The organism is Alteromonas marina (assembly GCF_000808575.1).
GTDB classification, from domain to species: domain Bacteria; phylum Pseudomonadota; class Gammaproteobacteria; order Enterobacterales; family Alteromonadaceae; genus Alteromonas; species Alteromonas marina_A.
In genome coordinates, this window is record NZ_JWLW01000005.1 from 57,672 (window position 1) to 109,109 (window position 51,438).

General features: G+C 44.6%; 46 protein-coding genes and 1 pseudogene (1 of these 47 cut by a window edge). 31 read left to right on the forward strand and 16 right to left on the reverse strand.

Annotated features, from left to right (window positions below; genetic code table 11):
* From RJ41_RS03555 to RJ41_RS03595, 9 genes and pseudogenes are all read left to right on the forward strand, one after another.
* Window positions 1–974, forward strand: the 3' portion of a protein-coding gene (locus RJ41_RS03555; protein ID WP_039216999.1) for a MucB/RseB C-terminal domain-containing protein. The gene continues 211 nt to the left of window position 1, outside the view; 974 of the gene's 1,185 nt are visible here — the last part of the coding sequence; its start codon lies off the left edge, out of view; the stop codon is at window positions 972–974.
* Between the two features lie 18 nt (window positions 975–992).
* Entirely contained in the window at window positions 993–1,454 is a 462-nt protein-coding gene (locus RJ41_RS03560) for a SoxR reducing system RseC family protein (protein WP_039217001.1), read from the forward strand.
* Window positions 1,455–1,521: 67 nt separating this feature from the next.
* A pseudogene (locus RJ41_RS19575) lies at window positions 1,522–1,620 on the forward strand (pentapeptide repeat-containing protein); the annotation flags it as partial.
* Between the two features lie 202 nt (window positions 1,621–1,822).
* Window positions 1,823–3,619: a translation elongation factor 4 gene (gene lepA / locus RJ41_RS03570; RefSeq protein WP_039217007.1), complete on the forward strand. Its 1,797-nt coding sequence runs from the start codon at window positions 1,823–1,825 to the stop codon at window positions 3,617–3,619.
* Entirely contained in the window at window positions 3,619–4,521 is a 903-nt protein-coding gene (gene lepB, locus RJ41_RS03575; RefSeq protein ID WP_014950104.1) for a signal peptidase I, read from the forward strand. The genes lepA and lepB overlap by 1 nt, the downstream gene beginning before the upstream one ends.
* Window positions 4,521–5,207, forward strand: coding sequence for a ribonuclease III (rnc, locus tag RJ41_RS03580; RefSeq protein ID WP_039217010.1), 687 nt, complete (start codon window positions 4,521–4,523; stop codon window positions 5,205–5,207). Before lepB ends, rnc begins: the two co-directional genes overlap by 1 nt.
* 19 nt (window positions 5,208–5,226) lie before the next feature.
* Window positions 5,227–6,138 carry a GTPase Era gene (gene era / locus RJ41_RS03585; protein ID WP_014950102.1) on the forward strand — a complete coding sequence of 304 codons (912 nt, stop codon included), beginning with the start codon at window positions 5,227–5,229 and terminating at the stop codon, window positions 6,136–6,138.
* A gap of 214 nt (window positions 6,139–6,352) precedes the next feature.
* Window positions 6,353–6,991 carry a pyridoxamine 5'-phosphate oxidase gene (gene pdxH, locus RJ41_RS03590; RefSeq protein ID WP_039217013.1) on the forward strand — a complete coding sequence of 213 codons (639 nt, stop codon included), beginning with the start codon at window positions 6,353–6,355 and terminating at the stop codon, window positions 6,989–6,991.
* Between the two features lie 115 nt (window positions 6,992–7,106).
* Window positions 7,107–7,928 carry a TatD family hydrolase gene (locus RJ41_RS03595; protein ID WP_039217016.1) on the forward strand — a complete coding sequence of 274 codons (822 nt, stop codon included), beginning with the start codon at window positions 7,107–7,109 and terminating at the stop codon, window positions 7,926–7,928.
* Between the two features lie 17 nt (window positions 7,929–7,945).
* On the opposite strand, the gene RJ41_RS03600 is transcribed toward RJ41_RS03595, so the two are convergent.
* Complete coding sequence (locus RJ41_RS03600; RefSeq protein ID WP_039217018.1) at window positions 7,946–8,641, reverse strand: hypothetical protein; 696 nt, start codon at window positions 8,639–8,641, stop codon at window positions 7,946–7,948.
* Between the two features lie 138 nt (window positions 8,642–8,779).
* On the opposite strand from RJ41_RS03600, the gene serB reads away from it, so the two are divergent.
* Window positions 8,780–9,763, forward strand: coding sequence for a phosphoserine phosphatase SerB (gene serB, locus RJ41_RS03605; protein ID WP_039217128.1), 984 nt, complete (start codon window positions 8,780–8,782; stop codon window positions 9,761–9,763).
* A 164-nt stretch (window positions 9,764–9,927) separates the two neighbouring features.
* On the opposite strand, the gene RJ41_RS03610 is transcribed toward serB, so the two are convergent.
* Window positions 9,928–12,456: a PilZ domain-containing protein gene (locus RJ41_RS03610; protein ID WP_039217021.1), complete on the reverse strand. Its 2,529-nt coding sequence runs from the start codon at window positions 12,454–12,456 to the stop codon at window positions 9,928–9,930.
* 189 nt (window positions 12,457–12,645) lie between these two features.
* Between RJ41_RS03610 and radA the strand changes: the two genes are divergently transcribed.
* Window positions 12,646–14,013: a DNA repair protein RadA gene (gene radA, locus RJ41_RS03615; protein ID WP_039217023.1), complete on the forward strand. Its 1,368-nt coding sequence runs from the start codon at window positions 12,646–12,648 to the stop codon at window positions 14,011–14,013.
* A gap of 110 nt (window positions 14,014–14,123) precedes the next feature.
* On the opposite strand, the gene RJ41_RS03620 is transcribed toward radA, so the two are convergent.
* Both RJ41_RS03620 and ettA read right to left on the reverse strand, forming a co-directional pair.
* Window positions 14,124–14,531 (reverse strand): PilZ domain-containing protein, encoded by a 408-nt coding sequence (locus tag RJ41_RS03620; RefSeq protein WP_039217025.1) that lies wholly within the window; start codon window positions 14,529–14,531, stop codon window positions 14,124–14,126.
* 155 nt (window positions 14,532–14,686) lie between these two features.
* Window positions 14,687–16,354 carry an energy-dependent translational throttle protein EttA gene (gene ettA, locus RJ41_RS03625; RefSeq protein ID WP_039217028.1) on the reverse strand — a complete coding sequence of 556 codons (1,668 nt, stop codon included), beginning with the start codon at window positions 16,352–16,354 and terminating at the stop codon, window positions 14,687–14,689.
* A 294-nt stretch (window positions 16,355–16,648) separates the two neighbouring features.
* Between ettA and lpxD the strand changes: the two genes are divergently transcribed.
* The 10 genes from lpxD to RJ41_RS03675 all read left to right on the forward strand — a co-directional run bounded on the left by lpxD (window position 16,649) and on the right by RJ41_RS03675 (window position 25,268).
* Complete coding sequence (lpxD, locus tag RJ41_RS03630; RefSeq protein WP_039217031.1) at window positions 16,649–17,677, forward strand: UDP-3-O-(3-hydroxymyristoyl)glucosamine N-acyltransferase; 1,029 nt, start codon at window positions 16,649–16,651, stop codon at window positions 17,675–17,677.
* Window positions 17,678–17,831: 154 nt separating this feature from the next.
* A complete protein-coding gene (gene glyA, locus RJ41_RS03635; protein WP_014950092.1) occupies window positions 17,832–19,088 on the forward strand; it encodes a serine hydroxymethyltransferase in 1,257 nt (418 codons plus the stop codon).
* Window positions 19,089–19,186: 98 nt separating this feature from the next.
* Window positions 19,187–19,636 carry a transcriptional regulator NrdR gene (gene nrdR / locus RJ41_RS03640; RefSeq protein ID WP_012517538.1) on the forward strand — a complete coding sequence of 150 codons (450 nt, stop codon included), beginning with the start codon at window positions 19,187–19,189 and terminating at the stop codon, window positions 19,634–19,636.
* Between the two features lie 49 nt (window positions 19,637–19,685).
* Window positions 19,686–20,825, forward strand: coding sequence for a bifunctional diaminohydroxyphosphoribosylaminopyrimidine deaminase/5-amino-6-(5-phosphoribosylamino)uracil reductase RibD (ribD, locus tag RJ41_RS03645; protein WP_039217042.1), 1,140 nt, complete (start codon window positions 19,686–19,688; stop codon window positions 20,823–20,825).
* A 20-nt stretch (window positions 20,826–20,845) separates the two neighbouring features.
* Entirely contained in the window at window positions 20,846–21,508 is a 663-nt protein-coding gene (locus RJ41_RS03650; protein WP_039217044.1) for a riboflavin synthase, read from the forward strand.
* Window positions 21,509–21,528: 20 nt separating this feature from the next.
* A complete protein-coding gene (gene ribBA / locus RJ41_RS03655) occupies window positions 21,529–22,629 on the forward strand; it encodes a bifunctional 3,4-dihydroxy-2-butanone-4-phosphate synthase/GTP cyclohydrolase II (RefSeq protein WP_039217047.1) in 1,101 nt (366 codons plus the stop codon).
* 174 nt (window positions 22,630–22,803) lie between these two features.
* Window positions 22,804–23,277, forward strand: a complete 474-nt coding sequence (ribH, locus tag RJ41_RS03660) for a 6,7-dimethyl-8-ribityllumazine synthase (RefSeq protein ID WP_014950088.1) — start codon at window positions 22,804–22,806, stop codon at window positions 23,275–23,277.
* 12 nt (window positions 23,278–23,289) lie between these two features.
* Window positions 23,290–23,712, forward strand: a complete 423-nt coding sequence (gene nusB, locus RJ41_RS03665; RefSeq protein WP_014979773.1) for a transcription antitermination factor NusB — start codon at window positions 23,290–23,292, stop codon at window positions 23,710–23,712.
* 49 nt (window positions 23,713–23,761) lie between these two features.
* Window positions 23,762–24,727: a thiamine-phosphate kinase gene (thiL, locus tag RJ41_RS03670; RefSeq protein WP_039217051.1), complete on the forward strand. Its 966-nt coding sequence runs from the start codon at window positions 23,762–23,764 to the stop codon at window positions 24,725–24,727.
* Between the two features lie 40 nt (window positions 24,728–24,767).
* Complete coding sequence (locus RJ41_RS03675) at window positions 24,768–25,268, forward strand: phosphatidylglycerophosphatase A family protein (protein ID WP_039217054.1); 501 nt, start codon at window positions 24,768–24,770, stop codon at window positions 25,266–25,268.
* Between the two features lie 137 nt (window positions 25,269–25,405).
* On the opposite strand, the gene dxs is transcribed toward RJ41_RS03675, so the two are convergent.
* From dxs to xseB, 3 genes are read right to left on the reverse strand one after another with little or no spacing between them, the layout of a single operon-like run.
* Window positions 25,406–27,286 (reverse strand): 1-deoxy-D-xylulose-5-phosphate synthase, encoded by a 1,881-nt coding sequence (gene dxs, locus RJ41_RS03680; RefSeq protein WP_039217056.1) that lies wholly within the window; start codon window positions 27,284–27,286, stop codon window positions 25,406–25,408.
* Between the two features lie 32 nt (window positions 27,287–27,318).
* Window positions 27,319–28,209 carry a farnesyl diphosphate synthase gene (locus tag RJ41_RS03685; RefSeq protein WP_039217059.1) on the reverse strand — a complete coding sequence of 297 codons (891 nt, stop codon included), beginning with the start codon at window positions 28,207–28,209 and terminating at the stop codon, window positions 27,319–27,321.
* A gap of 29 nt (window positions 28,210–28,238) precedes the next feature.
* Entirely contained in the window at window positions 28,239–28,481 is a 243-nt protein-coding gene (gene xseB, locus RJ41_RS03690; RefSeq protein WP_039217131.1) for an exodeoxyribonuclease VII small subunit, read from the reverse strand.
* Window positions 28,482–28,883: 402 nt separating this feature from the next.
* Between xseB and pomA the strand changes: the two genes are divergently transcribed.
* Window positions 28,884–29,645 (forward strand): flagellar motor protein PomA, encoded by a 762-nt coding sequence (pomA, locus tag RJ41_RS03695; RefSeq protein ID WP_039217062.1) that lies wholly within the window; start codon window positions 28,884–28,886, stop codon window positions 29,643–29,645.
* Window positions 29,645–30,574 carry a flagellar motor protein MotB gene (locus RJ41_RS03700; protein WP_039217065.1) on the forward strand — a complete coding sequence of 310 codons (930 nt, stop codon included), beginning with the start codon at window positions 29,645–29,647 and terminating at the stop codon, window positions 30,572–30,574. The genes pomA and RJ41_RS03700 overlap by 1 nt, the downstream gene beginning before the upstream one ends.
* A gap of 116 nt (window positions 30,575–30,690) precedes the next feature.
* On the opposite strand, the gene RJ41_RS03705 is transcribed toward RJ41_RS03700, so the two are convergent.
* The 5 genes from RJ41_RS03705 to RJ41_RS03725 are packed head-to-tail and all read right to left on the reverse strand — an operon-like array spanning window position 30,691 to window position 35,126.
* Window positions 30,691–31,947, reverse strand: coding sequence for an SAM-dependent methyltransferase (locus tag RJ41_RS03705; protein WP_039217068.1), 1,257 nt, complete (start codon window positions 31,945–31,947; stop codon window positions 30,691–30,693).
* 2 nt (window positions 31,948–31,949) lie between these two features.
* Window positions 31,950–32,693, reverse strand: coding sequence for a DUF1365 domain-containing protein (locus RJ41_RS03710; protein ID WP_084081754.1), 744 nt, complete (start codon window positions 32,691–32,693; stop codon window positions 31,950–31,952).
* Window positions 32,690–33,955 (reverse strand): NAD(P)/FAD-dependent oxidoreductase, encoded by a 1,266-nt coding sequence (locus tag RJ41_RS03715; RefSeq protein WP_039217073.1) that lies wholly within the window; start codon window positions 33,953–33,955, stop codon window positions 32,690–32,692. Before RJ41_RS03715 ends, RJ41_RS03710 begins: the two co-directional genes overlap by 4 nt.
* 11 nt (window positions 33,956–33,966) lie before the next feature.
* The gene (locus RJ41_RS03720) at window positions 33,967–34,686 is read right to left on the reverse strand and encodes an SDR family NAD(P)-dependent oxidoreductase (protein WP_039217075.1); all 720 of its coding nucleotides are present in this window, start codon (window positions 34,684–34,686) and stop codon (window positions 33,967–33,969) included.
* Entirely contained in the window at window positions 34,683–35,126 is a 444-nt protein-coding gene (locus RJ41_RS03725; protein ID WP_039217076.1) for a DUF2358 domain-containing protein, read from the reverse strand. The genes RJ41_RS03720 and RJ41_RS03725 overlap by 4 nt, the downstream gene beginning before the upstream one ends.
* A 258-nt stretch (window positions 35,127–35,384) precedes the next feature.
* On the opposite strand from RJ41_RS03725, the gene RJ41_RS03730 reads away from it, so the two are divergent.
* The 3 genes from RJ41_RS03730 to RJ41_RS03740 all read left to right on the forward strand — a co-directional run bounded on the left by RJ41_RS03730 (window position 35,385) and on the right by RJ41_RS03740 (window position 37,423).
* Window positions 35,385–35,960, forward strand: coding sequence for an LON peptidase substrate-binding domain-containing protein (locus RJ41_RS03730; protein ID WP_039217079.1), 576 nt, complete (start codon window positions 35,385–35,387; stop codon window positions 35,958–35,960).
* 118 nt (window positions 35,961–36,078) lie between these two features.
* Window positions 36,079–36,690: a sigma-70 family RNA polymerase sigma factor gene (locus RJ41_RS03735; protein WP_039217082.1), complete on the forward strand. Its 612-nt coding sequence runs from the start codon at window positions 36,079–36,081 to the stop codon at window positions 36,688–36,690.
* On the forward strand, window positions 36,683–37,423 hold the full coding sequence (locus RJ41_RS03740) for a ChrR family anti-sigma-E factor (RefSeq protein ID WP_039217085.1): 741 nt from the start codon (window positions 36,683–36,685) through the stop codon (window positions 37,421–37,423). The genes RJ41_RS03735 and RJ41_RS03740 overlap by 8 nt, the downstream gene beginning before the upstream one ends.
* A 104-nt stretch (window positions 37,424–37,527) precedes the next feature.
* Here the strand turns inward: RJ41_RS03740 and RJ41_RS03745 are convergent, their stop codons facing one another.
* A complete protein-coding gene (locus RJ41_RS03745) occupies window positions 37,528–38,292 on the reverse strand; it encodes an outer membrane protein assembly factor BamD (RefSeq protein ID WP_039217088.1) in 765 nt (254 codons plus the stop codon).
* 185 nt (window positions 38,293–38,477) lie between these two features.
* On the opposite strand from RJ41_RS03745, the gene rluD reads away from it, so the two are divergent.
* The 4 genes from rluD to dld all read left to right on the forward strand — a co-directional run bounded on the left by rluD (window position 38,478) and on the right by dld (window position 44,899).
* Complete coding sequence (rluD, locus tag RJ41_RS03750) at window positions 38,478–39,461, forward strand: 23S rRNA pseudouridine(1911/1915/1917) synthase RluD (protein ID WP_039217091.1); 984 nt, start codon at window positions 38,478–38,480, stop codon at window positions 39,459–39,461.
* 16 nt (window positions 39,462–39,477) lie between these two features.
* Window positions 39,478–40,233, forward strand: a complete 756-nt coding sequence (gene pgeF, locus RJ41_RS03755; RefSeq protein ID WP_039217093.1) for a peptidoglycan editing factor PgeF — start codon at window positions 39,478–39,480, stop codon at window positions 40,231–40,233.
* Between the two features lie 251 nt (window positions 40,234–40,484).
* Window positions 40,485–43,061 carry an ATP-dependent chaperone ClpB gene (gene clpB, locus RJ41_RS03760; RefSeq protein ID WP_039217096.1) on the forward strand — a complete coding sequence of 859 codons (2,577 nt, stop codon included), beginning with the start codon at window positions 40,485–40,487 and terminating at the stop codon, window positions 43,059–43,061.
* 134 nt (window positions 43,062–43,195) lie between these two features.
* Window positions 43,196–44,899, forward strand: coding sequence for a D-lactate dehydrogenase (gene dld / locus RJ41_RS03765; RefSeq protein WP_039217099.1), 1,704 nt, complete (start codon window positions 43,196–43,198; stop codon window positions 44,897–44,899).
* A 19-nt stretch (window positions 44,900–44,918) separates the two neighbouring features.
* Here the strand turns inward: dld and prsT are convergent, their stop codons facing one another.
* From prsT to xdp1 (RJ41_RS03780), 3 genes are all read right to left on the reverse strand, one after another.
* Entirely contained in the window at window positions 44,919–47,732 is a 2,814-nt protein-coding gene (gene prsT / locus RJ41_RS03770; protein WP_039217103.1) for an XrtA/PEP-CTERM system TPR-repeat protein PrsT, read from the reverse strand.
* A gap of 105 nt (window positions 47,733–47,837) precedes the next feature.
* A complete protein-coding gene (gene xdp1 / locus RJ41_RS03775; protein WP_052235390.1) occupies window positions 47,838–48,788 on the reverse strand; it encodes an exosortase-dependent surface protein XDP1 in 951 nt (316 codons plus the stop codon).
* 161 nt (window positions 48,789–48,949) lie between these two features.
* A complete protein-coding gene (gene xdp1, locus RJ41_RS03780; protein WP_039217106.1) occupies window positions 48,950–49,888 on the reverse strand; it encodes an exosortase-dependent surface protein XDP1 in 939 nt (312 codons plus the stop codon).
* 370 nt (window positions 49,889–50,258) lie between these two features.
* On the opposite strand from xdp1 (RJ41_RS03780), the gene pssA reads away from it, so the two are divergent.
* Window positions 50,259–51,062, forward strand: coding sequence for a CDP-diacylglycerol--serine O-phosphatidyltransferase (gene pssA / locus RJ41_RS03785; protein ID WP_039217109.1), 804 nt, complete (start codon window positions 50,259–50,261; stop codon window positions 51,060–51,062).
* Window positions 51,063–51,438 lie beyond the last annotated feature (376 nt).

Consider the following 51,438-nt stretch of genomic DNA (forward strand, 5'->3'; position numbering starts at 1 on the left):
AAGAAGACTTGATTCAAGAGCAACTTGAACAAAATCGAAGCGAGCAAAATGCATCTGCTTCTCTCGCGCGCGAGCCTCAATCGGCCAACCAGTGGCTAGCTGAACTTCAAAACATTATAACCAATGCCAATTTCCAAGTGTCTTTTGTGCAAACTATTGCAGGGAAGGAAACCGTTCCTTATTTGTGGCGCCACGGGATAATGGAAGATGGCTCTGAATTAGAGCAGTTAAATCTTCAAAATGGACCAGGCCGCGAGCTCATTCGTGTGAACGATGTGGTGAGTGTATTTGAGCCAGATGTACAACCCTATAGTTTGCGCTCGAAGCACATTAACGGGCCTATTCCTAGTGCGCTACTTTATCACCCTGAACAGCTAGCTGAAGCTTATGAGTTTGTAGCGGTGGGCCGAGCTCGGGTAGCAGGGCGTTCAGCGCAGCAGATACGAATAGTCAGCCGAGATAATACGCGATTTGGCTACCAGCTTTGGCTGGATGAGTCATCTGGCATGTTGCTCAAACTGAACATGCTTGATTTGCAAGGGGCGCTATTAGAACAAATTCAGGTCACGGCATTTGCGATATCTGCAGAGCCTGCAGAATATTTCTCACGCATAAATTCGGCGTCGTTACCCGCGCCCATGGCGCTAAGCAATACGCCAAATCGTGCACACAAATGGGACGTCACCTATTTGCCGGCTGGCATGCGAGAAATAAAACAAGATACAAGACGACTGGCCTTAACAGGTCAGGTTGTAGAATATAAACTTTTCTCAGATGGATTGGTTGACGTATCTGTGTATGTTCAGCCTGCGGAAGATGCGTTAGGTGAGACGCTGGCGCTGCGTAATGAAGTAAGTACGTTTTTAACGTTAACAGACGGCAAGGCGCAAGTGACAGTGGTGGGAGAAATACCCTTGCAAACCGCTAACGCTATTGCTACGTCTTTACGCCCCGTCAGCAGTGCAAGTGAATAACCGCGCGATTGAGTAACAATGATAAGAGAAACCGCCACCGTAGTTGCCGTTAATGGCGATACGGTCACCGTAGAAGCAGCGATTAAGTCGACCTGTAACGCCTGCCAAGCACAAAGTGATTGTGGTACCGGCGTTATTTCTCGTGCGCTTGCACCGAAAACGCAGCAGTTGACGCTGCGCACTCCCATGCCTGTGCGGGTTGGCCAAGAAGTGATTGTAGGTATACCGGAAGCAGGTATTTTAAGTGCATCGGCTTGGTTGTATTTGCTACCGCTCATTGCGTTTATCGGGGCATATTCGGTGTCTATATCATTACTTAGTAGTAACGGCTTTACTCACGAGTTATGGGCCATGCTGCCAAGTGGATTAGTAACCTTCTTTACCTATAAGTTAATTGCTTACAAGTTGCGTCGTGTAGAACGTACAAAATATCAACCTGTGCTATTGGGTCAACAAGACAACAGTGCAGTAGAACATTGATTTTTTGAAGGGCTTTACGCTACTCATTTTTTAATACGGGACTGTTTTATAAAAGGCCGGTTTATATGAGGCCAATTTATACGAGGCCAATTTATACGAGGCCAATTTATACGAGGCCATTTTGCACGAGATTATAGCGTTAACTCACGCTCATCAATGTAGCTAAGTTTTGAGATAGGACGAGGAAGTCACGTCAGGTTGCCACTTCCATTCGTTATGTTTCTTGAAAGTAATAAATTTTCCACCACGCCAATTCGCTTTTCGTGCAAGAAATGGGTAAAATCCGCACGCGCTGCGTATAACCCTTGAAGCAAGGCAAGCAGCATTTTTTTGTTTAATGAATTTTTCTGCAGGTAATTTCCAGCATTATGCAACAATCGCACATTCGTAACTTCAGTATTATCGCCCACATTGACCACGGTAAGTCTACGCTGTCAGACCGTCTAATCCAGCATTGTGGAGGGCTAACAGACCGTGAAATGGCTGAACAGGTTCTCGACTCAATGGACCTAGAAAAAGAGCGCGGTATTACTATCAAAGCGCAAAGCGTAACGCTGAACTACGAAGCGCGCGACGGCGAAACTTATCAGCTTAACTTCATCGACACTCCTGGACACGTTGACTTTACCTACGAAGTATCTCGTTCTCTTGCTGCCTGTGAAGGTGCGCTTTTGGTTGTTGATGCAGGTCAGGGCGTAGAAGCACAGACATTGGCAAACTGCTATACCGCCATCGAGATGGATATGGAAGTAGTGCCTGTACTAAATAAAATCGACCTGCCTCAGGCCGAGCCAGACCGCGTTGCAGAAGAAATTGAAGATATTGTTGGTATCGATGCACTGGACGCTGTGCGCTGCTCAGCAAAAACCGGTATCGGTATTGAAGATGTACTTGAAGTCATTGTAAATAAAATCCCGCCGCCAGAAGGTGACCGCGAAGCGCCACTTAAAGCGCTGATCATCGATTCTTGGTTCGACAACTACCAAGGCGTTGTTTCACTGGTTCGTATTGTCGAAGGCGAGTTGACCAAGAAAGACAAAATTCAAATTATGTCAAATGGTCAAACGCATCAGGTTGACAAAATTGGTGTATTTACGCCCAAGCCACTCGATACAGGCACATTAAAAGCTGGCGAAGTAGGCTTTATCATCGCAGGAATTAAAGATATCCAAGGCGCGCCTGTGGGCGACACCATTACCTTGGCACGTGAGCCAGCTGACGCAATGCTTCCGGGCTTTAAAAAGGTTAAACCTCAGGTTTATGCCGGTATTTTTCCAATAAGCTCTGATGACTACGAAGACTTCCGTGACGCCCTGGCGAAACTAAGCCTGAATGACGCTTCACTGTTTTATGAGCCAGAAAGCTCCGCCGCGCTAGGTTTTGGATTTCGTATTGGTTTCCTTGGCATGCTACACATGGAAATCATTCAAGAGCGTTTAGAGCGTGAGTATGACTTGGGTCTTATCACTACTGCGCCAACGGTAATTTACGAAGTAGAAACAACCAAGGGCGAAATCCTTACCGTAGATAGCCCGGCTAAGCTACCTCCGGTAAACGATATTGCAGAAATTCGTGAGCCTATGGTTGAAGCCAACATTCTTGTGCCACAAGAATACCTAGGCAACGTAATTACGCTTTGTGTTGAGAAGCGCGGTATGCAAACCAACATGACATACCACGGTAAGCAAGTTGCGGTAACTTATGAGCTGCCAATGGCAGAAGTGGTGCTCGATTTCTTCGACCGTTTGAAATCGACCAGCCGTGGTTTTGCATCGCTTGATTACAACTTTAAGCGTTTCCAGACATCAGACATGGTGCGTGTTGATATTCTAATTAACGGTGAACGTGTAGACGCGTTAGCGGTAATTACGCACAGAGAAAACTCTCAAGGCCGTGGTCGTGAGCTGGTCGAAAAGCTTCGCGAGCTTATTCCACGACAAATGTTCGATATCGCTATTCAGGCGGCTATTGGTAACCATATTGTTGCAAGAAGTACAGTTAAACAGCTACGTAAAAACGTAATCGCGAAGTGTTACGGCGGTGACGTAAGCCGTAAGAAGAAACTACTTCAAAAGCAGAAAGAAGGTAAAAAGCGAATGAAGCAAGTGGGTAATGTTGAATTGCCACAAGATGCGTTCCTTGCAGTATTAAAGGTGGGCAAATAATGGCGAATTACTTCTCCTTGATTTTGGTGGCACTCACCTTAATAACAGGATTAATCTGGCTAGTGGATAGCCTAGTGTTTGCACCAAAGCGAAAAGCACGTTTACAGGCTGCGGCAACCGCAGAAGGGGCGGGCTACGGAGAAGATCCTCAACTGCCGTACCTTGTTGATACTTCACAACAGATTTTTCCTGTTATTGCTTTCGTATTGGTATTGCGTTCGTTTTTATATGAGCCATTTCAAATTCCTTCAGGCTCAATGATGCCCACCCTGTTAGTGGGTGATTTCATTTTGGTTGAAAAGTTTGCCTATGGCGTGAAAGACCCAGTTTTCAGAAGTAAGCTTATTGAAACTGGCGTACCAGAGCGTGGTGATGTGGTGGTTTTCAAGTACCCTGAAGAGCCTTCAATAGACTATATTAAGCGCGTGATTGGTTTACCGGGCGATACTGTGGTTTATCAAAATAAACAGGTTTATATCAAACCGAAGTGTGAGACTGGCAACAACTGTCCTAAATTGAAAGCCGTACCGCTGACGTTCCAAGAGCGTGGTGAGTTCGTACAGGACATGGCGCAGCTTATGCGTTACACCGAAGATTTAGGCACAGTAGAGCATGACATTTTGCGCCACCCAGTACGCGAGATTTCGCCAGTTAATTTTTATACCCAGCCTGGAACGCGTAGCAATGAGTGGATTGTGCCAGAAGGTCAGTATTTCGTGCTAGGCGATAACCGAGACAACAGCCGCGACAGCCGTTTCTGGGGTTTTGTGCCAGATGCAAACTTGGTTGGAAAAGCGGTGGCGATTTGGATTTCATTTGAATTTGAGCGCAGCCCGTCAGACTTCCTTCCAACGTGGGTACCAACAGGTGTTCGATTTGAGCGAGCAGGTGGCATTCATTAATGCAGGGAATTGATAAATATCGTCGTCTGTACAAGGCGATAGGCTACACATTTACCAATGAAGCTTTATTGGAACAAGCGCTTACTCATCGTAGTGCGGCCAAGCAGCACAACGAGCGACTTGAATTTTTGGGTGACGCTATTTTAGGCATGATTGTTGGGGAAACGCTGTTTAAGCGATTCCCAACTGTGCCAGAAGGCAAGCTTACCCGCATGCGCTCTACTTTGGTTAAAGGAGACACACTGGCAGAACTTGCAAAGGAAGCCAGTGTGGGTGAACTGCTAAACTTAGGGCCCGGTGAGCTCAAAAGTGGTGGTCATCGCAGAAGTTCGATTTTAGCCGATGCCGTTGAAGCTATTTTAGGGGCTATTTACCTTGATTCCGGTATGGACGAGGTACGAGGCGTTATAGACCGTTTATGGGAAACCCGCATAAACAAACTAGACCCTAATGCCCACCCTAAAGACAGCAAAACACGTCTTCAAGAGTTTTTACAAGGTCGTAAACAAGCGCTGCCAACCTATGAGGTGTTGTCTATTTCAGGGAAAGATCACGCACAAACATTTGAAGTTAGCTGCAAGGTAGAAAGCTTACCAGAAGCCGTAGTGGCGTCTGGCAATAGCCGCCGAAAAGCAGAACAAGAAGCTGCTCGTTTAACATTGGAGAAGCTTGATGGCAACGCATGATGAATCGAATTTGCCTGAAATGCCTGATATTCAAACTCGCTGTGGCCTAGTTGCCATAGTAGGCCGCCCTAATGTGGGTAAATCGACCTTGCTTAACCGCTTGCTAGGGCAAAAGGTAAGTATTACTTCGCGTAAACCGCAAACTACTCGCCACCGCATTCTTGGTATAGACACCGACGGTGATTATCAAGCGATTTACGTCGATACCCCAGGGCTTCACCAAGACGAAAAGCGCGCGATCAACCGCTATATGAACCGCGCGGCATCAAGCTCTTTGGCTGAAGTTGGCCTTGTGCTTTTTGTTGTAGAGGGCGACCGATTCAACGCCGAAGATGAAATGGTATTAAGTAAGGTTAAACAAGCAAACCTTCCTTGCTATCTCATCGTAAACAAGATGGATAAGGTTGAAGATAAAGAAAACTTTATGGTTCACCTTAAAAAGCTTGGCGAAAAGCACCCGTTTGAGCACATGATCCCTATCAGTGCTAAACAGGGCCGAATGGTTGACGAAATTAGAGAGTTGGTGGCCAAGTCGCTACCTAAAAGTGAGTTTTTCTTCCCAGAAGATTACATCACTGACCGCTCAAGCCGTTTTATGGCTGCTGAAATCATTCGCGAAAAGCTTATGCGCTTCACCGGCGATGAACTGCCTTACTCTACTACTGTGGAAATTGAGCAATTCAAAATGGCAGACAACGGTGTTTATCGTATCAGCGGTCTGATTTTGGTAGAGCGTGAAACCCAAAAACGCATGATCATCGGTAAAGGCGGAAAGCATTTGAAAACCATTGGTGAGCAAGCGCGTAAAGATATGGAAAACTTGTTCGACAACAAAGTATTTCTAGAACTTTGGGTGAAAGTGAAACAAGGCTGGGCAGACGATGAACGTGCTCTGCGCTCTCTAGGTTACGGTGACGACAGTAACTTCTAGTTCACGCCTATATTATCTTTATAACGCTAGTTAGCTTTAACTGGCGTTATATTAGCAAAGATAGTGAGTTAGCATCCTCACCAAGTGGCGTAGCCGTATGGCTTGTGGGCAACTACCTCAGTTAGAAGTGCTTATGTGAGCATTGACACGGCTGTTTACTTACTCGGTTTCAACATCACTAGCAGGCACAACAACTTCTTTTTAGGAGCGGTATATGGCAATTTCAGATATGCGCAGGCAGTACTCAAAGGGCAGTTTGAGTGAGTCAGATATAACTTCAAATCCGTTTACTTTATTCGATAAATGGTTAAAAGATGCCATTGACGCCGGAATTCCTGATCCTACTGCTATGACGGTTGCCACCGTCGATGCCAGCGGCCAACCTTCTCAGCGTATCGTTTTGTTAAAAGATGTCAGTGAAAAGGGCTTTGTGTTTTTCACTAACTTAGGCAGCCGTAAGGCACAAGAGTTAGCGGTAAACCCTAAAGTGTCGTGCCACTTTCCATGGTTTTTTATGGAGCGCCAAGTTCGCGTATGTGGCAGCGTTGAAAAGCTTTCTGTTTCTGAGAATGCCGCCTATTTCTTTTCGCGACCGAAAGACAGTCAGCTAGCAGCGTATGCGTCAAAACAAAGCAAACCTATTGGCAGCAGGGAGCTTCTACTGACCCAGTTTAAGCAGTTAAAAGATAAGTTTGCTAACAAAGAGCTTCCCGTGCCGGATTTTTGGGGCGGTTTCAGGATCGTGCCACATCAAATTGAGTTTTGGCAAGGTGGAGAAGATAGGCTACATGACCGCTTTGAATACAACAAAACTGAAGATGGCGCGTGGGTAACACAGCGCCTAATGCCGTAGGGAATAAGTTCACCTTTCGTTCCCGCTAAAGCACTTCTCTAGAATGTGAGCCCGTTTAACTATTGAGCTTGTAGATAGCGTGCGGCGAGATAGGTAACAAGGAGGCATCTAAGCCGTGATTGATAGTCATTGCCATCTCGACTTACTTGCACAAAAAAAAGATCTTAGAGTTGCATTAGAAAGCGCCAAAGCCGCAGGGCTTACGCGCATCATGGCGCCTAGTATTAACCCCGAATCTTGGCAGGCGTTACAAGCACTCAGTGAACGCTATGAGAGCCTTTTATCGATTGATACTGCGCTTGGGCTCCATCCTTATTTTTTAACTTGCAGTGAGCTTGAAAAGCCAGAGCAAACACTCAAGGAGAGTCTTCGTCAACTTGAAGCCGCTACGGCTAACTTGCACCATTCGGTAAAAGCCTTGGGGGAAACAGGTATCGATGGGCATATAAGCGTGCCGTTAGCGCTTCAAAAGGAAGCGCTACACAACCATTTGAAACTTGCTGATAAAGTATCGTTACCCGTAATTTTACATCACAGAAAAAGTCATCATTTGCTCGTTGAAGCGCTGAAGCTAGCCAACTATCAGGGAGTGGGGGTTGTGCATGCTTTTTCAGGAAGTATTGAAGCGGCCAAAGGGTATATTGAGCGAGGGTTTTACCTAGGTATAGGCGGTACGATCACCTATGAGCGTGCTCAAAAAACACGAAACACCCTTGGGTTTTTGTTAGAACACCATTTTGATAAATTGCTTTTAGAAACGGATGCCCCTGATATGCCCATGTGCGGTAGACAAGGAGAAGCAAACGAACCTCGTTATTTATCAGATGTCGTTGACGTTATACGCGACTGCTATGGGGTGCCACTTAAAGAAATAGTCTCCACCACTACAGTGAACTACACTCGACTATTCAATATTGATGCTGGAAGCGAAGCATAGACGTCCAAACTAGCTATCTAGCGCTTCTCTTTATTTCTTTTTGATTCAATTACCTGAATAAACCATGGGCGAGATTTATAAAAGGCCCGGGTTAGGTAAATACCTAGCATGAGCGCTAAAAAGACGAGAATACACGCAATAAGAGCAAGCTGGTAGCGCAATGTCAGTGGACTCTCGAGGACAGCCTGCGTGTTCATGTGAATATTCACATAACCTAGTAAATTTTCATTATCATCAGTGATAACGCCAACATAAGTTAGCGGCGTTACACTTTGCGACTGACTCATCGACACCACGCTCTCAATTTGGGGCAAAGGGGCAATATATCTTCCGTCTTTATCAAACACGGACAACGCAAGAATGTGTGGTTCGTTTATCAAAATAGCAGCGACACTCTCAATGTAATCCCTTCTGGCAATATTGTTTAATAACGCCGTGCCAGCATCGATTTCAAGGCCTTCACTGGTGAGCTGATCTGCTATGAATGCGGGCTGAAGAAGTTTTGCATATTGTCTGGCAATGCTTTCTCCAGAAAAGCGGGTTTGAACTGTCAGCCAGTCATTTTGGTACTGCTGTAACAAAAGTATTAACACAACCACCAGCGCAAATACCGTACTCACTACTAAGGTATGAAAAAGCCTTTTCAATGCCGTATACAAAGAGTGGGAGCTGCTTTTTACTTGTGATTGGGCTTTGCTAAGCACGTCTACCAATGCGTAATTCCATAAATGCCATGAGTTGCCTAACAGTAGGTGAAATCTAAATAATTTTAAAGAGGATATTTTATTAGTTAGCCTAATTGGTTAGCATTAGTGCATCATTTGCCAACCACCGCAGTTTCTGTGTGCGTTATGAAAGACACCTTTACCATTAATATTAGTAATGACCAAATTCATCTAGCTTCCTCGCTGTCAAACATTGTCAATAATGAGCACAATGAGCACTCTTGTTCGCATACGCTGACTGTAATCGGTCAAGCCGTCACACCTTATTTATTGAAAGGTGTATGTGAAAAGCTTAGAGATGTATTCACACCGCTGAGCGCCGCGTTTCATCATTTGCATCAGCAGATGGGTGACGACGTTGTTGAAGTTAGGGGAAATCTGGTTAACGCAGACCTTGAAGAGATTAAACCGCTACTTAGTGATGTAAGTAAAGCATTCAACCTCGATGTCGGCCTTCAAGCTTCTCGACCGTCCTTGTCTACGCCTGGGCTACTGGTCATGGATATGGATAGTACCGTGATTGCCATCGAATGTATTGATGAGATAGCAAAACTAGCTGGGGTTGGTGAGCAGGTTGCCGAAGTTACAGCGAAAGCCATGCGCGGCGAAATAGCATTTAACGATAGCTTAACGCACAGAGTAGCATGCTTAGAAGGCGTGCCTATCAATCACCTCAATCAAATACGTGACAGCATTCCAATAATGCCTGGTATTCAAGTACTGCTTAGTCACTTGAAAAAGCATGATTGGAAGTTGGCTATTGCATCTGGAGGCTTCACGTTTTTTGCTGATCACTTAAAAGAGAGGCTAGGCCTTGACTATGCGATTTCCAATACGCTAGCGGTATATGATGAGTGTTTAACGGGTAAGGTGGTTGGTGAAATTATCAATGCAGACGTAAAAGCCCGTACCGTAAGAGAACTTGCAGAAAAGTGGCAAATACCATCTACTCAAACTGTGGCTATGGGCGATGGCGCCAACGACCTAGTCATGATGGCCGAGTCTGCCTTAGGCGTGGCGTGCCACGGAAAGCCTTTAGTTAACGAAAAAGCAGATGTGGCAATACGCGTGGGTAGTTTGCACAGCCTACTGTACTTCTTAGATAAATAACTGATCAAGGTCAGTGATAGATAAACGCTAGCTTTTCGAGGTGAACCAAGCTGGCGTTCACTCGTTTTCAGCTAGCATCAACGCGGCAGCTCTACGCTATACGCGATGTACTCTCGCGTTTATATTGTACTTGGCCCCAAATTATACGGGTGAAGTAACAATATTCAGCTGCGCGAGTTTACAGTAATACTAGGCTGAACCGTACTTTTAAGGGTTTTGTTTGCTGTGATGTCTTCCATCGTAAAACCGTATCTGATGAGAACTTCATCGGTCACGTCGATAAGATGAGAGCATGCAGCAATGCTCCACATTTTTTTCTCTAACTCGCGGGCTCTGTGCATGGCGTACATGGTAACGTAGTTAATTTCTGTTTGCAGCATGGTTAGATCAGGCTTACCCGTGGTGGTTAGCATCACGTGTATAGCAACAAACTGGCCCCGAACCATGGCTTCTCTGATAAACGCACGGCGCTGCTCGTTACTTTCGAATTTATGCGAGTAACGCGGAATAATTGCCATTCGCGGTTCTTTCTGAGAGGCATCAAATGAAATGAAGAGCTCTTGTCGCAAAGGCATATTTTCAAGCTTGACCGCTTTAATTCCGCTTTGAACGAATGGTGAATCTTGCTTTCTATCTCTGAACAAAAACTCCAAATTCACCTTGCCACGCTCTGCATACTGTGTAGTAAGTGTGGTAATTCTTTCGTCTTGTTTCCCGACAATGCACGCCTGGGGCGTGTATCGCACACCTTCTTTGCTCATCAAAAAAGATAGAGAAGTCGCGTTTCTGGCGTTTATGCAGCGAAGCGCTTGCCCAATGCCAGGAACCTCTTCTTCATCGTTATCGACCTTTAGGTTGCCTTTATTCTTTTTTATTAATTCTTCAAAGAAATTACGTGCGCTTTTACCTTCATCGCCGGTCGCGGTTTTCAGGTGAAGGATTTTTTTCTCTACATTATGATAGATGATATCGTATTGAAGATGCATAACATCAAAAGCGTTTGCTATCTCTTGAAGGCGAGGGAACGCGACTTCGACTCTACCCTCTAAACTGCCGCTGTAGTCTTTTGTAAGCTCAATTCGAAGGCCTAAGCCATGAACTGAAATGTCCTCGCTTATGCCTCGATGGACCGTCGTCTCACCATTAAACCTTGCCTCAATCTGTGTTCTTAACTGATAGCGGCTTTCTATGCGCTGTTCTTCGTACTTAAAGCGAACCAGATGAATATTGGAGGCTGTACGATTTCTGGGGTGACCAAAAATCCTTAAATGGGAAAGATTGTCTCGATTAAACTTAAGCTCGTTATAGGTTTCTTGCCCTGTTACCGAGGTCACGTCAGTTACATGAGCAAGATAGCGAAGGTTTTTTAACTTAGACATCAATCGCGCAGAGGGCGGTGTATTGAGTTTTTTTACTTTGTGGCCAACAGAGTCTGGAATAGAGAGTGGAATGTGCGCTTGTTCTGGCTCCATTTCTGTTAGCGTTATTTTAAATACCCGCCAGCTGGCCTTTCTTGAGCCAAAACCTAGGAACACACGTGACAATATTTCTTTTTGCTGAAGTTCCTCATAAGCGGCGGAATAAAAATAAACCTTATCGCTATGCAGGTGCGTAAAACTAAAAACAAAAATCTCTCTTACTTCATCCGACTTGTTGAGTAAACGCGCGAGTCTTTCTTGCGTAAGTAAGAAATTCAAGCGACAGTTGTCTTCTTCATCTTGCCAATATTGAACGGTTTCTCGGTTAACTTCATTTACCATTGCATAGCGTGGAACCAAGGTTTCGTTAACAACATCAATGAATATTGGAAGTGTAGGGCTGCGAGGAGAAAAGTACTGCTCGCAGGTCTTGCTGGTTATCGCTTCAATGGTATTCGTCATGTTCACTTTATAACGACGTTTATTGCCGTGTATGAAGGTTTCTAAGAACTTGTCGAATGCCGGGTTTGGGTGAGTCTTGTCGCGCTGTAGGGCTAAGTAGTTAACGTCATTCTTTGTAATGATTTTCACTAGTTTGTAAGCAATGCCATTTTTTTTATCCATGGCAAATTCGCTTTCAAGCCCTCTGAAGTAGATGAAAAGGGTCTCGCCTTTTTCAAAAAAAGAGTCTTTTGATAACTTTATCTGCAGGCCTTCAAGAGAAATATCTACGCTTGACCCACGCATTGATTGATTGGCGCTATTAAATAATTCTACCGCCACAGCGAAGTTCATGCGTTCAGTGTTGCGCTGTCTATAGTCGAGAAGGTTTACAATGGGAACTTTAAATTGCTCTAAAACTGCTGAACGTTTTTTAACTTCGGGGTTTTCTTTATCTGCGCGCTCTTGAGCAAGCTCTTTTTCACGCATTAGGCGAAAGTTGTTTTCGGTATTTTGTACTGCCTCGTAAACGCCATAAGTATATCGACCAAATACCCTCAACTGCTCTTCAAACTTGTCAACAGCCACGTCATCCATGTAGTGGCTTCTACCTTCGTGCACATACTTTTTGCACTTTCCGTCAACATGGCCGCGCAAATCTATGGTACGCATGCAAGGTTTGGCTAAACGCTTTACTTCCATTTTGATGAGGAAGCGCTTTTCTTTCGGCACATCAGATGCAGTCTGAAGCAATACCTGATTAAATTCAGGCTCATTAACCATAGGCTTTAGCTGTTCAATAATGTCAGCGTATTGCTTTAAATCTTGACTCATGAATGCGCAACTTTGTTGTTTAGTATCATTGTTTTAGTTGTTATCGGCAAATCAGTAAAACTCATTAACCCGTAAAGTCGTTATACTTTTGTACCGTTTTTCTGGAGGAGAACTGACCTTAGGTTTGTGCTTAATTCACCGTTGTTAAGTGTTAGAATACTCTTTTTAAGCAATGGATAAAACTGGAATATGGCAAAACGTAAAACTGCTTATGTGTGTTCTGACTGCGGTGCAGAGTTCCCTCGCTGGCAAGGTCAATGTTCGGAGTGTAAAGCGTGGAATACGATAAGTGAGTTTGTGGTTGCAAGTGCCAAAAGTGTCGCACGCCAAACCACGTCAGGCTATGCAGGGCAAACCGCAGCCAGAATTGAGACGTTAAATGCAATAGATCTCGAATCACTACCGCGATTCTCGTCAACATTTAAAGAGCTCGATAGAGTGTTAGGGGGGGGAATAGTCCCTGGGGCAGCTATGCTAATCGGTGGTTCGCCAGGTGCAGGTAAAAGTACGCTCTTGCTTCAAGTGATGTGCCAAATGGCAAAAAGCGAAACCGCATTATATGTGACAGGGGAAGAGTCGCTTCAGCAAGTGGCTATGCGAGCGAAGCGCTTAAATCTACCTGACGACAAGCTGATGATGCTAGCGGAAACAAACGTGGAAACTATCTGCGATTTAGCGCTCTCGAAAAAGCCTAAAATTATGGTTATCGACTCTATTCAAGTAATGCACGTGTCAGATGTGCAGTCTGCGCCAGGCAGTGTGTCGCAAGTACGAGAAAGTGCAGCGTATTTGACGCGCTTTGCCAAACAAAATCATATTGCCATGTTCATTGTTGGCCATGTAACAAAAGACGGTAACTTGGCAGGTCCGAAAGTTCTTGAGCACTGTATCGATAGCTCTATGATGCTGGAAGGAGAAAGTGATGGTCGCTACCGTACGCTTCGAAGTCATAAAAACCGCTTTGGTGCGGTAAATGAGCTCGGCGTGTTTGCCATGACAGAAAAAGGCCTTAAAGAGGTAAGTAACCCATCAGCCATATTCTTGAGTCGAGGTGACAATGAAACGCCAGGGTCTAGCGTTATGGTTATCTGGGAGGGTACCCGCCCGTTACTAGTAGAAATACAGGCGTTGGTAGACTATTCGCAGATGTCGAACCCAAGGCGAATCGCTGTAGGGTTGGATCAGAACCGTTTGTCTATGCTGCTCGCGGTTTTGCATCGACATGGCAATGTGCAAATGAATGATCAAGACGTTTTTGTCAACGTGGTAGGCGGTGTAAGAGTATCAGAGACCAGTGCAGACTTAGCCTTATTATTGGCCATGATTTCAAGCTTTAGAAATCGCTCGCTGCCTAGAGATTTGATTGTATTCGGCGAAGTCGGGCTAGCCGGCGAGATTCGCCCGGTTCCTAATGGAACGGAACGCATTATCGAGGCGGCGAAACATGGTTTTAAGCGGGCGATCGTGCCAAAAGCCAACGCGCCTAAGCAAGCCATAAATGGCATGAAAGTGGTACCGGTAGCGCGCTTATCTGAGGCGTTAGACGCGCTTGAGTAATGTGAAAGGCTCAACATTTACGTAAAGTGTTGACGGTGCCTGTTAGAGTGAAAGGCCTATTGAATGGGCCTTTCCTGTATTAAACGAGTGAAACGCGTTTTTTTTAAAAGTTAATGTGGCGCCTGATAAACCGCATTAACTAATGCATTCAGGTCTTTCTCTTCAATACTGGCGTCTTCGCTGTTTAAAGTAATTAAACGACGAAGGGCGCTAATGCTGTCTACATCCATTCGCTCAACTTTACAGCCTAATGAGACCCGTTCTTTCCTACTGTCGGCATGACGATACAACTGCGAAATAGAAAGGGTTATTAAAGGACTGTCCTCATTTGCTTTGAAGGTAGCAGTGTAAGGGTCGTGACTGTCAAAAGGTAAGTGTGACAACGCCGTTTCGGTAGCTTGAAGTTTAATGCCTTGAAGCGATACGTCGCTAACTACCACATCAATACTAACGTCATTGTGTGCCAGTTTGCCATTTACGTTCAGAGATACCCGTTGGAATTGGCGCTTATCTGTCATTACTCAAATACCTAATGTTTGTCTACGACCTCAGTATTGGCCAATTTGCGTGGGTTCGCAATGAAAAGCGAACAAATAAAAAAGCCGCTATCATTGATAGCGGCTTTTGGTGTCGGCTCAGAGTTATTACACTCTATAATATCTCTGGTACCGAGTTATTTAGACATACGCTTATATTTAAGGCGATGCGGTTCAACCACATCTTGTCCAAACTCTTGCTTCAACCAGCTTTCGTAGTCTGAGTAGTTGCCTTCGAAGAAGTTGATGTTACCTTCATCGCGGTAATCCATAATGTGTGTTGCTACACGGTCTAGGAACCAACGGTCGTGCGAGATAACCATGGCACAGCCTGGGAACTCCAACAACGCGTTTTCCAAGGCGCGAAGTGTTTCTACGTCTAGGTCGTTGGTTGGCTCATCCAGTAGCAATACGTTACCGCCTGCCTTAAGCAGCTTCGCAAGGTGAACACGGTTACGCTCACCGCCTGACAAGTCTTTGATGAACTTCTGCTGGTCGGTGCCTTTAAAGTTAAAGCGGCTACAATAGGCGCGGCTGTTAATTTCAAAGTTGCCAATGCGAATAATGTCTTGCTCGTCAGAAATTTCTTTCCACACGGTGTTGTTTTCGTTCATGTGGTCGCGGAACTGTTCTACCGCAGCAATTTGAACGGTTTCACCTAAATCGATGGTGCCTGAATCAGGTTGTTCTGCACCGGTAAGCATTCTGAACAAGGTTGATTTACCCGCGCCGTTAGGGCCAATGATACCTACAATGGCACCCTTTGGTACTTTAAACGTTAAGTCGTCGATAAGTACGCGATCGCCATACGACTTTTTAAGGTTGCTTACTTCAATAACCTTGTCACCTAAGCGTTCACCTGGTGGAATGAAAAGCTCATTGGTTTCATTACGCTTTTGGTAATCGCTGGTAGATAGTTCTTCAAAGCGGGCCATACGAGCTTTACTTTTTGCATGACGACCTTTCGGGTTTGAGCGTACCCACTCAAGTTCCTGTTTCATGCTCTTCATACGCGCCGTTTCGGTACGCTCTTCTTGCTCAAGTCGATTTTCTTTCTGTTCCAACCATGAAGAGTAGTTACCTTCCCATGGAATACCTTCACCACGGTCTAGTTCTAAAATCCAACCTGCAACGTTATCAAGGAAGTATCTATCGTGGGTAATAGCGACCACGGTGCCTTCATAATCGTGAAGGAAGCGCTCTAGCCATGCGACTGATTCTGCGTCTAGGTGGTTAGTGGGTTCGTCTAGAAGCAACATTTCAGGCTTCTCTAGAAGCAGACGACACAGCGCCACGCGACGGCGTTCACCACCTGATAGTTTGCTAACGTCCGCATCCCACGCTGGAAGGCGAAGTGCATCAGCGGCACGCTCTAAGGCATTTTCTAGGTTGTGACCGTCTTTGGCTTGAATAATGGCTTCAAGCTCACCTTGCTCTTTTGCAAGGGCGTCAAAATCAGCATCCGCTTCTGCATAGGCTGCGTACACTTCATCAAGGCGAGTCAATGCGTGTTTAACGTCAGCAACGGCTTCTTCGATATTGCCGCGAACATCTTTTGTTTCATCAAGCTGAGGCTCCTGAGGAAGGTAGCCCACTTTTAAGCCCGGTTGAGGGCGCGCTTCACCTTCAATATCGGTATCTACGCCAGCCATAATGCGAAGTAAGGTTGATTTACCTGCACCGTTTAGACCTAGCACACCAATTTTGGCGCCTGGGAAAAAGCTAAGTGAGATATTTTTTAGAATGTGTCTATTAGGTGGGACGATTTTGCCCACGCGATGCATACTGTAAACGTATTGCGCCATGCTCTATCCTCGCTGAAAAAGCGGTGAAAAATAATAAAGTCCTAATTGGGCGTATTCTACTCGTAACAGGGTAGTTTATGCCAGTTACTTACGCTTAGTGTATTTGTGCTTGGCGATATTTTAATCACTCATGCCAAAAAGATCGATTTATGCATCGGTTGGCGAGTTGATTTAAGGTAGACTTGTTTTTATAAGCATGAGTAAACATGGGCTTTAGGGTGAACTAGCAAACAGCAATAAAGAACCCAAAGCGATAGACTCAACACTATTCATATCTCTGAACAGGTAATTATGATGACCGCTATGAGTAAACGCACATACAGTCTGGAAGAGCTTGCCAAACATGTAGGTGGGGAAGTGCAGGGCGATGGAAACATTACTATCTCTGCAGTAGGTACGTTATCCGGTGCAGCATCGCACCAAATTTCGTTTCTGACCAATCCTAAATACAAGCCGCAGTTAAAAGATACTCAGGCTGGTGCGGTAATTCTGCACAAAAACTTGAAAGATGATAGCCCAGTTCCAGCGCTGGTTGTGGCAAACCCTCATGCAGCGTTCGCCCTCATTGCTCAGTTGTTCGATACTACCCCAGCGGTAGCGACAGGTATTGCTGAGTCAGCGGTAATTGCGCCATCTGCCCGCATCGGCAGTGATGTATCGCTAGGCCACAATGTAATCATTGAAGAGAACGTGGTTTTAGGCGATAGAGTTACTGTAGGCGCGAATACGGTTATTCGTAGAGGTACCCATATTGGTGAAGGCTGTACCATTCACCCGAACGTAACTATCTATCATGACGTTGTGATCGGTAAGCGTGTGACAATTCATAGCCAAACAGTGATTGGCGCGGCAGGCTTTGGTTACGCTAACGATAAAGGCGTTTGGATCCCTATTCCACAAACTGGGTCAGTTCGCATTGGAGATGATAGTCAGATTGGCGCAAGCAGCAGCATAGACCGCGGCGCGATGGAAGATACGGTTTTAGGCACCAATGTTATTATCGATAACCAAGTACAAATTGGCCACAACTGTATTATTGGTGATCATTCATGCATTTGCGGCGCTACCGGTATTGCTGGTAGCTGTCATATCGGCAAGCACGTGATTATTGGTGGTGGAGTGGGCATTAATGGCCACATTAGCATTTGCGATAATGTTCAGGTGACTGGCTACACCATGATTGTACAAGATATCACTGAACCGGGCGTTTATTCTTCTGGCCAGCCAGCACAAACCAACCGTGACTGGCGCAAAAATACGGTTCGCCTTGCCAAAATTGGTAGTTTATTTGACCGTGTTAAAGCCCTGGAAAAACAGGTCTGATCTCGCGCTGGCGCAGGTATTTCGTTAAACCTGCGCCATTTATATTAATTTGGTCATAAAGCGGTATACAAGCCCCCGAAAATGACTAGAATATGGCTCGAATTTGAGCAATCAGTGCGTAACGCCATATAAAAACCGCAGTTAAGGAGCCCCCATGTTTTCTCGCGAAATGAATATAGCTGACTTCGATCCTGAATTAGCCGATGCAATGTCTAAAGAGGTTGAGCGTCAAGAACATCACATAGAGCTAATTGCCTCTGAGAACTACTGTAGCCCACGTGTAATGGAAGCACAGGGATCGCAGCTTACTAATAAGTATGCTGAAGGTTACCCAGGCAAGCGTTACTACGGTGGTTGTGAGCACGTAGACGTCGTTGAACAACTTGCTATTGACCGTGCAAAAGCACTTTTTGGTGCAGACTACGCGAACGTTCAACCGCACGCTGGTTCACAAGCTAACTCTGCCGTATTCATGGCATTACTTGACGCAGGCGATACGGTGTTGGGAATGAGCCTTTCTGAAGGTGGTCACCTAACTCACGGTTCACACGTAAACTTCTCTGGTAAAACCTATAACGCTGTACAGTATGGTTTGAACAAAGAAACCGGCGAAATCGATTACGCGCAGGTTGAAGCGCTTGCTAAAGAGCACAAGCCGAAAATGATTATCGGTGGTTTCTCTGCGTATTCTGGCATTGTCGATTGGGCGAAATTCCGCGAAATCGCTGATAGTGTTGGCGCATACTTACTTGTTGATATGGCGCACGTAGCTGGCTTAGTAGCCGCTGGCGTTTATCCAAACCCGCTACCTCACGCACATGTAGTAACTACGACGACACACAAAACCCTTGCGGGTCCGCGTAGTGGTCTAATCCTATCTTCATGTGGCGACGAAGCAATTTACAAAAAGCTTAACAGCTCAGTATTCCCAGGTAACCAAGGTGGTCCACTTTGTCATGTAATCGCAGCTAAAGCGGTTGCTTTCAAAGAAGCACTACAGCCAGAATTTAAAGTGTATCAGCAGCAGGTTGTTGCAAACGCGAAAGCGATGGTTTCTGTAATGCAAGAGCGCGGTTATAACATCGTTTCTGGCGGTACTGACAACCACTTGTTCCTTCTTGACCTTATCGACAAGGACATCACCGGTAAAGATGCAGACGCAGCACTAGGTGCCGCAAATATTACGGTAAACAAAAACTCAGTGCCAAATGACCCGCGTTCACCGTTTGTAACCAGCGGTCTTCGTATCGGTAGCCCAGCGATCACTCGCCGTGGTTTCAAAGAAGAACAAGCTAAGCAAGTTGCAACATGGATTTGCGACATTCTAGATAACATGGGCGATGAGTCTGTTATCAAACGTGTTCAGGACGAAGTGGTTGCACTTTGCGCACAATTCCCTGTTTATAAATAAATAGGTTTGTGTTTTATTGCGTACTTTGGTACTAATGCTGGACTAACTAGTCTAGGTTTAATTTAGATGCCTAAGTACGCAATATTTAAGGATTATTCATGTTTTGCCCGTTTTGTTCAGAACAAGAAACAAAAGTCATTGATTCTCGTTTGGTTGCAGAAGGGCAACAGGTGCGTAGACGCCGTGAATGTATGGTGTGTCACGAGCGCTTTACGACATTTGAAAGTGCCGAGCTCGTGATGCCTCGCGTTATTAAACGCGATGGTTCTCGTGAACCGTTTAACGAAGATAAACTTCGTGCAGGCTTGCAACGCGCACTCGAAAAGCGCCCTGTGAGCACAGAAAAAGTTGAACAATGTATCCTCTCACTTAAGTCACAGCTGCGCGCAACCGGTGAACGTGAGGTGAGCAGTGAATTGCTCGGCAACCTAATTATGAAAGCCCTCAAAGAACTCGATAAAGTTGCTTATGTCCGGTTCGCCTCCGTTTATCGCTCTTTCGAAGATATTCGTGAATTCGGAGAAGAGATTGCGCGATTAGGAGATTAAGTCGGCGACCTCTCAAACATCAGGCACTAGGGCTACAACAGGAATCCAAGTGAACCACGATACGGTTAAAAACGATTATTTTTGGATGGCAAAAGCCATTCAGCTTGCCCAACAAGGGCGCTTTACCACTTCTCCTAACCCTCGCGTTGGCTGTGTAATTGTTGACGAAAACAATCAATTGCTCGGTCAGGGGTATCACATTCAAGCTGGCACCCCCCATGCCGAAGTACATGCATTAAGACAAGCATCTGACGCACGTCCGCAAGGCGCAAAGGGCGCGACGGCATACGTTACACTTGAACCTTGTAGTCATTTTGGTCGCACACCGCCTTGCGCTGTTGCCTTGGTAGAAGCAAAGGTAGCGCGTGTTGTTATTGCTATGACCGACCCGAATCCAAACGTATGCGGTAACGGTATTAGCATTCTGCAAGAAGCAGGCATCGAAGTGGTGAGCGAAGTGATGGCTGCTGAGGCCGCAGCGCTTAACCCCGGGTTTATTAAACGCATGCTTACTGGTAAGCCCTTTGTTCGCGTGAAATTAGGCATTAGCCTAGATGGAAAAATAGCCCTTCAAAATGGGGTAAGTCAGTGGATTACTGGAGCAGAGGCAAGACGGGATGTGCAACAGTATCGTGCACAAAGTTGCGTGGTATTGACGGGTTCGGGTACGGTACAAGCTGATAATCCTAGCCTCTTAGTTCGTGAAAAAGAGGCTCAGTTTGAAAACTATCCACTAGATCATATCCGCCAGCCAGCCCGTGTGGTTGTAGATAGCAAAAGTAAGCTTAGTAGAGACTACACACTTTTTAACGACGGCAATATTACGTTCACGGCGACGTCACAGGCTCACCCAGACACCGCTACTCAGCACTATCTCCAACTGGACGAAAAAGACGGTAAACTCAATTTACATTCACTTATGTCAGCACTAGGCGATAAGCAATATAATGAAGTGTGGGTGGAAGCAGGCCCAGGCCTTGCCGGTGCATTATTGCAAGAAGGGCTGGTGGATGAACTTATTTGCTACCAAGCGCCTAAGCTTTTAGGTGATAAGGGAGTCAGTATGGTTAATTTACCCGCATTCACGTCGCTAAATGAATGTATTTCGCTTTCGCTTATTGAAAATCGTCAAGTGGGTAACGATATTAAGCTTATCGTCCGTCCTGATGTTAGCAACACCCGTGGTTAACGCGATTAAAGAGGAACTTTATGTTTACTGGAATTATTCAAGCGCTAGGTACAATTAAGAAGCTTGATAACCATGGCAATGATATTCGACTTACCGTTTCATCGCCTACGCTTGATATGTCTGATGTCGCACTCGGCGACAGTATTGCGACCAATGGTGTTTGCTTAACAGTTACCGATATGGGCCCCGATTATTATTGTGCAGATGTGTCGGCAGAGACTATCAAATTAACGGGTTTTGCACATTACAGCGCAGGCTCAACGGTGAATCTTGAGAAAGCGATGCGTCCAAGCGACCGCTTAGGTGGTCATATCGTTTCCGGTCACGTTGATGGTGTAGGCGAAGTTACACAAATTATTAAGCACTCAGACTACGTAGAGTTTTGGGTAAAAGCGCCAGAAGCCTTGGCTAAATATATTGCGCATAAAGGTAGTATCACCGTTGATGGTATCAGCTTAACTGTTAACGAAGTTAATGGCGCAGAATTTATGCTTTGGATCATTCCTCATACGTTGCAAGAAACCATTATGGGAAGCTATAAAGTGGGCACAGCGGTAAACCTAGAGGTTGATGTTATTGCGCGCTATTTAGAGCGATTGATGTTGGGCGACAAAGCCGCCGAGCCAAAAAGCAAAGGCATTGACATGGCATTTCTTGCCGAGAACGGATTTTTAAGAAAATAACCCTACAAGAAGCACACAACATGGCATTTAACACTACACAAGAAATTATTGAAGACATTCGCCAAGGTAAAATGGTTATCTTGATGGATGACGAAGACAGGGAAAATGAAGGCGATTTGATAATGGCGGCTGAGCATGTGACGCCAGAAGCCATTAACTTTATGGTTACCCACGCTCGCGGTTTGGTGTGTTTACCGATGACCCAAGAGCGCTGTCGCACCTTGAATCTTCCGCTTATGGTGGATAAAAACGAAGCACAGTTCTCTACTAACTTCACTGTGTCTATTGAAGCGGCAACCGGCGTGACCACAGGTATCTCAGCGGCGGATCGCGCCACTACAATCAAAGCTGCTGTAGCGAAAGACGCGAAAGCGACAGACATTGTGCAGCCCGGGCATATTTTTCCGCTAATTGCTAAAGACGGTGGCGTGTTAAACCGCGCAGGTCACACTGAAGCTGGTGTAGATTTACCGCGTTTGGCAGGGTTAGAACCTGCTGGGGTTATTGTAGAAATCCTCAATGAAGACGGCACTATGGCCCGCCGCCCTGAGCTAGAAAAGTTTGCGGCAAAACATAACCTTAAAATCGGCACTATTGCTGATTTAATTGAATATCGCAATCTCAACGAAACCACCATTCAGAAAGTTGCTCAATGCAGCATGCCAACCGAGTATGGTGAATTCGAGCTGCACACGTTTAAGGACAGCATCGACAATCAGCTTCATTTCGCCCTTAAAAAAGGCGAGATTAAAGAAGACGAGCCGACACTTGTGCGTGTGCACCTTCACAATACCTTTAGTGATCTTCTTGGCTCTACCCGCGGTATTCATCGCTCTATGACGCTAGCAGATGGCATGCGCAAAATTTCAGAAGAGGGTGGCGTATTGGTGCTGTTAGGTAAAGAAGAGCATATAGAAAGTCAGGTACGCCGCTTTGCCGCAGAAGACCGAGGCGAGCGCCCAGCTGGCGCTGACTGGCAGGGGTCATCGCGCACTATTGGTGTAGGCAGTCAAATTCTAGCATCAATGGGCGTACACAAAATGCGTCTTCTTAGTAAGCCAATTAAATATCACGCACTTTCAGGTTACGGCCTTGAAGTCGTAGAGTACGTGCACGACTAGTACTTAGCAGTAGGGCGTAACTAAAGTGGAGAGGGTTTGCGACGAGCACTCCCTTCTCACAGTGAGTCAGGCTAACGTACCCATTTACGAATAGTTGAAGTTAAAGAAACAATCGATTTAGTTTGGGCGCAGTTGTGGTATACTTCGCGCCGTTTTTTCTCGAGGAATGAATCCATGCAGGTAATTGAAGGTAATATCAGAGCAACCGGTAAGAAGTTTGCTATCGTTGTATCACGCTTTAATAGCTTTGTTGTTGAAAGCTTACTAGAAGGTGCATTAGACACACTAGAGCGTCACGGTGAAGTGAGTGATGACGATATCACGTTAGTACGTGTACCTGGTGCTTACGAGTTACCTGTAGTAGCTAAGAAATTAGCTGAGAAAAAGTCATTTGACGCCATCATCGCACTAGGTGCGGTTATTCGTGGTGGTACACCACACTTTGATTTTGTAGCAGGCGAGTGTAACAAAGGTCTTGCGCAAGTCTCACTTGAATACGGTGTCCCTGTATCATTTGGCGTTATTACAACAGATTCAATTGAACAAGCAATCGAACGTTCAGGAACCAAAGCGGGCAACAAAGGTGCGGAAGCTGCACTTGGCGCGTTGGAAATGGTTAACGTAATCGATGCTGTTGAAAAGCTTTAAGGTAAACATTAAGTGAAAGTTTCAGCTCGTCGTAAAGCCCGTGAACTCGCCCTGCAAGGCGTGTATTCATGGCAAATGAGTCACAACGATATTCAGCAGGTTGAACTGGCGCTAGCAACCAGTAACGACATGCAAAAGGTAGATATGGCTTATTTTCAAGCCTTGCTTCGCGGTGTTGCACACAACGCAAGCAACCTTGATGCAACCATTAAACCTTACCTTGGCCGTTTGCCTGAAGAGTTAGACGCTATTGAAAAAGCAATCTTGCGCATTGCGACGCTGGAACTGACCGAGCGCATTGACGTACCTTACCGCGTAATTATTAATGAGGCGATTGAGCTAGCTAAAGCATTTGGTGCTGAAGAAAGTCACAAGTTCATTAATGGTGCACTGGATAAAGCAGTGCGCACATTGCGCAAAGACGAGCGCGACTAACCTTACCGTGGCGGCATGGATTGCCGCTAAAAGGGTTTAAAAAATTACCGTGAAAGAATTTGATCTTATCGGCCGTTACTTTTCAAATAATGGCCACAAACGCAAAGACGTTGTTATTGGTATTGGTGATGACTGTGCTGTAACAACGGTTCCTGAAAACCAACAACTTGCCGTTACCACAGATACCCTGGTTGCAGGTGTACATTTCTTAAAAGGCGCACCAGCTAAGTCTGTGGCATATAAAACAGTTGCCGTTAACTTAAGCGACCTTGCCGCGATGGGCGCAGAGCCTGCGTGGATTAGCTTATCTCTATCGCTACCGGAAGTAGACGAAGCTTGGCTAGATGACTTTGTTTCGGGACTTTACGAGCTAACTCAGTACTATTCTGTGCAGCTTATTGGTGGTGATACGGTTAAAGGCCCAATGGCATTTACTATTACTGCTCAAGGCTTCATTCCGCCTGGTTCTGAGTTAACGCGCAGCGGTGCTAAGCCGGGTGACTGGCTTTATGTCACCGGGACGCTTGGTGACGCAGGTGCTGGTTTAGACATCCTGCAAAATAAGCTGAGTGTAAGTGGTGAAGCGAAAGACGTGTTGGTCAACCGTCATTATTTCCCAACCCCTCGTGTTGCGGTGGGCACAGCTATCCGACGTATTGCAACGTCGTGTATTGATATCTCTGATGGATTGCTTTCAGATTTGGGGCACATCTTAAAAGCGTCTAATTGCGGTGCAAATGTTCATGTAGATCGTTTACCGTTATCGCGTGCGCTAACAAGTGCAGTTACACCAGAACAAGCTATCGAATACGCGTTGTCGGCCGGTGATGACTATGAACTTATTTTTACCGTAAGTGAAGAGCAGCGCGGAAGCTTAGAAACCTCATTGGCAAGCACAAATGTGAAGGCCACATGTATCGGACAATTAACCGGTCATAACGGCACGCTTTCATTACTTAAGGACAATGAAAAGTTCACTCCCATTAACCTGTCTGGTTACGAGCACGCCTTTTAAGCAACCACATACTCTACAAAACCAATAAAAAGGAAGAAGCATGCAGGCTGAATATCGCGCAAGAGTGAGTATGAAAAATCCCGTTCATTTTCTTGCGCTAGGTTTTGGTAGTGGACTTATTCCTTTCATGCCGGGAACCTTTGGCTCACTTGCAGCATTACCGCTTCTTGTCGCGTGCAGCCAGATTACTATGATTTCCTTTATCGCGCTTACGCTGATATTCTCAGTTGTAGGCATTTACCTGTGTGGCAAGACTGCTGACGATATGCAGGTTCATGATCACGGCTCTATTGTGTGGGATGAAATAGCGGGCATGTTTGTGACCTTTCTGTTTGTACCTATTTCAGCGTCCTCTTTACTTGTAGGCTTTGTTCTATTCAGGCTTTTCGATATCTTAAAGCCTTGGCCAATAGGTATTATCGATAAGCGCTTACACGGCGGGACAGGCATTATGCTTGACGATCTCATAGCGGGAGCGATGGCGTGCGGTTGCCTGCATCTAATGATGGTGTTTTGGCCAGCAGCATTAGCTTTGTTCTAATTCTTAGCGAAGAATACTCGCCCCTATTTTGGTAGACTTACCTCAAAGGAAACCAGTTGACGGTGAGCAAACTATTTACGAAAAAGCCCGCAAAATAGCGGGCTTTTTAATGTTTTAGCGGTAGCTTTTAAGCTTAATTAATTAGCGCTTAAACTACCAGCTGCAGCAATAATGCCCTCAGCATCCAAACCGTGCTCTTTGTACATTTCCTGCTGAGTGCCTTGCAATATAAAGCTATCAGGCAGTCCTAACATCTTCACCGCTTTTAATACGCCATTTTGTTGCAAGTGTTCTAGTACGGCACTACCAGCACCGCCCATAATACAACCGTCTTCCAGCGTGATAAGCGCGCTGTGTTCACTGGCTGCTTTTAATACTGCGTCGCCGTCTAACGGCTTAATGAAACGCATGTCGATAACGGTGGCGTCAATCGCTTCTGCAGCTTCAAGCGCGTAGGGCAGTAGGCAGCCAAAGTTTAGAATGGCGATACTTTCAGACTCGCCTTTTGATGATTCACGAACCGTACGAGATTTACCAATCTCAAGTTCTGTCATGGCTTCGTCAGGCGTTACACCCATGCCAGCACCACGGGGGTAACGAACAGCAGCTGGTTTTTGTAGCTTGTGACCCGTATAGAGCATTTGACGACATTCATTTTCATCTGAAGGAGCCATAACCACCATATTCGGAATACAGCGAAGGAAAGCGATATCAAAAGCCCCTTGGTGAGTAGGGCCATCTGCGCCAACAATACCGGCTCTATCAATGGCAAACAATACGGGTAAGTCTTGAATCGCCACATCGTGAATGAGCTGGTCGTAGGCGCGCTGCAGGAACGACGAATAAATGGCAACAACCGCATTCATACCGTCTTTGGCAAGGCCTGCACCAAAGGTCACCGCGTGCTGTTCGGCAATCGCAACATCGAAATACTGTTCAGGGAAACGCTGAGAAAACTCAACCATACCTGATCCTTCACGCATGGCTGGCGTCACTGCCATAAGCTTAGGGTCTTGTGCGGCCATATCACACAGCCATTTCCCAAAGATTGCCGAGTAGGTAGGGGCTGAAGGCTTAGACTTGGGTAAGGCGTTATCTGCCGGGTTGAATTTAGGTACCGCGTGAAACTTGATAGGGTCTTCTTCAGCAACCGCGTAGCCTTTACCTTTCTTGGTGACTACGTGAAGCAGCTGCGGGCCGTCAAACTTGCGCATATTGCGCAGCGTATCGACAACACCATTAACGTCGTGGCCGTCGATAGGGCCAATGTAGTTAAAGCCAAGCTCTTCAAATATCGTGCCCGGAACAACCATGCCTTTAATATGTTCTTCTGCACGGCTGGCAAACTCTTTAATTGGAGGCACGTTGCTTAATAGCTTTTTGCCGCCGTCACGTATAGAGTTGAAAAAGTTACCGGTGAGCAAGCGAGCTAAGTGACTGTTTAACGCACCTACGTTTTCAGAAATAGACATTTCGTTGTCGTTAAGTACAACTACCATGTCTTTCTTGATATCACCGGCGTGATTAAGGGCTTCAAAGGCCATACCAGCGGTCATTGCACCGTCGCCAATTACCGCTACAACCTTTCTGTTTTTGCCTTCTTTTTCGGCAGCCACAGCCATGCCCAGCCCTGCACTAATCGATGTAGACGAATGACCAACTGCAAAGGTGTCGTAATCGCTCTCAGGCGGCCATGGGAAAGGGTGTAGACCATTCTTTTGACGAATGGTGCTCATGCGCTCTGCGCGGCCTGTTAGAATTTTGTGAGGATAGGCTTGATGGCCTACGTCCCATAGCAAGCGGTCAAATGGCGTGTTATACACATAGTGCAGTGCCACTGTTAACTCTACAGTGCCTAAGCCAGAAGCAAAATGCCCGCTGGTTTGGCTTACGCTGTTAAGTAAATATTCACGTAATTCGTCGGCAAGCTCGCGTAATTTGTCTTGGGGCAACTGCCTCAATTTTTCAGGTGTTTGCGCAAGCGCAAGCGTTGGGTAATGTTGGAGATCTAAACTCATGTACTTATTATCTTTTTCAACATGGCGCGTGGCTAATGGTCGCGTTTTACCAAAAGCTCGCTAAACGCAATTAAACTGTCAGTATTGTAGGGTAAACGCGCCAATGCTTGAAGTGCATTATTGTGAAGCATTTCTAATTCTTGTTTAGCGCCTGTAATACCAAGTTTGGCTGGAAAGGTATTTTTCCCTAACGCTTCGTCTGACCCCGCTGGCTTACCTAATTTTTCGCTACTGCCTTCCACATCTAAAATATCGTCTTGAACTTGGAAAGCTAGCCCAATATCCGCGGCATAAGCCATTAAGTCAATTTTAGTTTGAGGCAGTAAGCCTTCACTAACAATGGCGACCATTTCTACGCAGGCTTTTAACAATGCACCGGTTTTCAATCTATGCAGCTGTTTTAGTTCTTCTAGCGAGATGGTTTTGCCGGTGCTGGCTAAATCGATAGCTTGCCCACCGCACATACCTATGTAACCCGCACTTTTTGCAAGTACAGACAGTAACTGGCTACGCTTTGTTTCAGCATACGTGCTTAATGGCGCATCGGCTAACACCGTGAATGCGAGGGCTTGCAGCGCGTCGCCAGCTAAAATAGCGGTAGCCTCATCAAAGGCGATATGGCAGGTTGGCATACCGCGGCGCAAGTCGTCGTCGTCCATGGCGGGTAAATCGTCGTGGACTAACGAGTAGGCATGCACACATTCAATGGCCATACTAATAGCCATTTGGTCTTTTTTGGGCACGTCTAGGGTGTTACCTACTACTTGAACAAGTAGTGGCCGCATCCGTTTACCGCCAGCCAATAAGGCGTGACGCATTGCGTCTTTCAAGCGCGGTGCGTAATCGGGTAATTCGTCAATTAACGTAAGAAGAGATGCATCAGTTTGCTGTTTAACTAGTTGATGCAAAGCAGAAAAATTCATAGATTGCCTGTTAGTTAAAAATGAACGAGTTACGGCTGTTCACTTTCAGGAAGAGTTTGAAGGGTTTCTTCGCCTTGTTCACTGAGTAGTATTTTTACTTTTTGTTCGGCGTTTTCGAGTGATTGCTGGCCTTGGCGAGACAGTGCAATACCGCGCTCAAATTTTTCTAGTGCTTTATTAAGAGGCAGATCACCGCTTTCCATTTCGTTAACGATAGCTTCTAGTTCTGATAAAGTTTCTTCAAAAGACGCTGATGCTTTTTCTGTCGTCATAAAAACACTCAATATAGTGGCCAAAATACGTATACCGCGCACATTAACCGAGGGCTGCACAAGGGTCAAATGGTTTGTCCGTATATCGCCTATATCACTGCGACATAGCTTTTTTTTCACGCAGTTGAGCAAACAGGACAAACAGAAACTGTGCTATATTCGTGTTGAGTAGTTATATTACTTTTAAATGTGAGGTGACAGCGTGTGCCTAACGTGAACACTATGAATGGGCAAACTCATCGTTTTTAAATGTCTTGAAAAATGCGGGGAGTTGTTAACGCGCTTCATAAAAAACAAATAAATGTGATATTTTTCAATAATGTCGTTTTAGTATTTCTATCTCTTGCCGATAGAATTATTGTACATCAACAGCACTGTCTGCGCATAAATGGGGAAGAGTGAGTGGATTTAGCAACCGTCATAGGTATGTTGGGCGCTATTGGTTTCATAGTTATGGCTATGATTCTAGGCGGCAGCTTAGGCATGTTCATCGACGTCCAATCAATATTAATTGTATTTGGTGGGACCTTGTTCGTTGTTTTGTCACAGTTTACTTTAGGTCAGTTCTTCGGTGCAGGTAAGATCGCTGGCAAAGCCTTCATGTTTAAGATTGAGTCGCCGGAAGAGCTGATTGAAAAAATCGTAGAGATGGCAGATGCCGCGCGAAAAGGAGGCTTTCTCGCCTTAGAAGAGGCGGAAATCTCTAATGAGTTTATGCAGAAGGGCGTAGATATGTTGGTTGACGGCCATGATATAGAAGTGGTCAGAGAAACACTTGCTAAAGATATATCCATGACGTCAGAACGACACGATTTCGGCGCATCCTTTTTCAAAGGCATGGGCGATATTGCACCGGCTATGGGTATGATTGGAACCCTGATTGGTTTGGTTGCCATGCTATCAAACATGGATGACCCGAAAGCTATCGGTCCAGCAATGGCGGTAGCACTACTGACTACCTTATATGGCGCTTTTTTCGCCAACGTTATTTGTTTGCCCATAGCGTTTAAATTGGCTGTACGGGCAGGGGAAGAGAAGCTCAATCAAAGTCTTGTTCTTGACGGTATTGTAGGCATCGCTGACGGTCAAAACCCGCGAGTTATTGAGGGGGTACTGAAAAACTATCTTGCCGCAAGTAAGCGTGGAAGCGCAGAGGAAGAGTAATGGCCGAAGAAGAATGCCCAAAATGCCCCCCCGAGGGGCTTCCAGCCTGGATGGGGACCTTCGCAGACTTGATGTCATTGCTAATGTGCTTTTTTGTACTTCTGCTTTCATTCTCAGAAATGGATGTGCTCAAATTTAAGCAAATCGCAGGCTCAATGAAATTTGCATTCGGTGTACAAAACAAAATTGAAGTAAAAGATATTCCAAAGGGTACCAGCGTTATAGCCATGGAGTTTCGCCCAGGTAAACCCGACCCAACACCAATTGAGTCCATTCAGCAGCAAACCACCGAAATGACCCAGCAAATGCTAGAGTTTCAGGCGGGAAACGAAGATTCAGCGGGCGGCAGGCAAAAGCAGCGTGGCGAACAACGCGGCGGTCAGTCTCAACAAACGGCTACTGAGTCATCTTCATCCGCTGAACAAAGCACTGACCAATCTCAAATGGCAGAGTTGATGAAAAAAGTGGCTCAACAATTAGAAAAGCAAATTTTAGACGGGTCGGTTGAGATGGAGTCGCTGGGGCAGCAGCTTACCATTAGAATTAGAGAAAATGGTTCGTTTTCCGCCGGCTCTGCTTTCTTACAGCCGCAGTTTCAGCCAATATTACGAAAAATTGGTGTGCTGTTAGCAAATGTACCCGGAGAAATTGAGATTTCTGGGCATAGCGATGGTCAGCATATTGCTAACGAACTATACCGCTCAAACTGGGATTTATCATCACAACGTGCAGTAGCGGTGGCTGAAGCTATGCGGACAGCGCCTGGTTTTGATGAAAGCCGTATGTCTGTTGTAGGCAAAGCTGATACTAATCCTATTGTTGAGAATGCCACGACAGCGAGTGATAGAGCCAAGAATCGCCGAGTCGAAATTAATATAAACCAAGGCAAACCAATGATATCCAAACCCATATCAGTGGTAGATGATTAAGCGTCAACTTTTTCTAAACTAAGTACGCGCGAACAAAAAACGGTGCCTTCATAATGAGCACCGCTTTTTAGTTTTAAAACTCTAGCTTGTATTTGTTTACAAGTGAAATGCGTCCATCAAACCCTGGCTAACTCTTCTCTGTACTGAGGTTTAGAAATAACAAGCTGAACAGTGCTAATGGTTCTCTCTAAAAAGCCACCTTCGCAATATTTAAGGTAGTAAGTCCACATACGCATAAAGCGCTCGTCATAACCGTCATTCAACAATTCATCTTTAGCCGAGATAAATGCTTCATACCAATGATTGAGCGTTTTCGCATAGTCCACACCAATGTCGTGTAAGTCACGGATCATCATATTTGTGTATTTTTTGAGATGAGCATTTAACTGGTATTGCGATGGTAAAAAACCACCCGGGAAAATGTATTTCTGTATGAAGTCTACGCTGTTTGAATAGCTGTCATAACGCCTATCGTCAATAGTAATTGACTGAAGTAACATAAGGCCATCATCTTTCAGAAGTGACGAGCATTTTTCGAAGAAGTTACCTAAAAACTGCTTACCCACAGCTTCGATCATTTCAATGGAAACCAATTTATCGAATTTACCTTCAAGTAAACGGTAGTCCTTTTTAAGCAAGGTAATCCTGTTTTCAAGCCCTTCTCGTGCGATCCAGTCTTTTGCCCAGGCGTGCTGCTCTTCTGAAATGGTAGTGGTGGTAACACTGCAACCATAATGTTTCGCAGCAAAAACGGCTAAGCCGCCCCACCCAGTACCAATCTCTAAAAGGTGGTCTTTTTCGGTCAGTTGTAACTTGTCACAAATGGCTTTTAGTTTGAAGTTCTGCGCTTCGTTGAGCGTCGCATTCGGGTCAGGGTATATTGCTGATGAATACATCATTGTTGGGTCGAGAAAGCGAGTATAAAGCTTATTGCCCAAATCATAATGCGCTTCAATATTCTTTTTTGCTTGGTCTTTTGTATTTCGACGGGCAAAATGCTGAACTTTATTGATGGGCATGGTTAGCCACTTAAACTTATTTTCCCACTCATCAAGGGTGGGTAAGTTCCGAGCAAATACCCTTACCACAGCCGTCACATCGTCACTGTCCCATAGACCATCCATATATGCCTCGCCAGCGCCCACACTGCCGCCAAGTAACAACCGTCGATAGGCCTGCACGTCTTTGATATTTACGGTAGCACGTAAATCGCTATTTTCTTCACCAAAACGTGCAATCTCGTCACCGTTTTCTTGAATTATCAGGCGACCAAAGGGGAGTTGGTTTAAACACTTTAGAAAAAGTGTTCTACAAGTTTTATCTACGAAAGAGACCTCTGAGGTGGTCAGTAGTACAGATTCACCGAAAGACATTGTTATTGTTCCTGACTCTTTTCTGGGTGTGTATATAGTGGCGTTCGTTTCAGCAATAGCTTAAGCGCGTGCCAATAAATTCCGGCCACAGTTTTTATTGTCATACTGGGTATACGTTTAAGTGCGGCAGATAGATTCGCATTATCTAAAGTAAATTTAGTCAAATTAATCCCCGCGCTAAATTCTTTGTCTTCTCTTACGCAATCCATCGCTAAAGAAAGTCTAGACGAAGGCTGGGAAATCGACCATTTATAAGTCATATCCATGGGGTTGAAAGGCGAAACGTGAAAAGCCTTCGGCGTATCGGCTTGAGTGTCTAGGTTTACAAGATAGTGATGGCGCTCATTCCATGGAGTATTACTCACTTCAGCAAGCATATGAGTATATTTACCCTCAACGTTGCGAAGGTAGTAAAAATTAACTGGGCTAAAATAAAGGCCCCACATGCGTAATTGGCCCAACATGAAAACGTCACCGTTAAGTGTTTTACCACCGTTTAACTCGGTCATCCTTTCCAAAACCGCTTGTTTCAACGAAATGGACGGGTCGCCCAAATAATCCTCCCGCTTGAATCGAACTCTTGCTTTGCTATGGGCGCTAAAATACGTCAGCGTATCTGATAGCGCGTTAAGTTCGTCGCTTTCGAGCTTTAACCAAAACAGGTAAATATCGTAGTCAAACTTGTGCTGGGTCGGCTTGAAACGTTGATGATATACCTTGCCTTTATATATCGCGCTTTCCATCACAGGGCTTCACCAAAACGCGCACAAACGTCTAGTGCACTGGTAACGCCATCTTCATGAAAGCCGTTGTACCAGTAGGCTCCACAGAAATGTAAGTTATCTACGCCGCAAATCTCACTTCTACGTGACTGCGCTTCAACCATGCTGGCGCTGTACTGTGGGTGAGCATACTGAAAGCTTCGTAAAATACTGTTTTCGTCGATTTCAGGCGTATTATTCAGCGTTACGCAATAAGTATTCTCCGCTTCTAATCGCTGGAGAATATTCATATTGTAGGTCACAGAAGCGGGGCGGGTTTCCTCGCTTGCATCCTCTTTTAAGCTGTAGTTCCAACTTGCCCACGCCAGCTTTCTTTTGGGTAATTGGCCTGTGTCTTTGTGCATTACCACATCATTTTCTGCATAAGGAATATTGCCAAGAATATCTTTGTGCAGTGAAGTAGGGGATTGAATCATTTTTAACGCTTGGTCACTGTGACATGCAAACACTACATGATTGAAAGTCGCAACTGTACCGGATGAATCGGTAACTTCCCACTTGTCATCACGTTTGGCCACAGAAACTACAGCCGTAGATAATCTAATCTTAGACTCAAATGGCGCAATTAGTGGTGGAATGTATTGACTAGAGCCACCTTTAATAGTGAACCACTGTGGTCGGTCGGTAATATTGAGCAGGCCATGGTTATTAAAAAACTGCAGGAAGAAGGTTAACGGAAACTTTCTCGTCTGTTCGAGGCTACTAGACCAAATTGCTGCGCACATAGGCAGTATGTAGTAGCGCGCGAAATCATCGCTTAGCCCTAATTCTTTAATAATATCTTCTAGCGTCAACGAGGACGTGTCACGCTTTTCCGCAACCATAGCTTTACACGCTTTATTAAACGCGAGTATGTCTTTTACTATGCGCCAAAACTTAGGTCGAAAAATATTGCGCCGCTGTGCGAACAAACTATTTAGGTTATTGCCATTATATTCAAGGTTCGCTTTTTTACTCATCACAGAGAAGCTCATCTCTGTTGGCTGGTAGTCAACGTTTAACTGAGTAATAAGCTTAATAAAGTTAGGGTAAGTCCAATCATTAAATACAATAAAGCCGGTATCAATATGATGGGTTTCACCATTATCCTTAATTTTTTTAGTAGCAGTATGACCACCTATATAGTCGTTTGCTTCGTAAACTGTGATGTCGTGCTTTCTGTTAAGAAGGTATGCGCAGGTTAATCCTGAAATTCCTGTGCCTATGATGGCAATCTTATTATTCATTATTGTGTCTCTTATTGTTTTTCTCGCATAGACAACGATAGTCGCTTTTGAAGTGGCGTTGGCAAAATGTGCATAAAGCGCAGAATAAAGCCAAAGAATCGAGGGAAGAAAACGGTTTGCTTGTTACTTTCTATCCCTTTAAGCATAGCCTCGGCAGCTTCTTCTGCACTAATTTTCATTGGCATTTCGAAGTCATTTTTATCGGTAAGGGGTGTTTCAACAAAACCTGGTGAGACGGCCTGTACTTTTACCCCTTTATGGTGAAGGTCGACTTCTAAAGATTTAGTAAAATAGTGAAGAGCAGCTTTGCTAGAGCCATAGGCTTGAGTTCGAGTGAAAGGTAATAGACGCGCCATACTGTCGACTATGACCAGTTTGTCGCCATCTTTTAATCGTGGGAGAAGTGCGTTAACACAGTGAACTACGCCGAAGAAATTAGGCTCGAAAACGCGCCGGAACATGTCTGGCTCGAAATCCTCAAGGTCGACATATTCACAAGTACCAGCATTAAGTACAGCAATATCGAACTCAACATTTGCTAATGCTCGCTTTGTATCCTCTAAATCTGACACATCAAACTGGCAACCACTAATATTACTATATTTGCTAAGCTCATCGAGGGCTTCTTTGTTTCTTCCACACGCAATGACACTATACCCATTATGGGCACACTTGATTGCAAGTGCTTTCCCTATTCCAGATGTTGCGCCAGTAATTAAGATACTCTTCATTTTGCCAGCTTCCCTTTAATCTTTTTGATTATAAAACCTAAGATAGGTACGTGCTCGTATACCATTTCGCCCAAATCGTAATAATCTTTGTGGTAGATGATGATGTCACCGTCAACACCAAGTTGTGTTGTACCGTCTAGCGTGATCTTTTTCGCGTTATCTTTTAGTACGAGGGTCATTGTCCAATTTACAACGTGAGTGACATTAGAGTGACATGAGGATATCTGTTGTGAGCAGATAAAAATGTCCGCTATATCGAATTTACAACTTTCGGCTTGGGTTAGAAGGTTAGCAAAGTAGTTCTTCACTTCTCCAATTCCACGATGTGTGGTGATTGGGTCTATAAATAAAATGTCGTTGGCGTATATTTTTTCTAAGTCCACTGGAGAGATTTGACATATATCTGTGTAAATTTTACAAAAGCGTGCAATGACATCCATTCAGCTTCCTTAACGTCGAAGTGGTATGATGGAAAAAACAATTTGCTGCCAAATTCTGTTTGGTCTTGTTGTGACTCTGTTGAATATCGACCGCAAGTCTATGAAATAAAATCTGTTAATGTTTGTTGCTAAATCATAAATTACATTAAACGACGTTCTTAAGATCATGTTTTTCAGATTATTAGTGAAAAATTTTCCCATTCGATCCTATTTGTACTCAGTTGCGTAATGAATTTCGTGTTTTTGGAAGTGTCGAGTATGAGTGTAGAACGTTTTCCCTTATTTCCTTTATCTGCGCACCTTTTGCCTGAAGGTAGAATGGCTTTGCGTATTTTTGAGCCTAGATATGTGCGCATGGTTAAAGAGGCATGCGCCGAAAATAAAGGCTTTGTGATGTGCATGTTAAACGCAAATGGCGACAAGAATGCAAACGAGCATATTCACAAAATAGGAACATACGCACAGGTTGTGGACTTCGATATGCTTGATGATGGGTTGCTTGGCATAAAGGTTGCTGGTTCTTACTTAGTTGAGGTGAGTAACATCGAGGTAGAGCACGATGGCCTTCGCACCGGTAGTTGTAAAGTTTTAGAACCTTGGCAGTGCGATTTAGCTCCTCAACAAATAGCGCCTATGGACGAGCGGCTTAAAGAAATATTTGGAAATTACGAAGAACTGGCAGCGTTATATGAATCACCCAAATTTGATTGCCCCAACTGGGTATTAAATCGATGGCTTGAGTTATTGCCAGTAGATGGCTCGCAAAAACAGCATTTTTTAGCGCAAAGAGAATGTACTAGTTTGGTCAATTATCTCTCTGCACTAATCGCTTAATAATGAGAGTTGGTCTTGAGATTACAAATTCGTAATCCAATATTCGCGAATTTCGCAAACGTTTTAAGTCAGAACGCCGTAGAATGATACAACCAAAACGGAAAAGCGGACGAATCTTATGTTAGTTGGAATTCCATTGGAACAAAGTAACAGCACAATCAAACCTAAAGAGTGTGCTACTGAAATGTCTGATTACCTTGTCGCGGTTGCTGATGCCAGATGCAAGCGTTCATTTGCTCGAGTATTCAATTATTTTGCACCTCGCTTACGCTCTTACGCTCTAAAACAGATGGGTAATGAAGCATTAGCGATGGAGTTGGTGCAAGACACAATGTCGAATGTTTGGCAGAAAGCGCACCTTTTTAATGCCGAGAAAGGGTCGCCATCCACTTGGATCTTCACTATTGCACGTAATATACGTTTTGATATGCTTCGCAAGTTGCAGAATCGAAAAGAAGACGTATGCTCTGATGATTTGTGGCCGGTGCTTTGTGAGCAAACGGCAGACGCTAATGAGGCACCGCTTGACGAGCAAGTCACGTTGGAGCAAATTGGATATTTGTTCGAGTCTTTGCCCATTAAGCAAAAAGCGGTAGTTGAAGCCATATATATCGAAGGCAAGTCGCAGCAAGAAGTTGCTGATGAACTATCTATACCACTAGGTACAGTAAAATCGCGTACACGTTTGGCGCTACAACGACTGAAGGTCATGTTAAACGATAATGATTAGGTTTCACCCGAGTGCCCATCAGCTTAAAGAATTTGTCGAGGGCACACAATCACCTGCTATATCTTTAATGGTTTCTGCACACTGCGACATGTGTGAGAAGTGTCAGCGGTTTGTAGAAATTGAAACAGAGAGTCTGGCAGCGCAAATGGTGTCAACCGCAAACGACAGTGCAGTTGACGCCGGCGACGTCGCATTTCAGTTTGGTGACATGCTGTCTCAAATAACCCAACTACCTTCGACCAATAATAATCGCAGTGAATCAAATCAGCCGCTAGAGTACCGAGAGTTAGCGCGAAACATTGATGAGCACGAGCATGTTGGTTGTAGGACAATCGAACTGGACGGCCGGACGTTCACGTTACCCCGAACACTACATCGCTATATAGATAAGACGGGTAATTGGTCGAGCTTGGTTGGAAAATTGTGGCAAGCGCCTGTTGATTTAGGTAATCAGGGTGTTGCTAACTTTATTTTTATGGGTAGTGGTGGTAGCGTGCCAGAGCACACGCATCGAGGTACTGAATATACATTGGTTATTGACGGAGAGTTCAGTGATGGGCTTAGTCGATATGACACGGGCGACTTCATTTTTATGGATGGTGAAAAGACGCATACCCCAAAAGCCGAGGGTAAAGAAGGTTGCTTAGTATTCAGTATCGTAGACCAGCCGTTACACTTTACCTCCGGTTTAGCAAGATTACTAAATCCGTTCAGTCATTTATTCTTCCGCTAAAATGACTCTGTGAATTTTGATTTTTTTAGCCATTTATAGCACGCCCAAAAAAACGCACCTAGGTGCGTTTTTTTTACATTAACTAATATAATGAAACCTGCTGACTAGCCAATAAATTCGCTGTCCGGGTAGTTGAGTCTAAGAGTCTTCATTGCGTTATCACGAAGCTCCGTAAGGCCAAGTTGCTCATAGCTTGAAACCATAATTTCTAGGGCTTGTTGAACCTGAGTAGTATTCGGAAAGTGCTCAATAACATAGCGACCACGGTTAGCGGCAGCTACATAAGCCTCACGTCTCATATAAAAACGTGCAATAGCAATCTCGTAACGGGCGAGTCGGTCTTTAATGTGCACCATACGTTGCTTTGCGTCAGCTGCATATTTACTGTCTGGGTACTGCTGAATGAGCCTTCGAAAATCTTCAAACGCTGCACGGGACTTTGATGGATCTCTATCCGTCCGGTCAATGTTCATTAACTCTTGGAAAAGGTTGCTATCTGATTCCATGTTAGTTAATCCACGCATGTAATACGCGTAATCAACATCTGAATGGTTTGGATTCAGACGAATAAATCTGTCGATAGTGGCAAGCGTTTCTTCGTTTTTACCTGACTTATAATAGCTATAAATAAGGTCTAGCTGTACCTGATGGGATAGGGGACCGAACGGGTAGCGCGAATCTAGCGCGCTTAACGTTTGTGCTGCAGCGCTGAAGTTACCTACTTCCATGCTCTGCTTTGCTCTGTCGTACAGTTGCTGCGCCCCCATGTTAGCTAAAACTGCTTTTTCTTCATTATCTGAAGAGCTACACCCTGCGACAGATACCATAGCACCCAATAGAACGGGAGCCAGTAGACGAAATGATTTCATAATAATTCTTTTTTCCTGCTAAACAGTTTAATACTTCGCTGTCTAAGCTCATGTGTTAAACAACAACACTTTAATTGCATTCTAACGCACTAACGACGAGAAAAACCATACAAAAACGTAAACAAGGCAGTGTACAGCGTGAATACTTGTTATAATACTCTTTTTTAGACGTAATCAATGGTGTTATGACACAGTCGCCGAACACAATACAATTAGAGGCTTCAACGGAAGCTACGCATTTTGGTTTACGGTTAGATCAGGTATTAGCTGATTTGTTCCCTGAATATTCTCGTTCTAAGCTAAAAACTTGGATTCAAGAAGGAAATGTCGCAGTAAATGGTGAAGTGATCACCGTGCCTCGCCACAAAATGCAGATGGACGAACTTGTTACGGTACAAGCTGAAATGGATGTACAGGTTACAAGCCAAGCGCAAGATATCGCGCTAAATATAGTTTATGAAGATGAGCATATCTTGGTAATAAACAAGCCTGCCGATTTGGTCGTACATCCTGGCGCGGGAAATCCAAGCGGAACCGTACTAAATGCGTTGCTAAATCATTACCCTGAGATTGATAAAGTTCCGCGAGCAGGCATTGTCCATCGTCTAGATAAAGACACCACGGGTTTAATGGTAGTGGCAAAAACAATACCTGCGCAAACGCACCTTGTTGACCAACTACAGCGTCGCGAAATGAGTCGTGAATATGAAGCCATTGCGTTGGGTACTATGGTTGCGGGTGGTATTGTAGATGAACCTATTGGCAGGCATGCCACAAAGCGCACGCACATGGCAGTTCGTGAAATGGGTAAACCTGCGGTAACCCATTATCGCGTTATTGAAAAGTTCCGTGCGTATACTCACCTGCGATTGAAGCTTGAAACCGGTCGTACACACCAAATCCGTGTACACATGGCGCATATAAAACATCCGCTACTGGGCGATCAGGTTTACGGCGGGCGTCCGCGTTTACCTAAAGGCGCATCCGAGGAGTTTATCGCAGCACTTCGTGGTTTCCAGCGTCAGGCATTGCACGCAGCTCAGCTTTCACTATTTCACCCTGAAACTGAAGAGTGGATGACGTGGAAAGCTCCACTGCCTCAAGATATGCAGGACTTGCTTAAAGCAGTCAAGAAAGACACAACGGACAATCCGCAAGATATGCTCTAACTAGAGAGTAGGTATTATGACATTGTCAGATGCAAATTCACCTATTTCATCTACGCTGGAGTTGATTGCGCCAGCGTGGTCTTGCCCTTCTAATATAGTCGCTTATACAACGACAAGGTTAGGGGGCACTAGTATGGGGGATTTTGCAGGCTTAAATGTCGGCGCGCACGTGGGGGATGATCTTTTATTAGTTAAAGCCAATAGAGGCGTTCTCCCCCACAGTCAAAAAGTTACGTGGTTAGAACAAGTGCACAGCAACCGCGTAGTGTCACTTCCAAGTGCAGATACCACTGCCGATGCGGCTTATTCTTCTTCTAAATCACACTTTTGCGCTGTAATGACTGCTGATTGTGTGCCCATCTTATTATGTGATGAGAGTGGTCAAGAAGTGGCAGCAGTACATGCGGGGTGGAAAGGGCTTGAGACCAATATTATCAAGAATGCGGTTGGGCAATTTAGCTGCGATGCCAATAACATCATTGCTTGGATAGGTCCTGCAATAAGCGGTGCTTGCTATGAAGTAGATGCAAATTTGGCTAGTAAATTTCGTCACATAGAGGGCGCTATTGCCAATAGTAGTAATAAAGGGAAGTACTTATTAGATTTACCTTTAGTGGCACAGATACAATTGCAGAAAACAGGTGTAGAAAATATTACACAAAGTAATCTTTGCACTTACTCTGATGAGCGACGCTTCTATTCACATCGAAGAGCAACCCATCAAAACAAACGGACAACGGGGCGCATGGTAAGCGTAATAGGACTGCTTTAAATTTTTTAGGAAAAAAGGCAGCAGTTTTCAGTCTCATCAAACATTTGCGCTAAATCAAACTTCTCATAGTATTTGTTATCTTTTTGGCTAACTTTTCAATCTCATACTTGAATCGCAATTGAGCAGTCTACATAACTAGAATATAAAGAATACCATTCCGCATAGAGCATTACCCACTCAGCGAGAGTTAAAATGTTCGTAATCGCGGCGTGTTACCGCAGGTATAGTTGTTCACTTATTAGGTTGAGATTATGAGACTAGATAGATTTACCAGTAAATTTCAGCTCGCAATATCCGATGCTCAATCACTCGCATTGGGGCGAGATCATCAATATATAGAACCTGTCCATTTAATGACCGCCATGCTGAATCAGCAAGGTGGTTCAGTACGCCCGTTGCTTGATCAAGCTAACATTAATGTCAACGCACTTCGTTCTGCTTTGAGCCAGGCCATTGAACGCCTACCTCGAATCGAAGGCATTGGGGGCGATGTTCAATTAAGCAAAGACAGTGGTGTTCTGCTCAATCTTTGCGACAAGATAGCTCAACAGCGAAAAGATGAATATATAACGTCGGAAATCTTCGTGTTAGCTGCACTTGAAGACAAAGGACGATTGGGTGAAATTCTCAAGAGTTTGAATATCACCAAAGACGCCATTGAAGGTGCTATAGATGATATGCGTGGCGGACAGAAAGTGACGGATCCTAACGCTGAAGACGTACGTCAAGCCCTTGAGAAGTACACCACAGACTTAACCGAGCGAGCGGAGCAAGGCAAGCTTGACCCGGTAATTGGGCGTGATGACGAAATTCGTCGAACGGTGCAGGTGCTACAGCGCAGAACCAAAAACAACCCAGTCCTTATTGGTGAACCAGGTGTGGGAAAAACGGCCATTGTTGAAGGCTTAGCACAGCGCATCATTAACGGCGAAGTACCTGAAGGCCTAAAGAACAAGCGCGTTCTTGCCCTAGATATGGGGGCATTAGTCGCTGGTGCTAAATACCGCGGTGAGTTTGAAGAACGGTTAAAGGCTGTTCTTAACGAGCTAGCTAAAGAAGAGGGGCGCGTTATTTTATTCGTCGACGAACTGCACACCATGGTAGGTGCAGGGAAAGGCGATGGCGCAATGGACGCAGGGAATATGCTAAAACCAGCGCTGGCTCGCGGTGAACTTCACTGTGTGGGAGCAACCACGCTAGATGAATACCGTCAGTACATTGAAAAAGACGCGGCACTAGAGCGTCGTTTCCAAAAGGTATTGGTTGAAGAGCCAAGCGTAGAAGACACTATTGCTATTCTTCGAGGCTTGAAAGAGCGTTATGAGCTTCACCACTCGGTTGACATCACGGATCCTGCCATCGTTGCAGCGGCGAGTTTGTCACATCGTTATATTAGTGACCGTCAATTGCCGGATAAAGCCATTGACCTTATTGACGAGGCTGCATCTAGCATTCGTCTGCAAATAGACTCAAAGCCAGAAGATATGGACCGTTTGGAGCGCCGTATTATCCAGCTAAAGCTGGAAGAGCAAGCGCTTGCTAAAGAAACCGACGACGCTAGCCATAAACGCCTTGAAATGATTGAGTTAGAGCGTGAGCAAGCTGAAACTAAGTATGCAGAGCTAGAAAAAGTATGGCTAGATGAAAAAGATGCCATGCAAGGCACTCAGACTATTAAGGGAGAGCTAGAACAAGCAAAGCTAGATTTAGAAATTGCTCGCCGGGCATCTGATTTGAATCGCATGTCGGAACTTCAGTATGGTCGTATTCCTGAACTTGAAGCCAAGCTTGAGCAAGCGGCAGAAAATGAAACCCGTGAAACCACGTTGCTTAAAAATAAAGTAACGGACATCGAAATTGCTGATGTGCTCTCTCGTTGGACGGGGATACCTGTAGCGAGAATGCTAGAAGGCGAGCGCGAGAAGTTGTTGCGTATGGAAGATGTCCTTCATAAACGTGTAGTCGGGCAAGAAGAAGCCGTTGAGGCTGTTTCAAACGCCATCCGCCGTTCACGTGCGGGGCTTGCCGATCCAAACCGTCCCATTGGCTCATTCTTATTCCTTGGCCCAACGGGTGTAGGTAAAACTGAATTGTGCAAAGCTTTGGCCGGCTTTATGTTTGATACTGAAGATGCCATGGTGCGTATCGATATGTCAGAGTTTATGGAAAAACACTCGGTGGCGCGTTTAGTGGGCGCACCTCCTGGCTATGTTGGTTATGAAGAAGGTGGTTACTTAACCGAAGCGGTTCGCCGCAAGCCTTATTCAGTAATTTTGTTAGATGAAGTTGAGAAGGCACATCCTGATGTATTCAACATTCTACTTCAGGTGCTGGATGACGGCAGACTGACTGATGGGCAAGGCCGCACCGTAGATTTCAAAAATACGGTTGTGATCATGACATCTAATTTAGGTTCAGACATCATTCAAGATAAACACAACGAAAGTCAGTATGACGATATGAAAGCATCGGTAATGAGCGTGGTGGGGCAGCATTTCAGGCCCGAGTTCATCAATCGTGTGGATGACATTGTGGTATTCCATCCATTAGGCAAAGAGCAAATTAAGTCTATTGCTAAAATTCAGCTTGCCTCGTTGCGTGCAAGACTTGCTGAAAAAGGGTACAAACTGACCTTGTCTGCCGCAGCCATGGACAAGTTAGCCGATGCAGGTTTCGACCCTGTGTTTGGCGCGCGTCCGCTTAAGCGAGCGATTCAAGTGCAAGTGGAAAATCCACTCGCCCAGCAATTGCTAGCGGGTGAGCTATTGCCCGAGTCCACCATTCGCATTGATGCTGACGAAAGCGGACTATTTGTAGTAAGCGGTTAATCAGCAAACCAAATCTTGAAGTCAAAGGCACTGGAAACAGTGCCTTTTTTGTTGCTTTATTATTGCCTTGGCACTGTCTTTTCCTTTAGTTTACTCTGCTAGAGTAATTTCAGCGTGAGTGTTAGGAGTCATACATGGAAACAGCCCCAATTATTAACGCATTTAAACGCGTACTCGGGGAAAGCAATCTTGCCATTGGAGACCGCCAAACTGAGCACTATCGAAAAGGATGGCGCTCGGGCGAAGGTGAGGCATTGGCCGTACTGTTTCCAACCACGCTCATGCAATATTGGGAAGTGCTTAAGGTCTGTGTTGAATTTAACTGCATCATCATTATGCAGGCTGCGAAAACCGGGCTGACTGAAGGTTCGACACCAAGCGGTGACGATTATGATAGACCGGTAATAGTAATTAACACCCTAGCCATGGACGATATCGTCCTAATAAACGATGGTAGGCAGGTGTTGAGTTTTCCAGGGGCAACCTTGTTTAAGTTGGAAAAAATGTTGAAGCCACTAGGGCGCGCGCCACATTCGGTGATTGGGTCTTCGTGTTTAGGGGCGTCTATCGTTGGTGGCGTAGCAAACAATTCAGGTGGGGCGCTTGTCAAAAGAGGGCCTGCGTACACAGAGCTATCCTTATTTGCTCAAATAGATGAAAACGGCGAGCTAAATCTGGTTAATCATTTAGGTGTAGACCTAGGTGATACCGCTGAAGAAATTATCGGAAATCTTTCTTCCGGTAATTTTGAGAAATCCCTCCCAGAAACGATAAAGAAAGCGTCAGCCAGTGACTATGAAGAAATCGTTCGAGATGTAAACGCTGATACGCCGAGTCGCTTCAATGCCGATCCAACAAGGCTTTATGAAGCCAGTGGCTGTGCAGGCAAAATCGCCGTTTTTGCCGTGCGCTTAGACACATTCGAAGTACCTAAAAAAGAACAAACCTTTTACATCGGCACGAACGATGCTGCTGTACTTACCCGCATCCGCAGAGATATTCTGTCAACGTTTGATAATGTTCCTGAAGTAGGTGAATACTTGCATAGAGAAATGTTTGATATTGCAGATAAGTATGGCAAAGATACGATATTAAGTATTGAACGTTTAGGCACTGATACACTACCTAAAATGTTTGCACTTAAAGGGCGGGTGGATGCTGTGCTCAACAAACTGCCTTTTATGCCTCGTTACCTAAGCGACAGAGTTATGCAGTTTGGGAGTAAACTTTTCTCTGACCAAATCCCTGCAAGTTTAAGAGCCTACCGCGACAAATACGAGCACCATCTTATCCTTAAAATGAGCGATGAAGGTATTGAGGAGGCTCGCAGGCTTATGTCTAAGCTGTTTAAGGAAGAGAAATTAGACGGAGACTACATTACTTGTAACGAAGAGGAAGCATCTAAAGCTTTTTTACTTCGCTTCGCAGCGGCAGGTGCCGCGGTGCGTTATCAAATGATGCATCACAAACAAGTCGGGGATATTTTAGCGTTAGATATTGCGTTGCGCCGCAATGACGAGTTTTGGGTAGAAAAGTTGCCTGAGCACATAGCCAAACATGTCGAAAAGCCACTTTATTACGGCCATTTCTTTTGCCATGTCTTCCATCAGGACTACATACTTAAAAAGGGCAGCGATGCCAAAAAAGTAAAGGCGGACATGTTGGCATTATTAGATAGTCGCGGCGCTAAATATCCTGCCGAGCATAACGTCGGGCATTTGTATGAAGCTGAGAGTAGGTTACAGCAGTTTTACAGAGAGCTAGACCCTACCAATACCTTTAATCCGGGCATTGGTAAGATGGAAAAGTACAAACGCAATTGTTCGTGCTGCCTTTAATCGTATGCGAGAGAGAGCCTTATAGGCTCTCTAATAATGCTCTAGCTTGTGGACGCCTAAAGAATGGGCGTTCTACATTTACTGCATACTCTAGCTCTTTCTTCGCTTCGTCAATTCTATTGAGTTTTGCAAGCGTGTAGCCAAGGTGGTAGCGAACGTTAGGGTCGTTAGCGTCCCTTGCGAAAGCGTCTCTAAGCATTTTAAGGCTACCCTCATAATCTCCCTGTAGCGCTTTAATATGCCCAAAAGTGTCGAGTATTTTTGATGAATTAGGCTGTAATTCATAAGCCTGTCGCGCATAGTTTTTCGCGGTAACTAAAGACTTTTCTATATGCATGATAGCTAAGCGGTTAAAGGCTTCGGCTGGGTTTAATAGATTGGGCTCTTCAACAAGCTCTTTGTATAGCGCTATCGATTCGTCAAACTCTTGAATAAAGAAAAGGTACTGTGCCAGAAGGTTTTTCGCGAGTAAATTGTTTTCATTTTCGCTCACCAATTTGCGGGCAGTATTTAAAAATACATCAACGAACTGTTCGTTCAATGCGTAGTTGTAGATCGCAACAAAGGCTTGTGCAAAAGAAGCGTCGACTTCTAGCGCTTTTTCAAAAGCGTTAATCGCACTTTCATCATTACCTTTATTCGCAGCTAATCTCCCTTTTAGAAAATGGTAAACCGGGTTTTGCTGCTGGTTTGCAGGAATTGTCGCTAACAACGACTGTGCTTTATCGTTTTTCTGTAAATCTAACAGTAAGCTTGTATAGCGCAGGGTAACAAATGTACTCGTGTTGGCTATGTCGTGTGCGCGAGCCATGGCGTTCAACGCGCCCTCGCTATCACCAATGTTTCGGGCTTGGTCGGCATAGGCAATTAATTTACCCGCGTCATCGTTAATAAAGTTTCTTACAATGCTTAGCGTTTTTTCCGCATCGGCACGCTGATTATTCCCTAACTGAAGCGCAGCTTTGCGAAGGAGGTAGTCAGCATTGTCGAAGTCATCTTTAATTAGCAGGTCTAAGTGATACAGGGCATTCTTAATGTCGCCTTCTTGCTGATACAAAGACGAAACACGCTCTCTAGCACCGCTATTCGACGGCGTAAGAGTTAGTAAATCGAGATAGATTTGCTTTGCTTCATCTACCTTGCCTGCTTTGGTCAGATTAAACGCTTTTAGCATCAGCGTTTCATTATGCTGCGGTGACAAAGTAAGAAGTTCTTCAATCAATTGATTAGAAGTTTCTACGTTGCCTAAGCGGCTTTCTGTAGCCGCCAAATTGAATTTTGCAGGAAAAAGGGTAGGGTTCTGTGTCAGCGCCTTTTCAATATTGGTTTTAGCTTCTTCTAACTGACCTTGTCTTATCAAGATGCCGGCTTTTAAGTTGTACACTTCAGCTTCGTCAGGATAAAGTTCACTTAGCAGGTTTGCGCCTTTTAAAGCATTATCAAACTGCTGGGCTTGTAAATTCATTAATGAATAAGTGAATAGAAAACCCGCGTTATCTTTGTAGGTCGGCAAATTCTTTTCAAGAATAGATAGCGCTTCGTCCTGCTTACCTCTGGCAGCCATTAATTTAATCTTGAAAAGCTGAAGCTTGTTCTCATTAGGGTATTTATATTCAAGATTTTGCAGTAGGCGTTCAGCCTTGAATGCTTTGTTTTGGCGAATAAATAAGTCACCCAGAAGCAGCGCTGAGTCAGGGTCTTCCATTAACGCATCCTGATGACGTTCAAGCAGCGCAAGCGCTTGTTTGTCTTGCTGTGTTGCCATATAGACTTGACTTAGCATTAATACTGCCTGCAGATCATCAGGCTCCTGCTGCAAGTAAGCATTAAAGTCCTTTGCGGCTGTTTCCATGTTGTTGTTAAAGAAATTCGTTAAACCACTTATATATAACAACATCGGCTGTGAGGTTATCAGCTCAGGGTCAAGCTGCGCCATGAAGTCGTTAAGTTCTTTTAGCTCTGCATTATCAATAGCTTGCTGGTTGTCTCTACTTTGTAGCCAGCTGTTGAGTAATATGGCTAGCGGATCGTTCGGCGTGTCCTCAATAATTTCATCAACGAATAGCTTCGCGGTATCGTAGTCTTTTGCTTCTAAGTACAAGTCTACAAGGTTACGTAGCGCAATAGGGTCGTCGCGGTTAAACGTTAGGGCTTTTTGTAAATGCGCGGTTGCTGCGTCAGTATCTCCCTGTCGATAAGCAAGCTGCCCCTTCAATCGCCATGTTATTGCGTTTTCTGGTTCTAACGACATGGCTTTATCGATAAGAGAATTTGCTTTAGATAAGTCTTCATTTTGAAGTGCAATTGAGGCTAAGCCGTTTATAGCTGGCACGAAGTTAGGTGTGCGTGAGACTATGGTGCTATAGTCGCGTAAGGCGCATTGCTCATCTTCCAGTCTAGTGCACGCAGTTGCACGAATCATTAACCACTCGCGCTCTGCCTCTCCCGACAGTTTGTTTAAATCGGCAAAATCGACAATCTCTTTATATCTGTTCAAGAACAGCCATGTATTGCCAAGCGGTTCTGCCAGAAGGTTAATGTCAGCACCCATCTCTAGCGCTTCTACAAACTCCATTTCGGCCGCGGTTAAATAGCCGTTTATAAGCAGTATTTCGCCCATGAGTATTTTTGCAGCTAGATTTTCAGGGTCTTTCTGTAAGCTGTTTTTAAGGTGGATATAGGCTTCGTCATATTCGTTTTGATTAAACGCAGTGAGTGCTTTTTCGTAATCTTCTGATGTAGTAGCAAAACTGTTGAAAGCGATTAACGATGAGGCAACTGCAGAGATAATAGCGCGATGTACAATTCGCTTTTTATTATTAAAAAAATCCATATAAACCTTCGAAACTTAGCCTAGCCACTGGCTTAAAAATAGCATAAAAAAAGGTGGCCTAAGCCACCTTCTAAAGATACGTGTTTTCTAAGCGTTTTTAAACCATTAAACGCGACGCTTACGTCTGTAAAGCACAAGACCTAAACCTAAGCTCATTAGTGCTAGGGCACCTGGTTCGCTGACTTCTGTTGGAGGCTGAGTCGTTTCTTTTTCTAACCCAATGGTAAGTGAAGATAGTTTAAAACCTACCTTATTGATAGAGCCGCTTACGCTTTGGTCGAACACAGTATTGTAGGCGCCAACAAGCCAATACTTAGCGGCGGTCAGATTCTTTGCGAATGAAGATTCGTAATAGTTTTCTGAATTTTTTGTATTGCTAATATCGTAATGGCCAAGTGCGCCAGCAAGTACAGTTTCATTTACATCTGACCACGTAAAGTCACTAGTGCCGGTAAATAAAGCGTTAGCTTTGTCATAGTCGAGGCCTGCAACAGTGACATCGTTTTTCTCGCCGCCATCGTAGTAATTTGCAGAGAAAGTACCGCCTGTTAAGACAACCTTTTTATCAAACGAAAGTAGAATCATGTCGAAGTCTCTACTTCCTCCTATCGACGTATTATCTATTGTGTGAGCATCGTAATAGTAATTGTTATTTTTAAAATCCCAATCAGAATTTCTTATTCCTAAGCCATACGCCTGTGTACCGTCTATACAATTATTGTAGTAATTAGCCAAGCAATTGGTGTGGCCATATATGGTAGCTTCTTTTACGCTGTCATCTTCGAAAGTTTCACTAACTGTGCCTGTATGATAGTTGTACGAGATGTTGCCACTACCTGTATCACTCCATGCAGAAACGGAAACTCTTACATTAATGCCGTCTATGAGTATGCCTTGAGACGCATCTGTGCTGTTATGGAAATGGGTAGTATTGTTATCGCCACTACCGCTTACCAGCGTGTAAGTGGCTTCTTCTAACGCTACATCGCTAGCATATACGTTTGCATTAAGCGGCAGGAATAAAAGGGGGATACTTAAAAACTGTTTCAATTTCATTTTTTGACCACAACTACTATGAAAACACTATATTCGTGTAAGCACTTAGTGTGCCAGTTTTTATGGTGCTGAATTTTAAAGGATATTTTAAGGTGAGTTCGGTCTTAGTAAAAAAAACTGACAGGTTGTACCACCTGTCAGTGATCTAAAGTCTAATTTTGTTAAATAAGTTTTTTGCGACGCCACATGACGAAGAGTGAGCAGGCCATGAGTAGGCCGATAGTTCCAGGTTCAGACACTTCGGTAGTATCTGGTGTATCCGCTGTTTCTGAAATAGAGAAACCGATATTGGCAAGTTTAAACGCGTCGTTACCTATTCTTCCGTCTGTTTCACCAAATACAGTGTTGTACGCACCCACCAACCAATATTGGGCCGACTCAGTGAACGTAAAGTCTGCGCGGTGATCTAAATATTCACAGCTTTCGATGTCAAACGATGCTGAGGTTAGTGCATCTGCAACTATATCACTCCACGTGTTTACACCAGAGGTTAATTTCGCCGTATTGCCAAGCGCTGCTACAGAGACTTGACTATCGTTACTATTGTATAGCCAAGAAAAGCTAGCGCCGGTAAGCGTTACCGCAGAATTGAACGATAGCAACACAAAATCATAATCCCGTTCTACGTTTGTGAATCTGTAGTAGTCCGAGTTATCGCTACCGCTGGAAAAGTAGTTAAGGTTATCAATGGCATGGTCTGCACTGCCACGGTAATTTGATTCATCATTATTGGTAACACCATAAGCCCATTTATCAGATATTTTCTCTAGCTTCGCGCCGACTACGGTTTCTCCTGTAATTCCCTGCGTATCAGAAAAGGCAGACATATTTATATTTAGTCCGTCTATTTGAACAATGGAATCATTTGTCGCGGAGTTCTGGGTTACTTTGTTATCTACTAAGTCATAATTGTATTCACCCAACGGTGAATTGCATACTTTGCTTCGTTCTGATGTTTGACTTGACGAGCCGCAGTGTGAATAACTCTGCTTGCTATAATAATAGGTGGCATATGCTGAATTTGCACTCAACGTGGATAGCAAAGCCGTAGAGACTAGTAATACAGACTTCAAAGAAAAGTGTTTTGGAAGTAATAGCATAATTGCTTTCCTATAAAAGAAGCGCTTTTCGCTTCTAGTACATACTAAGATAGCGTTGCACCTTTCTATTGGCGCACACTGAGTAAGTACCTGATTTCAACATGGACTTGTATGATATATGAACGGTGACCTATTTAAGGTATGTTGCCGTATACCTAGTTATTAGACTCAGCTGAAGGGATACGTTAGGCAACTGAGGCTTCTGGGGGCTGCTGCGAGTAATAGCGGCGATAGAATAGCGACTATTCTTTGCTTTATTAAAGCTGGGTAAAAATATTGATGCTAAGACACTGTATTTTTACTTTGCTATGCGTTCCTAGATATCTATGAAATAATTAACGCAATTGTATATGTAGAAGTATGAGGACATATGTCTGATCAAAAACGTAAAGGGATATACTTACTTCCCAACTTATTAACAACAGCAGGGTTGTTTTCTGGTTTCTTTGCTGTGGTTTCATCCATGAACGGAAGATTCGAGGCAGCCGCAGTAGCTATCTTTGTTGCTATGATTTTTGATGGCTTAGATGGTCGCGTGGCAAGAATGACAAATACACAAAGCGACTTCGGTGCTGAGTATGACTCAATGGCAGATATGGTTTCATTTGGAATGGCACCTGCACTTGTTGCTTATAACTGGGGGTTAACTGAGCTGGGCAAGTTAGGCTGGTTAGCAGCCTTTATATATGTAGCAGGTGCAGCGCTTCGCTTGGCCCGTTTTAATACACAAGTGGGTATTGCCGATAAACGTTTCTTCCAAGGTCTCGCAAGTCCTGCAGCAGCAGCTGTTGTTTCTGGCCTTGTATGGGTTGGTGTAGAATATGACGCCGTGGGTACTGATTACGGTTTTATTGTTGCTGCAGTAACTGGCTTAGCTGGTCTATTGATGGTCAGTAACTTTAAGTACAATTCTTTTAAAGAAGTTAATTGGCACGGTAAGGTTCCATTTGTAGGCCTTCTTTTAGTTCTCCTGATATTCGTTGTTGTAGCAACGGAACCCGCTTTAGTATTGTTCCTTGTTTTTGCACTATATGCGTTAGCTGGACCTATCAATACGTTTCGTACCGTCGAGAAAGTAACGTTAGACGATGTAGTGGGCGATCATGAAGAAGATGCAGACTTCAATGCCGATAAAAAGAAAAGCAATGAAAGTGTAGACAATAAGCAGGAATGATTACGTAGCAATAATCAGATTTCGTCGCTCAATAATAAAGAGGATATGCCTTTTTGAGCTGATAAAATAAGGATATTCAAGCTTAAACGCATGCTAAATGTGCGATTAGATTAAAAAGCGACCGAACAGTCGCTTTTTTTATATTTATTTAAAAAAGGGTGTTGACGATGTGTCAGGAATGCGTAGAATGCGCGCCTCCTCAACAGGGAACAGCAAAGCGCTAACAACTGATGAGGGTGTCAAAAACCAAGTTTAAAAATAAATAAACAAAAGTTGTTGACAAAAAAAAGATGCGCTGTAAGATACGCATCCGCTTCGGGAGAGGCAGCTAGCAAAAGCTAGTAACGTTCTTTAACAATTTAGACAAGACAATCTG

What these genes read in the sequence shown, in the direction of transcription:
- RJ41_RS03560 (WP_039217001.1), top strand. Translation starts at nt 993, where the DNA reads ATGATAAGAGAAACCGCCACCGTAGTTGCCGTTAATGGCGATACGGTC.
- lepA (WP_039217007.1), top strand. Translation starts at nt 1,823, where the DNA reads ATGCAACAATCGCACATTCGTAACTTCAGTATTATCGCCCACATTGAC.
- lepB (WP_014950104.1), top strand. Translation starts at nt 3,619, where the DNA reads ATGGCGAATTACTTCTCCTTGATTTTGGTGGCACTCACCTTAATAACA.
- rnc (WP_039217010.1), top strand. Translation starts at nt 4,521, where the DNA reads ATGCAGGGAATTGATAAATATCGTCGTCTGTACAAGGCGATAGGCTAC.
- era (WP_014950102.1), top strand. Translation starts at nt 5,227, where the DNA reads ATGCCTGATATTCAAACTCGCTGTGGCCTAGTTGCCATAGTAGGCCGC.
- pdxH (WP_039217013.1), top strand. Translation starts at nt 6,353, where the DNA reads ATGGCAATTTCAGATATGCGCAGGCAGTACTCAAAGGGCAGTTTGAGT.
- serB (WP_039217128.1), top strand. Translation starts at nt 8,780, where the DNA reads ATGAAAGACACCTTTACCATTAATATTAGTAATGACCAAATTCATCTA.
- RJ41_RS03610 (WP_039217021.1), bottom strand. Translation starts at nt 12,456, where the DNA reads ATGAGTCAAGATTTAAAGCAATACGCTGACATTATTGAACAGCTAAAG.
- radA (WP_039217023.1), top strand. Translation starts at nt 12,646, where the DNA reads ATGGCAAAACGTAAAACTGCTTATGTGTGTTCTGACTGCGGTGCAGAG.
- RJ41_RS03620 (WP_039217025.1), bottom strand. Translation starts at nt 14,531, where the DNA reads ATGACAGATAAGCGCCAATTCCAACGGGTATCTCTGAACGTAAATGGC.
- ettA (WP_039217028.1), bottom strand. Translation starts at nt 16,354, where the DNA reads ATGGCGCAATACGTTTACAGTATGCATCGCGTGGGCAAAATCGTCCCA.
- lpxD (WP_039217031.1), top strand. Translation starts at nt 16,649, where the DNA reads ATGACCGCTATGAGTAAACGCACATACAGTCTGGAAGAGCTTGCCAAA.
- glyA (WP_014950092.1), top strand. Translation starts at nt 17,832, where the DNA reads ATGTTTTCTCGCGAAATGAATATAGCTGACTTCGATCCTGAATTAGCC.
- nrdR (WP_012517538.1), top strand. Translation starts at nt 19,187, where the DNA reads ATGTTTTGCCCGTTTTGTTCAGAACAAGAAACAAAAGTCATTGATTCT.
- RJ41_RS03650 (WP_039217044.1), top strand. Translation starts at nt 20,846, where the DNA reads ATGTTTACTGGAATTATTCAAGCGCTAGGTACAATTAAGAAGCTTGAT.
- ribBA (WP_039217047.1), top strand. Translation starts at nt 21,529, where the DNA reads ATGGCATTTAACACTACACAAGAAATTATTGAAGACATTCGCCAAGGT.
- ribH (WP_014950088.1), top strand. Translation starts at nt 22,804, where the DNA reads ATGCAGGTAATTGAAGGTAATATCAGAGCAACCGGTAAGAAGTTTGCT.
- RJ41_RS03675 (WP_039217054.1), top strand. Translation starts at nt 24,768, where the DNA reads ATGCAGGCTGAATATCGCGCAAGAGTGAGTATGAAAAATCCCGTTCAT.
- dxs (WP_039217056.1), bottom strand. Translation starts at nt 27,286, where the DNA reads ATGAGTTTAGATCTCCAACATTACCCAACGCTTGCGCTTGCGCAAACA.
- RJ41_RS03685 (WP_039217059.1), bottom strand. Translation starts at nt 28,209, where the DNA reads ATGAATTTTTCTGCTTTGCATCAACTAGTTAAACAGCAAACTGATGCA.
- xseB (WP_039217131.1), bottom strand. Translation starts at nt 28,481, where the DNA reads ATGACGACAGAAAAAGCATCAGCGTCTTTTGAAGAAACTTTATCAGAA.
- RJ41_RS03700 (WP_039217065.1), top strand. Translation starts at nt 29,645, where the DNA reads ATGGCCGAAGAAGAATGCCCAAAATGCCCCCCCGAGGGGCTTCCAGCC.
- RJ41_RS03705 (WP_039217068.1), bottom strand. Translation starts at nt 31,947, where the DNA reads ATGTCTTTCGGTGAATCTGTACTACTGACCACCTCAGAGGTCTCTTTC.
- RJ41_RS03715 (WP_039217073.1), bottom strand. Translation starts at nt 33,955, where the DNA reads ATGAATAATAAGATTGCCATCATAGGCACAGGAATTTCAGGATTAACC.
- RJ41_RS03720 (WP_039217075.1), bottom strand. Translation starts at nt 34,686, where the DNA reads ATGAAGAGTATCTTAATTACTGGCGCAACATCTGGAATAGGGAAAGCA.
- RJ41_RS03725 (WP_039217076.1), bottom strand. Translation starts at nt 35,126, where the DNA reads ATGGATGTCATTGCACGCTTTTGTAAAATTTACACAGATATATGTCAA.
- RJ41_RS03730 (WP_039217079.1), top strand. Translation starts at nt 35,385, where the DNA reads ATGAGTGTAGAACGTTTTCCCTTATTTCCTTTATCTGCGCACCTTTTG.
- RJ41_RS03735 (WP_039217082.1), top strand. Translation starts at nt 36,079, where the DNA reads ATGTTAGTTGGAATTCCATTGGAACAAAGTAACAGCACAATCAAACCT.
- RJ41_RS03740 (WP_039217085.1), top strand. Translation starts at nt 36,683, where the DNA reads ATGATTAGGTTTCACCCGAGTGCCCATCAGCTTAAAGAATTTGTCGAG.
- RJ41_RS03745 (WP_039217088.1), bottom strand. Translation starts at nt 38,292, where the DNA reads ATGAAATCATTTCGTCTACTGGCTCCCGTTCTATTGGGTGCTATGGTA.
- rluD (WP_039217091.1), top strand. Translation starts at nt 38,478, where the DNA reads ATGACACAGTCGCCGAACACAATACAATTAGAGGCTTCAACGGAAGCT.
- pgeF (WP_039217093.1), top strand. Translation starts at nt 39,478, where the DNA reads ATGACATTGTCAGATGCAAATTCACCTATTTCATCTACGCTGGAGTTG.
- clpB (WP_039217096.1), top strand. Translation starts at nt 40,485, where the DNA reads ATGAGACTAGATAGATTTACCAGTAAATTTCAGCTCGCAATATCCGAT.
- dld (WP_039217099.1), top strand. Translation starts at nt 43,196, where the DNA reads ATGGAAACAGCCCCAATTATTAACGCATTTAAACGCGTACTCGGGGAA.
- prsT (WP_039217103.1), bottom strand. Translation starts at nt 47,732, where the DNA reads ATGGATTTTTTTAATAATAAAAAGCGAATTGTACATCGCGCTATTATC.
- xdp1 (WP_052235390.1), bottom strand. Translation starts at nt 48,788, where the DNA reads ATGAAATTGAAACAGTTTTTAAGTATCCCCCTTTTATTCCTGCCGCTT.
- xdp1 (WP_039217106.1), bottom strand. Translation starts at nt 49,888, where the DNA reads ATGCTATTACTTCCAAAACACTTTTCTTTGAAGTCTGTATTACTAGTC.
- pssA (WP_039217109.1), top strand. Translation starts at nt 50,259, where the DNA reads ATGTCTGATCAAAAACGTAAAGGGATATACTTACTTCCCAACTTATTA.